Annotated in this window: 53 protein-coding genes, 4 tRNA genes and 1 rRNA gene (1 of these 58 running past the window's edge); 13 read left to right on the top strand and 45 right to left on the bottom strand. The window is 40.8% G+C overall.

Going from position 1 to position 57,671, the window contains the following annotated elements; translation table 11 throughout:
* The 6 genes from ACFW35_RS00290 to ACFW35_RS00265 all read right to left on the bottom strand — a co-directional run.
* Nucleotides 1–348, bottom strand: the beginning of a protein-coding gene (locus tag ACFW35_RS00290; RefSeq protein WP_379842919.1) for a thiolase family protein. The gene continues 792 nt to the left of window position 1, outside the view; 348 of the gene's 1,140 nt are visible here — the first part of the coding sequence; its start codon is at nucleotides 346–348; its stop codon lies off the left edge, out of view.
* A 34-nt stretch (nucleotides 349–382) separates the two neighbouring features.
* Nucleotides 383–1,528 (bottom strand): acyl-CoA dehydrogenase family protein, encoded by a 1,146-nt coding sequence (locus tag ACFW35_RS00285; RefSeq protein WP_379842917.1) that lies wholly within the window; start codon nucleotides 1,526–1,528, stop codon nucleotides 383–385.
* A gap of 37 nt (nucleotides 1,529–1,565) precedes the next feature.
* Nucleotides 1,566–3,104, bottom strand: a complete 1,539-nt coding sequence (locus ACFW35_RS00280) for an acyl-CoA synthetase (RefSeq protein WP_379842916.1) — start codon at nucleotides 3,102–3,104, stop codon at nucleotides 1,566–1,568.
* A gap of 168 nt (nucleotides 3,105–3,272) precedes the next feature.
* Nucleotides 3,273–5,012, bottom strand: a complete 1,740-nt coding sequence (locus ACFW35_RS00275; protein ID WP_379842914.1) for a sigma 54-interacting transcriptional regulator — start codon at nucleotides 5,010–5,012, stop codon at nucleotides 3,273–3,275.
* 220 nt (nucleotides 5,013–5,232) lie between these two features.
* Nucleotides 5,233–6,000 (bottom strand): 3-hydroxyacyl-CoA dehydrogenase, encoded by a 768-nt coding sequence (locus tag ACFW35_RS00270; RefSeq protein ID WP_379842913.1) that lies wholly within the window; start codon nucleotides 5,998–6,000, stop codon nucleotides 5,233–5,235.
* Between the two features lie 560 nt (nucleotides 6,001–6,560).
* Nucleotides 6,561–7,658 (bottom strand): L-dopachrome tautomerase-related protein, encoded by a 1,098-nt coding sequence (locus ACFW35_RS00265; RefSeq protein WP_379842911.1) that lies wholly within the window; start codon nucleotides 7,656–7,658, stop codon nucleotides 6,561–6,563.
* 412 nt (nucleotides 7,659–8,070) lie between these two features.
* Between ACFW35_RS00265 and ACFW35_RS00260 the strand changes: the two genes are divergently transcribed.
* Nucleotides 8,071–9,528 carry a S8 family serine peptidase gene (locus ACFW35_RS00260; protein WP_379842909.1) on the top strand — a complete coding sequence of 486 codons (1,458 nt, stop codon included), beginning with the start codon at nucleotides 8,071–8,073 and terminating at the stop codon, nucleotides 9,526–9,528.
* A gap of 122 nt (nucleotides 9,529–9,650) precedes the next feature.
* Here ACFW35_RS00260 and rlmH read toward each other — a convergent pair whose 3' ends face one another.
* The 15 genes from rlmH to ACFW35_RS00185 all read right to left on the bottom strand — a co-directional run bounded on the left by rlmH (nucleotide 9,651) and on the right by ACFW35_RS00185 (nucleotide 22,533).
* Entirely contained in the window at nucleotides 9,651–10,130 is a 480-nt protein-coding gene (gene rlmH / locus ACFW35_RS00255) for a 23S rRNA (pseudouridine(1915)-N(3))-methyltransferase RlmH (protein WP_379842908.1), read from the bottom strand.
* A gap of 81 nt (nucleotides 10,131–10,211) precedes the next feature.
* Complete coding sequence (locus ACFW35_RS00250; RefSeq protein WP_379842906.1) at nucleotides 10,212–10,376, bottom strand: CxxH/CxxC protein; 165 nt, start codon at nucleotides 10,374–10,376, stop codon at nucleotides 10,212–10,214.
* A 143-nt stretch (nucleotides 10,377–10,519) separates the two neighbouring features.
* A complete protein-coding gene (locus ACFW35_RS00245) occupies nucleotides 10,520–11,719 on the bottom strand; it encodes a S1C family serine protease (RefSeq protein ID WP_379842905.1) in 1,200 nt (399 codons plus the stop codon).
* A 157-nt stretch (nucleotides 11,720–11,876) separates the two neighbouring features.
* Nucleotides 11,877–12,674: an MBL fold metallo-hydrolase gene (locus tag ACFW35_RS00240; RefSeq protein ID WP_379836914.1), complete on the bottom strand. Its 798-nt coding sequence runs from the start codon at nucleotides 12,672–12,674 to the stop codon at nucleotides 11,877–11,879.
* Between the two features lie 16 nt (nucleotides 12,675–12,690).
* Nucleotides 12,691–13,536 (bottom strand): two-component system regulatory protein YycI, encoded by an 846-nt coding sequence (locus ACFW35_RS00235; protein ID WP_379842903.1) that lies wholly within the window; start codon nucleotides 13,534–13,536, stop codon nucleotides 12,691–12,693.
* Nucleotides 13,537–14,946 carry a YycH family regulatory protein gene (locus ACFW35_RS00230; RefSeq protein WP_379842902.1) on the bottom strand — a complete coding sequence of 470 codons (1,410 nt, stop codon included), beginning with the start codon at nucleotides 14,944–14,946 and terminating at the stop codon, nucleotides 13,537–13,539.
* Complete coding sequence (gene walK / locus ACFW35_RS00225) at nucleotides 14,943–16,778, bottom strand: cell wall metabolism sensor histidine kinase WalK (RefSeq protein WP_379836920.1); 1,836 nt, start codon at nucleotides 16,776–16,778, stop codon at nucleotides 14,943–14,945. The genes ACFW35_RS00230 and walK overlap by 4 nt, the downstream gene beginning before the upstream one ends.
* A 5-nt stretch (nucleotides 16,779–16,783) precedes the next feature.
* On the bottom strand, nucleotides 16,784–17,488 hold the full coding sequence (yycF, locus tag ACFW35_RS00220) for a response regulator YycF (RefSeq protein WP_077360970.1): 705 nt from the start codon (nucleotides 17,486–17,488) through the stop codon (nucleotides 16,784–16,786).
* 197 nt (nucleotides 17,489–17,685) lie between these two features.
* Nucleotides 17,686–19,137: a peptidoglycan DD-metalloendopeptidase family protein gene (locus tag ACFW35_RS00215; RefSeq protein ID WP_379842900.1), complete on the bottom strand. Its 1,452-nt coding sequence runs from the start codon at nucleotides 19,135–19,137 to the stop codon at nucleotides 17,686–17,688.
* A 455-nt stretch (nucleotides 19,138–19,592) separates the two neighbouring features.
* The gene (locus tag ACFW35_RS00210; protein ID WP_379842898.1) at nucleotides 19,593–20,168 is read right to left on the bottom strand and encodes a glycerol-3-phosphate acyltransferase; all 576 of its coding nucleotides are present in this window, start codon (nucleotides 20,166–20,168) and stop codon (nucleotides 19,593–19,595) included.
* A gap of 183 nt (nucleotides 20,169–20,351) precedes the next feature.
* Nucleotides 20,352–20,427 (bottom strand) — tRNA-Phe (locus ACFW35_RS00205).
* 153 nt (nucleotides 20,428–20,580) lie between these two features.
* Nucleotides 20,581–20,656 (bottom strand) — tRNA-Asp (locus ACFW35_RS00200).
* A 31-nt stretch (nucleotides 20,657–20,687) separates the two neighbouring features.
* A tRNA-Glu gene (locus ACFW35_RS00195) sits at nucleotides 20,688–20,762 on the bottom strand.
* A gap of 16 nt (nucleotides 20,763–20,778) precedes the next feature.
* Nucleotides 20,779–20,854 (bottom strand) — tRNA-Lys (locus ACFW35_RS00190).
* A gap of 392 nt (nucleotides 20,855–21,246) precedes the next feature.
* Nucleotides 21,247–22,533 (bottom strand): adenylosuccinate synthase, encoded by a 1,287-nt coding sequence (locus tag ACFW35_RS00185; protein ID WP_379836926.1) that lies wholly within the window; start codon nucleotides 22,531–22,533, stop codon nucleotides 21,247–21,249.
* A 219-nt stretch (nucleotides 22,534–22,752) separates the two neighbouring features.
* On the opposite strand from ACFW35_RS00185, the gene ACFW35_RS00180 reads away from it, so the two are divergent.
* Entirely contained in the window at nucleotides 22,753–23,157 is a 405-nt protein-coding gene (locus ACFW35_RS00180) for a UPF0158 family protein (protein WP_379842896.1), read from the top strand.
* A gap of 16 nt (nucleotides 23,158–23,173) precedes the next feature.
* Here ACFW35_RS00180 and dnaB read toward each other — a convergent pair whose 3' ends face one another.
* The 9 genes from dnaB to ychF form a co-directional block, all read right to left on the bottom strand.
* On the bottom strand, nucleotides 23,174–24,538 hold the full coding sequence (gene dnaB, locus ACFW35_RS00175) for a replicative DNA helicase (RefSeq protein ID WP_066294385.1): 1,365 nt from the start codon (nucleotides 24,536–24,538) through the stop codon (nucleotides 23,174–23,176).
* A 275-nt stretch (nucleotides 24,539–24,813) separates the two neighbouring features.
* Entirely contained in the window at nucleotides 24,814–25,257 is a 444-nt protein-coding gene (rplI, locus tag ACFW35_RS00170; RefSeq protein WP_226536831.1) for a 50S ribosomal protein L9, read from the bottom strand.
* Nucleotides 25,254–27,227, bottom strand: coding sequence for a DHH family phosphoesterase (locus tag ACFW35_RS00165; protein ID WP_379842894.1), 1,974 nt, complete (start codon nucleotides 27,225–27,227; stop codon nucleotides 25,254–25,256). The genes rplI and ACFW35_RS00165 overlap by 4 nt, the downstream gene beginning before the upstream one ends.
* 11 nt (nucleotides 27,228–27,238) lie before the next feature.
* Entirely contained in the window at nucleotides 27,239–28,183 is a 945-nt protein-coding gene (locus ACFW35_RS00160; protein ID WP_379842893.1) for a YybS family protein, read from the bottom strand.
* Between the two features lie 169 nt (nucleotides 28,184–28,352).
* On the bottom strand, nucleotides 28,353–28,763 hold the full coding sequence (locus ACFW35_RS00155; protein WP_379842891.1) for a VOC family protein: 411 nt from the start codon (nucleotides 28,761–28,763) through the stop codon (nucleotides 28,353–28,355).
* A 116-nt stretch (nucleotides 28,764–28,879) separates the two neighbouring features.
* Nucleotides 28,880–29,113: a 30S ribosomal protein S18 gene (gene rpsR / locus ACFW35_RS00150; protein ID WP_066294401.1), complete on the bottom strand. Its 234-nt coding sequence runs from the start codon at nucleotides 29,111–29,113 to the stop codon at nucleotides 28,880–28,882.
* 63 nt (nucleotides 29,114–29,176) lie between these two features.
* Nucleotides 29,177–29,722, bottom strand: coding sequence for a single-stranded DNA-binding protein (gene ssb / locus ACFW35_RS00145; RefSeq protein WP_379836936.1), 546 nt, complete (start codon nucleotides 29,720–29,722; stop codon nucleotides 29,177–29,179).
* A gap of 21 nt (nucleotides 29,723–29,743) precedes the next feature.
* Nucleotides 29,744–30,034, bottom strand: coding sequence for a 30S ribosomal protein S6 (rpsF, locus tag ACFW35_RS00140; protein WP_066294406.1), 291 nt, complete (start codon nucleotides 30,032–30,034; stop codon nucleotides 29,744–29,746).
* Between the two features lie 399 nt (nucleotides 30,035–30,433).
* On the bottom strand, nucleotides 30,434–31,531 hold the full coding sequence (ychF, locus tag ACFW35_RS00135; RefSeq protein WP_379842889.1) for a redox-regulated ATPase YchF: 1,098 nt from the start codon (nucleotides 31,529–31,531) through the stop codon (nucleotides 30,434–30,436).
* 231 nt (nucleotides 31,532–31,762) lie between these two features.
* On the opposite strand from ychF, the gene ACFW35_RS00130 reads away from it, so the two are divergent.
* A complete protein-coding gene (locus tag ACFW35_RS00130; RefSeq protein WP_379842888.1) occupies nucleotides 31,763–31,921 on the top strand; it encodes a hypothetical protein in 159 nt (52 codons plus the stop codon).
* Here the strand turns inward: ACFW35_RS00130 and ACFW35_RS00125 are convergent.
* Nucleotides 31,915–32,115: a DUF951 domain-containing protein gene (locus ACFW35_RS00125; protein ID WP_379836938.1), complete on the bottom strand. Its 201-nt coding sequence runs from the start codon at nucleotides 32,113–32,115 to the stop codon at nucleotides 31,915–31,917. The two genes, ACFW35_RS00130 and ACFW35_RS00125, sit on opposite strands and share 7 nt — an antisense overlap.
* Before the next feature lie 2 nt (nucleotides 32,116–32,117).
* Nucleotides 32,118–33,014, bottom strand: coding sequence for a mechanosensitive ion channel family protein (locus ACFW35_RS00120; RefSeq protein ID WP_379842886.1), 897 nt, complete (start codon nucleotides 33,012–33,014; stop codon nucleotides 32,118–32,120).
* A 220-nt stretch (nucleotides 33,015–33,234) separates the two neighbouring features.
* Between ACFW35_RS00120 and yyaC the strand changes: the two genes are divergently transcribed.
* Nucleotides 33,235–33,867, top strand: a complete 633-nt coding sequence (gene yyaC / locus ACFW35_RS00115) for a spore protease YyaC (protein ID WP_379842884.1) — start codon at nucleotides 33,235–33,237, stop codon at nucleotides 33,865–33,867.
* Nucleotides 33,868–33,908: 41 nt separating this feature from the next.
* Here yyaC and ACFW35_RS00110 read toward each other — a convergent pair whose 3' ends face one another.
* From ACFW35_RS00110 to rpmH, 13 genes are all read right to left on the bottom strand, one after another.
* Nucleotides 33,909–34,643: a DUF554 domain-containing protein gene (locus ACFW35_RS00110; protein WP_066294416.1), complete on the bottom strand. Its 735-nt coding sequence runs from the start codon at nucleotides 34,641–34,643 to the stop codon at nucleotides 33,909–33,911.
* A 12-nt stretch (nucleotides 34,644–34,655) separates the two neighbouring features.
* A complete protein-coding gene (locus ACFW35_RS00105; protein ID WP_379842882.1) occupies nucleotides 34,656–35,807 on the bottom strand; it encodes an aminotransferase class V-fold PLP-dependent enzyme in 1,152 nt (383 codons plus the stop codon).
* Between the two features lie 86 nt (nucleotides 35,808–35,893).
* Nucleotides 35,894–36,724, bottom strand: a complete 831-nt coding sequence (locus tag ACFW35_RS00100) for a ParB/RepB/Spo0J family partition protein (RefSeq protein ID WP_379842881.1) — start codon at nucleotides 36,722–36,724, stop codon at nucleotides 35,894–35,896.
* Nucleotides 36,705–37,478, bottom strand: a complete 774-nt coding sequence (locus ACFW35_RS00095) for a ParA family protein (protein ID WP_130292699.1) — start codon at nucleotides 37,476–37,478, stop codon at nucleotides 36,705–36,707. The genes ACFW35_RS00100 and ACFW35_RS00095 overlap by 20 nt, the downstream gene beginning before the upstream one ends.
* A gap of 434 nt (nucleotides 37,479–37,912) precedes the next feature.
* Complete coding sequence (gene noc / locus ACFW35_RS00090; protein WP_379842879.1) at nucleotides 37,913–38,776, bottom strand: nucleoid occlusion protein; 864 nt, start codon at nucleotides 38,774–38,776, stop codon at nucleotides 37,913–37,915.
* Nucleotides 38,777–38,903: 127 nt separating this feature from the next.
* The gene (gene rsmG, locus ACFW35_RS00085; RefSeq protein WP_379842877.1) at nucleotides 38,904–39,620 is read right to left on the bottom strand and encodes a 16S rRNA (guanine(527)-N(7))-methyltransferase RsmG; all 717 of its coding nucleotides are present in this window, start codon (nucleotides 39,618–39,620) and stop codon (nucleotides 38,904–38,906) included.
* Nucleotides 39,621–39,857: 237 nt separating this feature from the next.
* On the bottom strand, nucleotides 39,858–41,744 hold the full coding sequence (mnmG, locus tag ACFW35_RS00080; protein WP_379842876.1) for a tRNA uridine-5-carboxymethylaminomethyl(34) synthesis enzyme MnmG: 1,887 nt from the start codon (nucleotides 41,742–41,744) through the stop codon (nucleotides 39,858–39,860).
* 21 nt (nucleotides 41,745–41,765) lie between these two features.
* Nucleotides 41,766–43,142 carry a tRNA uridine-5-carboxymethylaminomethyl(34) synthesis GTPase MnmE gene (gene mnmE, locus ACFW35_RS00075; RefSeq protein ID WP_379847334.1) on the bottom strand — a complete coding sequence of 459 codons (1,377 nt, stop codon included), beginning with the start codon at nucleotides 43,140–43,142 and terminating at the stop codon, nucleotides 41,766–41,768.
* Between the two features lie 182 nt (nucleotides 43,143–43,324).
* The gene (gene jag, locus ACFW35_RS00070; protein WP_379842874.1) at nucleotides 43,325–43,957 is read right to left on the bottom strand and encodes an RNA-binding cell elongation regulator Jag/EloR; all 633 of its coding nucleotides are present in this window, start codon (nucleotides 43,955–43,957) and stop codon (nucleotides 43,325–43,327) included.
* A complete protein-coding gene (gene spoIIIJ / locus ACFW35_RS00065; protein ID WP_066294438.1) occupies nucleotides 43,954–44,724 on the bottom strand; it encodes a YidC family membrane integrase SpoIIIJ in 771 nt (256 codons plus the stop codon). Before spoIIIJ ends, jag begins: the two co-directional genes overlap by 4 nt.
* Before the next feature lie 37 nt (nucleotides 44,725–44,761).
* On the bottom strand, nucleotides 44,762–44,989 hold the full coding sequence (yidD, locus tag ACFW35_RS00060) for a membrane protein insertion efficiency factor YidD (protein WP_077361018.1): 228 nt from the start codon (nucleotides 44,987–44,989) through the stop codon (nucleotides 44,762–44,764).
* A 3-nt stretch (nucleotides 44,990–44,992) separates the two neighbouring features.
* Nucleotides 44,993–45,340, bottom strand: a complete 348-nt coding sequence (gene rnpA / locus ACFW35_RS00055) for a ribonuclease P protein component (protein ID WP_379836962.1) — start codon at nucleotides 45,338–45,340, stop codon at nucleotides 44,993–44,995.
* A gap of 187 nt (nucleotides 45,341–45,527) precedes the next feature.
* Nucleotides 45,528–45,662: a 50S ribosomal protein L34 gene (gene rpmH, locus ACFW35_RS00050; RefSeq protein WP_007201576.1), complete on the bottom strand. Its 135-nt coding sequence runs from the start codon at nucleotides 45,660–45,662 to the stop codon at nucleotides 45,528–45,530.
* A 938-nt stretch (nucleotides 45,663–46,600) separates the two neighbouring features.
* Between rpmH and dnaA the strand changes: the two genes are divergently transcribed.
* The 9 genes from dnaA to ACFW35_RS00005 form a co-directional block, all read left to right on the top strand.
* Nucleotides 46,601–47,956 (top strand): chromosomal replication initiator protein DnaA, encoded by a 1,356-nt coding sequence (dnaA, locus tag ACFW35_RS00045; protein WP_379842872.1) that lies wholly within the window; start codon nucleotides 46,601–46,603, stop codon nucleotides 47,954–47,956.
* A 171-nt stretch (nucleotides 47,957–48,127) separates the two neighbouring features.
* A complete protein-coding gene (gene dnaN / locus ACFW35_RS00040; protein ID WP_379842871.1) occupies nucleotides 48,128–49,270 on the top strand; it encodes a DNA polymerase III subunit beta in 1,143 nt (380 codons plus the stop codon).
* Nucleotides 49,271–49,590: 320 nt separating this feature from the next.
* The gene (gene yaaA / locus ACFW35_RS00035) at nucleotides 49,591–49,806 is read left to right on the top strand and encodes a S4 domain-containing protein YaaA (RefSeq protein ID WP_077361026.1); all 216 of its coding nucleotides are present in this window, start codon (nucleotides 49,591–49,593) and stop codon (nucleotides 49,804–49,806) included.
* 11 nt (nucleotides 49,807–49,817) lie between these two features.
* Nucleotides 49,818–50,939, top strand: a complete 1,122-nt coding sequence (recF, locus tag ACFW35_RS00030; RefSeq protein WP_379842869.1) for a DNA replication/repair protein RecF — start codon at nucleotides 49,818–49,820, stop codon at nucleotides 50,937–50,939.
* A 10-nt stretch (nucleotides 50,940–50,949) separates the two neighbouring features.
* On the top strand, nucleotides 50,950–51,219 hold the full coding sequence (remB, locus tag ACFW35_RS00025; protein ID WP_066294449.1) for an extracellular matrix regulator RemB: 270 nt from the start codon (nucleotides 50,950–50,952) through the stop codon (nucleotides 51,217–51,219).
* Nucleotides 51,220–51,251: 32 nt separating this feature from the next.
* On the top strand, nucleotides 51,252–53,198 hold the full coding sequence (gene gyrB / locus ACFW35_RS00020) for a DNA topoisomerase (ATP-hydrolyzing) subunit B (RefSeq protein ID WP_379836970.1): 1,947 nt from the start codon (nucleotides 51,252–51,254) through the stop codon (nucleotides 53,196–53,198).
* Nucleotides 53,199–53,344: 146 nt separating this feature from the next.
* On the top strand, nucleotides 53,345–55,888 hold the full coding sequence (gyrA, locus tag ACFW35_RS00015) for a DNA gyrase subunit A (protein ID WP_379842867.1): 2,544 nt from the start codon (nucleotides 53,345–53,347) through the stop codon (nucleotides 55,886–55,888).
* Between the two features lie 89 nt (nucleotides 55,889–55,977).
* On the top strand, nucleotides 55,978–57,081 hold the full coding sequence (locus ACFW35_RS00010; protein ID WP_379842866.1) for an HD-GYP domain-containing protein: 1,104 nt from the start codon (nucleotides 55,978–55,980) through the stop codon (nucleotides 57,079–57,081).
* A gap of 276 nt (nucleotides 57,082–57,357) precedes the next feature.
* Nucleotides 57,358–57,671, top strand: a 16S ribosomal RNA gene (locus ACFW35_RS00005); the annotation flags it as partial.

Below are 57,671 nucleotides of genomic sequence, written 5' to 3'. Positions count from 1 at the left end.
AACACCGCCTGCGATCACAACATCCATATCCCCGGACAGAATCGCTTGTGCTGCAAAATGTACAGCCTGCTGACTCGAACCGCATTGGCGGTCAATCGTTGTACCAGGAACCTCGATCGGCAGACCCGCAATCAGTGCGGACACTCTTGCAATATCTCCCGCCTGTTCACCTGCTTGAGTGACACATCCTAAGATGACATCTTCTATTAAATGTGCATCTATGCCTGTTCGATCTACCAGTTCCTTTAGAACAATAGCTGCCAGATCATCCGGGCGGATATCCTTCAGACCGCCATTTCTTCTTCCAACTGCTGTTCTTATTCCTTCTACAATTACAGCTTCTCTCATCTCTTCTCCCTCACTTTTCTATGTGTAAAACGTTCTATAAACCTAAGTTTTTAGCAATAATGACTTTCATAATTTCGTTTGTACCAGCATAAATGCTTGCGACCGGAATGTCTCTGTATCTTCTGGCAATCTCGTATTCTTCCATATACCCATAGCCGCCGTGCAGCTGCATGCATTCCCCCGCAATCCGCTTTGCTGTATCGGTAAGCTTCCATTTAGCCATCGACACCTTTGTTACGATATTTTCGCCAGCCATATGCTCGGCGATAAGCGCATCAAGGAATGCCCTGCCCATCTCAATATCTGTTGCCATCTCTGCCAGCTTGAACTGTGTATTTTGAAACTGACTGACAGGACGGCCAAAAGCCTCTCTGCTCTTTACATAATTGAGGGTCTGCTTAAACATTTCCTCAGCTGCTGCCTGTGCGCCTATCGCCACTACAAGCCTTTCCTGCTGCAGTTTTTCCATCAAATATGTGAAACCTTTTCCTTCTTCACCAAGAAGGTTATCTTTATGAACGCGGCAGCCCTCGAAAATAAGTTCTGCTGTATCCTGACAATGAAGACCGACCTTATCCAGTTTCCTTCCCCTTGTAAACCCGGGAGTATCTCTTTCAACTACAAATAAGCTGACGCCCTTATGTTTTGGTTTTGCATGAAGGTCTGTTTTACAAGCTACAATGACCAGATCTGCATGGATTCCATTCGTTATAAATGTCTTTTGTCCGTTAATGATGTAGTGGCTGCCTTCAAGCTTTGCAGTTGTTTTGATACCCGCAAGATCAGACCCTGTTCCGGGCTCAGTCATGGCAATCGCAGTGATGATTTCTCCTGTCACACAGCGCGGCAGCCAGCGTTGTTTTTGCTCTTCTGTACCGTAGGCTGTGATATATGGTACGACAATATCATTATGAAGCCCGATTCCAATTAGACCTGAGCCTACTCGCTCGAGCTCTTCACTAATGACAGCAGCAAAACCCCAGTCAACACCGCTCCCGCCATATTTTTCTTCAATATCCGGGCAAAGAAAGCCTTGATCGCCCATTTTGGTCCAAAAAGAACGGGGGATTATCCGATCTTTTTCCCATTGATCATAATAAGGATAAGCCTCTTTTTCTAAAAACTTTCTTAATGATTTACGAAACATCTCATGATCATCATTCAAAAAAGAACGCTTCATTTTCTGCAACCTCTTTCCATTGATGTTATTTAGGTTATTACTTCACACTATGCTCTTCATTAGTAAGGGCATTCATTTTTTGACGAAGCTGGTATTTCAGAATTTTTCCGGAAGCATTGCGAGGAAGCTGCTTTTCGATAAATATTCGCCGCGGCACTTTATAGCCGGCAAGCTTTTGACGGCAGAAGATAATCAGTTCCTGCACATCTAAAAGAGCACCTTCCTTCAGAACTACAACAGCTGTTACGGCTTCTCCCCACACTTCATCCGGTAAACCGATGATGGCAGCATCAAGAATAGCAGGATGCTCATACAGAATCACTTCAACCTCTGCTGAATACACATTTTCTCCACCAGAAATGATCATGTCTTTTTTCCGGTCGACAAGCGTAATGTATCCTTCTTCGTCCATCGTCGCCAGATCACCCGTATAGAGCCAGCCATTCTTTAGAGCTGCTTTCGTCTCTTCAGGCTTCTTATAATATTCCTTCATGATCGTTTCACCTCGTAGGATGAACTCCCCAACAGTACCGGGACTTACATCCTCACCGTTTTCATAAACTACGCGCGCTTCTGTAAGGAATCCGGCCTTGCCGCTCTTTCCCAGATGAAGCTCATGCCCTTCTGGATCAAGAAAAATGCCTCCTGGTCCCGCTTCTGTCAGTCCGCACAGATTATAAAACTGGTCTGTTTTAAAAGCTGTGATGCTCTTGCGGACAAGTTCAGGCGGCATTGGAGCAGCTCCATAACCGCAGCGCCTGATCGATGACAGATCATATTCCGTTATATTTGGTACTTGCAGCATGAAATTATACATAGCAGGAACAGCAAACAGATGTGTTATTTTGTGTTCCTGGATAGCTTGAAGCGCTTTTACAGGATGAAAATCACGATGGATATAGTGCCTGCCGCCAAGTATAACGCCTGCGATCATAAATAAATTCAGCTGGGCTGAGTGAAAAAGAGGGGCTAGGTGTAGGAAGCGTTCATCCTTTTTCAGCTCCATATTAACGAGCATGGTCAGGCTTACTTTGAAAATCTTGTTATGATCGAACAGGGCACCTTTTGGCCGTCCTGTCGTCCCTGATGTATATAGGATTTCGAGATTATCCTGGTCAAAAATTTCTATTTCCGGCTCGTTTTCATTGTGGGAAAGAATGTTGTTATACAGGAGATTACCTTGGCCAGCAGTGTTTCCGAAAATAATGGCTTGGACGTCTGTTCCATTTCTTGCTTTGTATACAGTGTCTTCAAATTCACTGTCACACAATACGAGGACAGCATCGGACTGAGTGAATATATACTGAACTTCATCAGGCGTCAGCCTATAGTTCACCGGCACCACAACGGCACCAATCTTCGCGATGGCAAAAAAGGAAATCATAAAGTAATCGGAATTCTTCATGAAAAGAGCAACTTTCTCTCCTTTTTTAACACCTAGGCTAATTAATCCATTTGCCAGCCTGTTTACAGCCCTGTTCAGTTCTCCATACGTGTAGGTTCGTCCTTCACAATCAACCGCAAACCTTTCAGGAAAATTTCGTGCGTTCTGAGCCAGAAAACCGCCAATATGCATGTGCCTTCCTCCTCACTATTCATTCGTTCATTAGTTCATATGCAATATTTATGCCAACATGAAGATAAACCAAGATAATTAAAAGCTGTACGTTTATCAGGATTACATTGTTTGATAGTTTGACAGGCAAATAAAAAAAGTGTCCCGAATATGGACACTTTAAAACACTTATTGAAGCTGATATTTTCTAATTTTTTCGTATAAACCTGATCGGCTAATCCCTAGCATTCTAGCAGCCTTGGCTTTGTTTCCATTCATCTCAGAGAGCGCTTTTTTAATCGTTTCAAGCTCTGCATTTTCAACCAGTGAAATCGATCGATCTTGTCTTTTTTCAGGCAGTGCTTTTAACATATAATCCGGCAGGTCCTCAAGCTGAATCTTTCCATGCTCGGCAAAGGTCATGGCTCGCTCTAGGATATTCTTTAATTCCCGTACATTACCTGGCCAATGATAATGGAAGAGCGCGTCCTTAGTATCCTTCTCCATCCCGGTTATAGTTGTACCCAGCATTTTGTTAAGTTCTTCAGTCAGTTTTTGTGTTAAATAAGGAATATCTTCACGTCTTTCCCTGAGCGGTGGCACTTGAAGTGAAATCACATTCAAACGGTAATACAAGTCTTCTCTAAATGTCCCGTTCTTCACCATTTCCTCGAGATCACGGTTCGTTGCTGCAACAATCCTTACATCAACATGGATCTTCTTCGTCCCGCCAACCCGGTAAAACTCCCGCTCCTGCAGCACCCTTAACAGCTTCGCCTGAAGTGCAACAGACATGTCACCTATCTCATCGAGAAAAAGAGTCCCCCCGTTTGCAAGGTCGAATTTTCCGATCTTCCCCTTTTGTCTGGCACCAGTAAAAGCGCCTTCCTCATATCCAAAAAACTCCGATTCTAGCAGTTCTTCTGGTATCGCAGCACAGTTTACAATGACAAACTTTCCTTTGCTTCTCGCACTGCTGTTATGAAGGGCATGGGCAAAAAGCTCCTTGCCTGTTCCGCTTTCTCCCCTTATTAAGACGGTAGAACGGCCTTTGGCAGCTTTTGCAGCACTTGACTTTAGCTTTTCCATATACGTATTGACACTCCATATATGCTCCCATGTAAATCGGGCAGATTCTGCCTCATTGTACTGCTGGTGATAAAAGCTTGCTTTGCTTTCAGCCCGCTGCAGCTTTTTAAACAGTTCGCTGACTTCATTCAGCTGCCTGAACATGACTTTTCCAATCGCGCCAATAACCTTTCCATCTTCTAGGATAGGTATCCGCTGGACGATATAGTTGATACCGTTGATCTCCATCATATCGCTGACTTCTGCTGTCTGTGTTTTATACACGTTTTTAAGATCAATCTTCGGCAAAACTTTATCAACGGGTTTATTTAATAATTCGTCTTCCTGAAGGTTGAACAAATCTAAAAAAGGCGGACTTACCATTTGAATCCGCTCCTTTTCGTCCGCCATAATAATACCGTCATACGCATACTTAAGTGTCGTTTCCAGTGTTTTTTTGAGTGCTTTAACCGTCTGCAAGGAATTAACCGATTTAAACAGAGACATCACCATATCCGTTTTGGTTAAAATGCCAGCTACTGTCCCATCATCATTCAGAACAACCCCGGTCCCAACCTTGCTTGATTTTACTCTCGTCTCAATTTGTTCAAATGGTGTATGAATTTCAATTGTTTCGACATGACGATTTATGTACTTTTCAATAGATGTTGATAATGGGCAGCCATCAGAAATCATCCGGTAAAGACTGCTCCTTGTAAAAACGCCAACCGGCAGTCTTTTCTCATCTGTCACAGGAAGTAAGTTCCACTTTTTTTGATACATCAGCTCCATCGCTTTATTCATAGACATTTCCTCTGTGACCACAAAGTCCATTTCCGTCATGATCTCTCTAAGTTCCATTCATCCACCTCCATTTCACTCTATTCTTATCTTAACAGTTTTCGTATCGTTTTTTGAATTTTCTAACATAAATAAGTGGAGAAAATAATTGGTTTCAGTAGGTCCCCCGTCCGGTTAGGATAATTGCGGGTCCATAAAAAAAGCCGACGCCAAAAAATACATTAAAAATGTACTTTTTGAGTCAGCTTTTTCTTAAAATAGTCCCATTTTTAGCGCTTTGTTATTTAGGCTGCATTCGTATAGCTCCATCGAGACGTATTGTTTCTCCATTCAGCATCGTATTCTCAACAATGCTTTGTACAAGCTGCGCATACTCTTCTGGAAGACCGAGCCTGGACGGGAACGGAACCATTTTTCCAAGTGCTTCCCGTGCTTCTTCCGGAAGCATTTCAAACATCGGTGTATGGAAAAGTCCCGGAGCAATTGTCATCACACGTACACCAAATCTAGCAAACTCCCTTGCAAGAGGAAGTGTCATTCCAACCACTCCGCCTTTTGAAGCGCTGTATGCAGCCTGGCCGATTTGCCCCTCAAATGCTGCAACAGAAGCCGTATTAATAATTACGCCTCTTTCACCTGCCGCATTTTCCACATTTTTAACCACACTCTCAGCTGCCAGACGGCATACGTTAAACGTACCAATCAGATTAACGGAAATTACTTTGGTGAAAAGATCCAAACTATGCGTTCCCTTTTTTCCAAACACTTTTTCAGCTATACCAATGCCGGCACAATTGACAACTGTATTAACGGAACCCATTCGATTTACTGCTGAAGCAACGGCTGCCTTGACTTCCTCTTCACTCGTTACATCTGTTTTAACAAAAGAAACAGATGAACCAAGTTCTTTAACAAGCCGATCCCCCTGTTCCACAGAAAGGTCGAGAATCACAGCCTGACCTCCGTTTTCAACAATCTTCCTTACCGTTGCCTCACCAAGACCTGAAGCCCCGCCTGTTACAAGCGCTTTAGACTCTTGAATATTCATCATCATCCCTCCCGCTTGTGAAGAGATGCAAGATTTATGCCAACAAATAAACAGGGATATGCCCTGCTTTAATGTCTGCTATGTGTACATATTGTTTTAATTCTGGTCAGAATTTGCACATCATGATATTTAATCACTTGTGAAAAGCCCCTCCCAATAAATCTGCTCAACCGGCACAAGCTCATCAGCTGATGAAAATACGTGATCTTACCAAATGAAGCATGGTGACGGTTCTACTTCTTCCTTTAAAAACCAAGAATTAATACGTTCCCGTGTTTTCCCTCGATTTAATTTAAAGATAGTCAGACACGTTTTGTTGAATTTCAAATCTATTATATTTTATGCATGAATTTACATTATTTTGAATTTTTTCCCTGCTATCACTTTCAATAAGTGATAAAATATATCCAATAGACTCTCCAAAGAATTATATTATCAACAGATAAAAGCCTCTTTATTATAGGGCGGTTGCGGGAATATATACAATTTTACAAAAAAATAATTTTAACTGACAAAAAAGGCAGCTCCCTGATGAGGGATACTACCTTCGTTTAAGATTATTATGAATAGGTAGGAGCAGGGAATTCATCAATTCTCATACGAAGTAAACTATATGGTTTTTCCCGGAGATCTCTTCCATAATGAAATCTCGCCTGCCGATGTAATTGATTCACAATGACATATAAGTATTGATCGGGGCCAATCGAAAAAGTATCCGGCCATAAAATTCTCGGGTCATGTGCGATGGTTTCTATTGCGCCATTCGGCAATATCTTCCGGATACTGTTGTTTTCATAGTCTCCCGCATAAACGGTTCCCTTTATGCCAGTGATCATTCCATCAGACGCACCTTTTTCTCCCCAATACTGCACATATTGGGATAAATTCATGTCCTGTATCCTTCTGTCTCTTAGGGCTTCTGTTGAGATTGAGAACAGTTGTCGGCTGGTTAGCGGAGCATAAAATAAAACCTTTCCATCAGGAGAAATCGCTAAACTATCGGAAGCCAATCTAAATGGGAAAGTCGAGCCGTCCGGGTTTCGATTCATCAAAATTTCACCTTCTACTTTCGGTAAAAAATAGGGATCAGGTGAAGTTGATATTGCCCCATTTAACCGTCTAAACGCGTCTCCATTTTCTAAATCTACGACGATAATAGCCCCTGGCCCTCTGGAAGAAGAATCCGTTATATATGCATAGCCTGCTCTTCCAACCCGAAAATCCAAACGGACATCATTCAGATAAGTTGTTGGCAAGACAACATCTTCTGTAAAGGTATATACTCTTCTTATTGTATTCGTGCTTAAATCAACAGCAACTAATTTTGCTCCCCCTTGAATAGGTTCAGAAAAATTTGGTGCCCCTGTATCTAGTACCCAAAGTGTTCCTCTTCCATCAGCAACGATACTTTGGACACTGACGAAAGACATTGTAATATTACCAACATTAACCAAATTGGTTTCTAAACTGGGATAAGGCTGCAATTCACCCTCAACAATTTCCGCTACAGTAAATTGAACGTCGTCTCCCCATTTCGGAAAGCAAACAAAAATACGACCGGTTTCGGAAACGCTGACACCTGTAGGCATAGCCCCATAAAAAGCATGCACCAGTTCAAACTGCCCAAAATATTTTTCCATAGGTAATATAGGTTGCATGATATCCTCCTCATCAAATCCGAACGGATATCAACTATATATGATAAAAATTTTTTGTAGTGCCTGGTTCTTGATAAATTTTTCTATCGTGATGGATGCTGTGGGTTTCAACTTCCCATTATAAAAAGGTTGGTTTTATTAACGCTAGAATGAAATTATTTAAGAACCTCATTTACTTATGGTACGGTTCTCCGTGTCTAAACAATATGAGGTTTTTTATTTTGTTAACTAGCATGTAAAGCTTCTCTTCTTAATTTTCTGGGGATATTTAGGTCTGCCATCACAAATATTAGATTAATTATTTTGTCGTAATATTTTTAATTTTCTTTTTATTAATCGACAAATTTTTTGAAGAGCTTGTACTAGAATTAATTTGTGATTCACATTAAATTTACATAAGGGAGTAATGTTAATGAAAAAGAAACTAGCTGTGCTATCTATTTGTTCGGCTTTATCATTTTCTTTAATTGTTGGGGTCCAATCGAATCAAACAAAGGCTGCAACGGAGAAGGAACATTATGTAATAGCGTATAAAGGGAAGCTGCCGGGTAATTTCTCAGAAACAATCTCGAAGGCAGGAGGGAATGTTGAAAGAGTTATACATGAAATCGGAATTGTTGAGGTTGCATCCTCCGATCCAACTTTCCTATCAAATATAAAACAAGATACTAACATTCAGACTGTTGGAAGAGAACTTGAAGCATACTTAGAAACCGATCCAGATAACAAAGTTAATTTTACTCCTGGTAACCCAGATGGAGGCAAAATTACTTTGGATCCAAATGCAGACAGCTATTGGGATAAACAATGGGATATGCAGCGTTTGACTCATGATGGCGATTCTTATGAGCTAAATGATGGTAACCGTGATACCGTTGTAGCCGTCATTGATACAGGAATTGACTTCAGCCATCCAGATTTAAAGGATAACGCTGATCTTGCTGGATCAAAAACATTTGTACCTGGAACAAAAGATGCCTGGGATAAAAATGGTCACGGAACACATGTTGCTGGATCAATTGCCGCCAATGGAAAGGTTAAGGGAGTAGGTCCAGAATTAACAGTCCGAGCTTACCGTGTATTTGGTGCAACAGGAGGAGCACAACAATCTTGGATTACTGATGCAATTGTAGCTGCAGCAAACGATGGCGTTGAAGTTATTAATATGTCCATTGGGGGCTGGCGTTGGATGGCTCATAACCTTGGAGAAAAAGGTGATTCCGCTTCAATGGTAGCTTATCACCGTGCAATTCAGTATGCTATCCAAAAAGGGGTTACAGTGGTTGTATCTTCAGGGAATGATTCCAAAGATCTAAACAATTTGCATGATATGCAAGCTTATTGGAAGGATACTTATGGTTTGGACATTAAGGGCCCATCTCGTGTAGTACCAGCCCAAATTCCTGGAGTTATTACGGTTTCTTCATCTAATGAGTGGTCAACAGATCATATTGCATTCTACTCTAATTATGGAAATGCTATTGACGTTGCTGGCCCTGGTGGGGATAACGGTCCGTTATACGACAGTTTGTTCCGTGCAGACCCAAAAGGCAACTATTTAAATAAACGTGATTTTACGTATCGTACATTATCAACTTATCCTTCTTATCCTGTAGGCGGAGGTAATGCTACAACCCAATTTAGTGATGGACAATGGCATGGATATTCTTATTTACACGGAACTTCAATGGCAGCACCAAAAGTTGCTGGCGTGGCTGGAGTCATTAAAGCAGCTCATCCTGAGTACTCACCTGCTCAAGTAGCCGCAGCAATCAGACAAAGCGCCATTGATTTGGGCAAAGTCGGGGCAGACCCACTTTATGGAGCTGGCGAAGCCAATATTTATAACTATTTGTTGAATGATAATTAGTAAAGAACAGACCACTGAGACTAATCTCAGTGGTTTTCCTTTTGTATTTTTATCATTCATATTCACTCTAAAGTGTATTCTACTCACTATATCTACTGAACATTTTGATTTAAAAACCCCATTTACTTATGATATGGTTCATTTCTATTTATTCGGAAAGCCCGGTAAATTTGTTCGATCAAAACCAGTTTCATCAGCTGATGCGGATAAGTAATCTTCCCAAAAGAGATCTTTTCATTCGCCCGCTTCATAACTGCTTCACTTAAGCCTAATGAACCACCAATTACAAAAGCAACTTTACTCTTTCCGTACGTTGCCAGTTTATCTAGATTTTCCGCCAGATCTTCTGAAGATATTGCTTTTCCCTCTATCACCATGGCAATGACATGCACATCTTGTCCAATTTTTGCTAAAATCCGTTCACCTTCTGCATTTTTCACCATGATCATTTCCTGGTCACTTAATGTTTCAGGTGCTTTTTCATCTGGAACTTCTATAATATCTATCTTTGCGTATGGTACAAGTCTCTTTAAATATTCGTCTATTCCCTGCTTTAAGTATTTTTCCTTTAGTTTCCCTACAGAAACAATTGATATATTCACTTGTTGAAAACTCCTTTTCGCAATAAGTTATCCCCAGAACTTATCCACATATGCACAATTAAGCCCATATATTGTAGGCGTTCATATGTTCGATACTTTATATGCGCCTGGTTCATCACAATATTCACATGCTGTTGATAACTCGCCTTTTCCTGTTAGTAACTCGACAACTGGTGCTGTTTCAAATTCATCCACAATGATGTCAATCGCAAGCTCAGCATGCTCTTTGCAACAAATAATCTTCATTTCACTATTCTCCTTACTTATCCACAATTCTCTATCTTACACTACCGAATTCTTCGTCTTCTGTAAACGACATACATGTAAAAAGTTGTCCACATATAGCGTTTTGTCTTCAAAATAAAAACAGGGGGTAGTTCCCCCTGTTTTTATGTTTGCTTACCTAATTCAACTTTAGCTGATTGTTTTTTACCATCTCGATAGAAAACAACTTCAACTTCTTCGCCGATTTTAGTCTTTGTATAAAGGAATTTACGAAGTGCGATAGGATCATTGATCTTTTCGCCATCCATTTCAACGATAACATCCATTTCTTTTATGCCAGCTCGTGCTGCAGGAGATGTTGGTGTGATCTCCATGACTACGATGCCGCCTTTTACACTGTCTGGAATCTTTAATGTCTGTTCACGGTGATAGGTGTTAACTTGAGAAAGTGGAATAATATTTACTCCTAAGAATGGTCTTCGTACTTCTCCATACTTTTCAAGATCCTCAATAATGGGTCTTGCTACATCAGACGGAATCGCAAAACCTATTCCTTCTACTTCCTGCTGAGCAATTTTTGATGAATTAATCCCAATTACCTGTCCCGCTATATTGATAAGCGCTCCACCGCTGTTTCCAGGGTTAATCGCTGCATCAGTCTGAATAACTTCTGCCTGCCAGTCAGGGTTGCCGTCTTGATCTAGGTCAACTGGAATAGAACGGTCAGCACTTGAGACAATTCCTTGAGTGACTGAACCAGGAAAGTTACCTAGAGGGTTTCCGATTGCAATTGCCGGTTCCCCGCGTTTTAAGTCACCAGATGTACCAAACTCAGCTACATCCTCTATCTTGCTTCCATCGATTTCTACAACCGCTAAGTCCATTAAAGGATCTGTACCGCGAAGTGTCCCTTTAAGCTTCGTTCCATTGCTTAAAGTGATTTCGATCTGGCTTGCATCAGCTACCACATGGTCGTTCGTTACAACGTATGCTTTATCGCCTTCTTTTTTATAAATAACTCCTGATCCACTACCGGCTGGCTGCTGGCTCCAAAAATCAGTTTGCTGAATATTCACCACTTCTACCACTGCATCTGATGCTTTGTCTACTGCATCAGTTACGTTCGTAGTAAGATCAACATCCACGTTTCTCTCAATCGCATTTTCATCAGCACCAAGACCGTTTTCCTCTTCATTTGAAGGATACAGGTTATCCGGAAGCAAACCGGCACCTCCCAATGCTGGCACTGTAAATAATACAAGCAAACCGCCCAGAATCGCTCCTAGCAAAGCTGGTAGAAACTTTCCTCCACGGTTTCCTTTTTGTCGAGATGAGGATTCTTGATCTCCATCATAATAACCCATGTAAGTCATCACCGTTCCTTTCAACAATGAAGTGTTCGAATTCATAACCCATTATAAGTAATAAGTCCTTAAATTATGGACATTTTGGGTTATTTTTCATAATTTCCCACACTTATTGTTATTTCCTGAAACGGTTTACTTTAAACAAGTAAGTTATTTAAACGACTGCCAACTTTGTTGGCTGACTGGCATCTGTATCATGTAAAATAACTTGATCTCCAGTCGAGATATCATGGGTTTTCAATGTTTGCTCAACTGCAAGTCGTGCGATGTCTTTCATGTTATTATCTTTGCTTAGATGAGCTAAATATATATGTTTAGTGCCGTCCCCAATTACATCAGCTAGAGCATGTCCGCAATCTTCGTTAGAGATATGTCCATGGTCTCCTAGAATACGGCGCTTAATATTCCATGGGTATCTCCCCATCATCAGCATATTAATATCATGATTGGATTCGATAACTAGAGAGTGACTGTCGCGGATGATGCCTTTCATACGGTCGCTCACATAGCCTGTATCGGTCATTAGTGCGAGTTTCCTGCCGTTATGATGAAATACATAGAACATCGGCTCAGCGGCGTCATGAGACACGCCAAATGACTCTACCTCAAGGTCATTAAACGTTTTGACCGTTTCCATCTCAAACTCAAACTTCTGTTCCGTATTCACTTCCCCAATTAATCCGTTCATCGCGTTCCACGTATTTTTATTTGCATAGATTGGAAGCTTAAATTTTCGGGCCAGGACACCCAGCCCTTTTATATGGTCGCTGTGTTCATGAGTGACTAAAATGCCGTCGATATCTCCCACTTCTCCACAAGCGGCTTTTTCAAAAAGAATTTGTATCTGCTTAGCGCTGAGTCCTGCATCAACAAGCAGCCTTGTTTTCTCTGTTTCTACGTAAATTGCATTTCCCGAGCTCCCGCTGGCGAGAACACTGAATTTTAAACTCATGACCGCATGTTCCTTTCTACTCCTCTTTTTCAGATAAAACTTGAATGGAACTGTCAGTTGCATTGACTAAATATTGTCCGTTCTCTGTTTCTATCAGCCAGGTTGGTGCATACACCTGAAGATCCCCAACACCTACAAGACTGTAGTATCCTAGTTTGATATTTTTAATTTTATGGCCTTTTTTCAAGTGGCTAGTATCCAATAAACGTCCTAATGCTTTTTTGGGAGTAATGATTTCTTGGAAGGCACCTTGACGCATTATTCCTAAATAAGTTTGTGTAAATTCCGTTAAATTCCCCTTATCGTCGAGCTTGAATTTAATCATGCCATTTGGTGCTTCATAATCCAGTTCTGAACCTTTTGGGGTTTCAAAATTAGCAGCATTATAAAAAATCGGCTTTTCTAAGTAAACCTGGTTAAACCAGATGATCTTTTCTTCCTTGTCCCATTCATAAAATCTATATTCTTTGCCGCGAGTAACATTTTCTTCTAAGAATTTCCCTAACTCATCAATTAGATCTTTTGTATCCTTTTCAGGAAGATCAATAGGTTCTTCCAGCTTATAGTGAAGGGTAATGTCAGTGCTGGCATCCTCATCAAGTGAAATGTTTTTTGAACTTAGTTCTTGCTCTTCTTCCGTAAATTTATAGCGCTGTGCACTAATTAAGGTCTGCTCAGCTTTGTATTTTGGAAGTTTATCCTGATATGAAATTTTATTGATCGCTAACCTTTCTTCTAAAGGCTGCTCCGAAAGGTAGGCAATATTGTTTATATCGTTCTTTTGGTAGAGCTGGTAACCAAGAAACAAGTTCAAGACAAGAAAGGTAAGGATAAAGATGCTTTTTGTTTTCTTCCAATCCAATTAAAACCCTTCCTCTCTGTCTTCTTTAAATAATGGCTCCCAGCCTTTTATGTCATAATTGATAAACCACTGCGGTTCAAGCATATAGATATGAGGTTCACGCTTTTTCATGGTATATCCGATGCGAATGTCCTTAATATAGTTGGTGTTATAATCAGATTCTTTCAGTTTATTTATAACTGAGTCTCCAGATTGTATCGTAACTTCTTCTGTTAATGAAGAAGGAATGGACGTCTCGCTTAAATCCAGCTGAACTAAAGATCGTTCATATTCCTGCAATTCGTTTTCGTACCAAGTTAAACTCATTTGTATGTCTGGATCGAGTACAGGGAGGTTTTCAACAAACAGCCAAAAGTCAGTTGTATAGGTACCTATATTCGATAAAATATATGGATTTCCCCAGCCCGCATGAGTATTAATATAGTCTATCGATTGAAAGAGCGGTGAGATTTGGGTTGTATTCGGATTTGCGGATCCAGCAAAATTTGTATACGTAAAACGATTTTGCAGGATTTTAACGACCATTGCTGCTGTTCCATCCGCATACGTTATTTCATTATCGCTTGTTGCACTCTTTACAGCTTGTGGATCTTTAAAGAGGGCTTTCTTATACAATTCATACGTGTCTTCGTTTGTCGCTCTAGAAATATAGTTATATTTGTTAAGTTCCAGCTTGTTTTTCGGGAAGTAGAACCTTTGCTGAATTTCATTCTGGCCATCGTCATTCCGCTGTTCAATATCATAAGAAAGATAAGGAACCAGACTGCTATTGGCAACCATTTCATCCATGTCATTTATTAATGGAAGCAGCGCATTATTAGAAGCTTTAATCTTTTGCATCTTCTTTGACTGATAGGATACTAAATATCCTTCTATACTGCCTGAAGAATCACTTTTGTAAAGAAAGATCCTGTCGACGTATTGCGGTTTGCTTGCCGTAATTTCCGATTCAAAAGAGAATACTTCTTTATAGATTTCTTGTGTCATTTCTACAGGATAGATAACTTCAATGTATTGGTGATCAGTTTCTTTTATCAATTTGTCTTCAGGATCATACGGCAGAGTTCTTGTACCGGGTTCAATAATAAACTTAGTTTCTTTTAATGTGTTGTGAAATTTTTCTATTACATTATTGGCTTCTGCCCCATATAACTTGCTCCCGTTATGATAGATAACTTGCGTTGGATTGACTACGTCTTGAATTTCCGCCGGATCATCTACTTCTTGTTTTTTTACGGTCCGCGCGTCTTCTAAAAATGGATAGCTTGGTTTAAACGTCCATAGACTCCAAGTTAGTACAAGGCTTAATAAAATAAGCGCAGTTAGTGTAACCGATTTGATAAGTTCATAGTTCTCACGGAAAAGAGTAATTATTTTTCTGGTATTTGTAATCCATTTTAACCAATTCATCGCTGCCCCTCCCTAACTTTTCTTAAAGGAAGAGTAAAATGTATCGTCGTTCCTTGTCCCCATTCACTTTCTGCCCAAATATCCCCGCCATGTGCAAGAACAATTTCTTTTGCGATCGCAAGACCAAGTCCTGTACCGCCAAGGTCTCTGGAACGAGCACGGTCGACACGGAAAAATCGATCGAAAATTTTAGACACATTGTTTTTTGGTATCCCTACACCTTGATCAGAAATACTTACTTTTACTTTTCTTCCTGTGATTGAAACAGCAACGGTTATAGTACCGCCTTCAGGAGAGTATTTCATGGCATTAGAAATGATATTATCTAGCACCTGAGTCATTTTATCTGTATCTAACTGAACAGGTATCACCCCGTCAGGGAGAGAACGGGACAGTTCAATGTTCTCCTTCTCAAGCATCTCAAACCGTTCAATAATACCATCGAGGAAATCTACTAAATCAATTTCACGGAAATTAAAACGATAGTCTTTGCTGTCCATTTTTGATAACTGAAGCAAGTCTGTAACAAGACGGATCATACGCTCTGTTTCGTTTTGGGTCACTTCTAAAAAGCGTGGCGCGATGTTGTCATCCTGCCATGCCCCATCCGCAAGAGCTTCCAGATAGCTTCTCATCGTAGTAAGCGGTGTTCTTAATTCATGAGATACGTTAAAAACGAACTCTCTTCGTTCATTATCAATTTGTTCTTGTTCCGTAACATCATGCAATACACAAATCAGACCATTAATCGGCCCATCGTCTTTTTGAATCGTTGAAAAGTTTGCTCGGACGACATAATGAAGATCATCTGTACTGAAATCCAGCAGCATGGATTCATATTCGTTATAGAGCTCTTCCCACGTGTAATTTGTATTTAATCGCAATAACTCCATTAGCGATGTCCCAAGGGCATTCTGTCTCGATATGTTCAGCATTTCTTCCGCACGGTCATTCATTAGAATGATCGCTCCATCCCGGTCGGTTGCAATTACTCCATCTGTCATATAAGTTAAGACCGAACGAAGTTTTCTTCTTTCACTCTCTGTTATAGCTGTCGCTTCCTGAAGCTTTTTCGTCAGGTTATTAAACGTCATCGCAAGCTGACCGATCTCATCATCTCCGTAGAGCTGTACTTTACGGGAAAAGTCGCCTCTTGCCATAACGAGAGCCTGTTTTCTCATGTCTGCCATCGGACGCGTAATCGTGCGCGCCAAAAAGACACCGAGAAGTCCTGTAATAATAAGGGCTATTACAGTACCGGTAACTAAAATGTTATTGATTCTTTGTATTTGTTTAAAAATGCTTTCAATTGATGCCTCCAAATAGATCGCACCGATGGTTGGTCCGTTATTATCTATTTTTATCGGCTTAGCAAGAACCATAACCCGCTCGCCTTCAGGAGTCAGCATGACCTCGTCATCCACTGTCCCTTCAAGCGCCAGTTTGATTTTAGGATTGAAGCTGACCTGGCCTAGTAATCTAGGATTGCTGCTTGCCAGTACAGTACCTTCTTTATTAAGAACCTGAACTTCTTTCTCTTCAAATTCCTCGTCAATTAACGCTTGAATATCAGCTTCAAGCGTTTTTTCAGATGTTTCTCCATCCTCAGTTTTTTTCTCTTTGTAGCTCTTTTCGTCCTTCATTTTCTGCTCAATATTAAACTCCAGCAAATTCACTCTGTCATAAAGTGATTTTGTGAAGTTCTGCCGCAGGTCAGTCTCTAAATTGTTAATAAAATAGACGCTGATCACCTGCATGGCTATTAATATGAGCAAAACATAAATCAATACAAATTTCACATGTATTGATTTAAAAAAATTGACTTTATCCATGATGATTACTCCTGGTCAGGATTTCTTAGGTAATACCCCACTCCGCGTCTAGTAATGATCCATAAAGGGTGACTCGGATTATCTTCCACTTTTTCACGCAAACGTCGAACCGTAACGTCGACAGTACGGACATCACCGAAATAATCGTAACCCCATACTGTCTGCAGCAAGTGTTCACGTGTCATTACTTGTCCGATATGTTTAGCTAAATAATGAAGCAGTTCAAACTCCCGGTGTGTCAGTTCTATCGTTTCTCCGCGCTTTGTAACAATATAAGCGTCAGGATGAATCGTAAGAGAACCAATGGTAATTTCGTTGTTCTCATCTACCTCGCGCTCAGATTCCTGCTGGTGGCGGCGCAGATTGGCTTTAACACGCGCAATCAGCTCGCGTGTACTGAATGGCTTCGTCACATAATCGTCTGCACCTAGCTCAAGCCCAAGCACTTTATCTATTTCCGAATCTTTTGCAGTCAGCATAATGATCGGCATATCGTATTTTTTGCGTATCTCACGGCATACTTCCATACCATCTTTTAATGGAAGCATGATATCGAGCAGAATCATGTCTGGCTTCTCTTTTTCAACCTTTTCCAGCGCATTGATGCCATCGTATGCACACATAACCGTGAAGCCTTCTTTTTCAAGATTAAACTGCAGGATATCTGCAATCGGTTTTTCATCATCCACAACGAGAATTTTCTTATCCATGGGAACGCTCCTTTTTTCGGAAACTCTATTTTAATGAAAGCTTGAATGAATTTTGAATGTTAGTATTGTATAAATTGCTGTATCTCTACTATTTTATCATAAGTGAAACTTTCTCCATAATACCGGGAAAACCTTTAAATTCAAATAAGAAAAACCTCCCAGGAAAAAAATCTTTCCCAGGAGGCACTGCACCTATTTTACAGATAGTCTTCAGGATTCTGCAGCACTCCGTTTTTATATACTTCAAAGTGCAGATGAACACCAGTTGACTGGCCTGTCGATCCCATAACACCGATTTTAGAACCTTTTTGCACAACATCCCCGGTTGATACAGAAAATGAGCTTAAATGTGCATAGATCGTTCTCATCCCATTATTATGGTTGATGATAATTTTGTTGCCGTAATCCCCATCCCATCCTGCAAACGCAACGGTTCCGTTATCTGCTGCAAGGATAGAACGATTCGATGGACGGGCAATATCCATTCCTTTATGCTGGCGTCCCCAGCGTGAGCCCATATGACTGGAGATGTAACCCCCAACAGCTGGCCACGATAGGCTGCCTGTCCCTTTAGAAGGGATTACTTTCGTTCCGATTTTCTGAATCTCTGTTACAGGCGCTTTCACTTGTTCTTGGTTCAAAATATCTTTTTGGATCGTTTTTCCGTTCGTTTTTCTAACGGTATACGTAATATCCTCTAATCCTTTTTGACCTTTTTGAACGGTTTTGATTTCGCCTTTTTCAAGCGTATTATCATCTTGTTTTTCAATTTTAAAAGGTATCTCATTTTGAGTCCTGCTTGCTTCATAAACGAGAACTTCTGTAAAAGGTTTCTTCTCTGTAACCGTTACTTTCTCTCCAATACGGATAACAGGAGCTAATACAAAACGCGGATTTAACGTAAAAAATTGATCCATTGTCAGATGATACTTTTCCGTAATGGATTCTACCGTTTCGCCTTCTTGTATGGTGTGTTCCTTTTTTTGAAGCGTACCTTCCTTGATGCGAGTAATCGCTTCATCAACTGAAACCAATTCACTTAAAGAGGTTTGAGCTTTTCTAACTAAAATAGGCGATGAAAAGTCTATGTCTACTACTTTACTTTCACCTAGCTGTAATTCAGGAATTTCAACGTCCTTATTTTCAGCTTTGTTTTTTTCAATCGCATCAAGTTCCTCTTTTGAAACATGCTCCAGCTTCATTTTTAACAGGATATCTTCCGCTTCTTTCTCACTGGATACATAAGCTACAGTTTGTCCATCTATTACGAGACGGTAAGCTTCTAATGAAACTGACAGCGTTTTCGATAACGCTTCTCTTACAGCTTCATTATCAAACTGCGGTCTAAACATCTTTTCTGGCTTAAGTTCAATAGATTCATTTAATGTAAAAGCAAAATCACCTTTTTTGCCTTTTGCATTTTGAATATATTGTTCTACAGCGCGATCGACGACGCTTTTTTCACGAACTGTCCCGATTTTCTTCCCATCTACATAGACATGAAAGACTGTCTTGATTAATTGGTTATCATCATGGTGTGCATATGTTACCGATGAATTCATCGTAAAAGTTGTTAGTAATAAGATAACCGCCACAAGAAATGGCACTGTCTTTTTTATAAATCTTTCAGTGGTTTTTCGATTTTGCACCCTTCTAGTTCCCCCTAAAGATCCTCTGCTATATCTCAGCTAAGTCTATTGTCCTATGACAAAATTCTCTTTAATCCCTTTTGTATCCTATCATATTAAAATTCCATTTGTCAGATTTTCTCGGATTTTGTAATGCAACTGTAAAAAACCGGATGTTTCAGGAAGGGGGAAACCGGGTAAATAATTTGATTTAAAGGCTATTTATAAAAAGTTTGTTGCTTTCGACTCATTTCTTCATTGACTCGTTGATTGGAGTGCAAGGTGCGAGACTCCTGGGGGATCAGCGGGACAGGTGAGACTCCTATCGGCGCAACGCACAGGAGGCTCACCGCACGCCCCCCGGAAAGCGAGCATCCTGGAACGGAGATCAACTACTTTCAAAAACAACAATGAATATGAAAACTGCCAATTAAAAAAAGAGCAATAGTGCTTTTCTCCTATTGCTCTTAATTATTTTATTCCCTTAACATGAGCCGTTCTTTAATATCATCCTTTTGTACATATACAACTAGCAGACTGATTGGAATGAGGATAAGAGTTTCAAGCCATTGCTTTTCTAACAGCCAATAAAAAAATGGGGCAAGTGCAAATGCAAAAAGACCAGCTACTGTAAGACTTCTTTTAATGGAATAGAACAGCAGGAACGCAGCTCCCACCAGTACGGCAGACAGCCAATTAAAAACCAGCAATCCCCCTATAAACGAAGCTACTCCTTTTCCTCCTTTAAACCTAAGGAATATTGGATAAAGGTGTCCTATAATTACTGCTAAAAATCCAAGCAACTGAATATAGGGTGGAAAACCTAATTCAATTCCTGCCCAAACTACCGCAGCTGCTTTAAGAATGTCACCGGCTAATGTTAGTACGAATCCAGCTGGTCCAAGAACACGCCCAGCATTTCTTGCACCAATGTTACCGCTGCCCATCACTCTTAGATCGTGGCCCCTTAACACTTTCGCTACAAGGAATCCTGTCATCAAACCACCGACAAGGTAACTTGCGATTAAATACAACACCCATTGAAATTCCATTTTGTATAATCATCTGCCTTCCTCATCCCAGTTTGATAACAATATATTCGAAGCAAAACGTGTATAACCCTGTTGGTAAAAGAAAAAGTCCTGTTTCATTTGTATGCTTTCAAAACAAGCTTTAGTATATAAAAAAAGCATGCCTCTAAAGGCATGCCGCATGTTTTAGGATATAAAGTAAAATGGTGGCTCGAGACGGAATCGAACCGCCGACACGAGGATTTTCAGTCCTCTGCTCTACCGACTGAGCTATCGAGCCAAAAAATTTCAAAACCAAAAATTTTTGGTCTTATTTAATTTGTGTCTCTTCCTCTACACGTTTCTCTTGGAAGTGTATCCGTCGAGACAACTCGCAGCTAAATCGTGCTGTAACGCTCGTAGCTACCGAGCCAAAAAATTACCAAAGAAAAAATGGCGGACCCGACCGGGGTCGAACCGGCGATCTCCTGCGTGACAGGCAGGCATGTTAACCACTACACCACGAGTCCATTTGAAGCTGAAGAATATTTATATAAAAAATGGTGACCCGTACGGGATTCGAACCCGTGTTACCGCCGTGAAAGGGCGGTGTCTTAACCGCTTGACCAACGGGCCACTTTTTGAAAAAAAGTGGTGAGCCATGAAGGACTCGAACCTTCGACCCTCTGATTAAAAGTCAGATGCTCTACCGACTGAGCTAATGGCTCGTGCTAATTTTTGTCCTCGGTACCCTGTCTCTTCCTCTAAAAGCGAAGTATGTAAGTGTATCCGTCGAGACAACTCGCAGATCAATCACGTTGTAACGCTCGTGACTGAGCTGCTAAAAAAGAACGATGTCGTTTTTTCACGACAAGAGTTACTTTATCACGATATTGAGGGTTTGACAATATGTTTTTGTTTTATTTTTCATAAAAACTTTTTAACTTGCTGTCGAAAACCTTGTTTATTGAAAATAACGTGGAATTAATTTTCTGTGTGCTTCCCATATAACCATTCGCTCGGTTTGTCTTCTTCACACAAACACTAACAAGAGAAAAAAAGTCTATAAAACAGAAAAAGAAGCTCCTTGCGAACAAGGAGCCTCGATTAATTATTATTTTTAAGCAAACACGCCTCTAACCATGTTTGTTTGTGCACGGTCAGGCCCAACTGAGAAGATGGATAGCGGAATACCTGTTACTTGTGAGATGCGTTCTACATAATGACGTGCATTTTCAGGAAGTTCACCAAGATCTTTTACGCCTGTAATGTCTTCCGTCCAGCCTGGCAATTCTTCAAATACAGGCTCACATTCTGCAAGTACTTTAAGGCTAGCCGGGAACTCATATGTTAATTCGCCTTTGTACTTGTAAGCAACACAGATTTTCAATGTTTCAATACCTGTTAAAACGTCGATTGAGTTTAGAGAAAGATCTGTAATACCTGAAACACGGCGAGCATGTCGTACTACAACAGCGTCAAACCAGCCAACACGGCGCGGACGTCCAGTTGTCGTACCGTACTCACGTCCAACTTCACGGATTTGATTTCCGATTTCATCATGAAGTTCGGTTGGGAACGGGCCATCACCGACACGTGTTGTGTAAGCTTTTGAAACACCTACAACGTGGTTGATCTTAGATGGACCAACACCAGAACCGATTGTAACTCCGCCTGCGATCGGATTTGAAGATGTTACGAAAGGATATGTTCCTTGGTCGATATCAAGCATAACGCCTTGCGCGCCTTCAAATAGAACGCGGCGGCCGTCATCTAGTGCATCGTTTAATACAACTGATGTATCCACAACATACTTTTCGATCTGCTGGCCGTATTCAAAGTACTCGTCCAGGATTTCTTCTTTCGTAAAGCCTTCTGATTCATAAATGCGCTCAAACAAGCGGTTCTTTTCAGCTAAATTGCGCTCAAGCTTTTCTTCAAATACTTCACGGTCTAAAAGGTCTGCGATACGAATTCCGATACGCGCTGCTTTATCCATATAAGCAGGGCCGATACCTTTTTTCGTTGTACCGATCTTGTTAGCACCCTTGCTTTCTTCTTCTAAAATATCTTGGCGAAGATGATAAGGAAGGATAACATGAGCACGGTTTGAGATACGAAGGTTATCTGTACTTACTCCGTGGCTGTGAAGATATGCAAGCTCTTCAAGAACAGCTTTTGGATCAACAACCATACCGTTTCCGATTACACAGATTTTGTCCTTATAAAAGATTCCAGATGGAATTAAGTGAAGCTTATATTTTTTACCTTCAAATACAATTGTATGCCCAGCGTTGTTTCCGCCTTGATATCTTGCTACTACTTCTGCTTTTTCTGAGAGATAATCGGTAATCTTACCTTTTCCTTCATCTCCCCATTGTGTTCCCACTACTACTACTGATGACATGGTTGCACCTCCATCAAATTAACGACTGGCGATATATATCGCCTAATCTTGAAAACCATGCTTAGTTTAGCAATAACTTTCGCGAAAGTCAACGAAAAACACGAACATTAAATCAATAATTAATATATTTGTTCGTAAAATTTTTACATTCCCATAGTCAAAAGATTAAAAACTCAAACGTATTCTGTAGTATTCACCTTGTTTAGGAGGTATCATTCTTTGTTTATTGAAAAATTAATGGTTGCTTATATGGATAACGCAGCTAACCACATATACTATTTAGATAAAAATGAACAAGTCATTCTTCTTGATGCGATTGAACCAGGAGGATTGCCTAATCTCGAGTTTTTAGATGCTGATGAACCAGAACGTTTTATTGAGATCCCAAAAGTGATGAACGTTGAGTCTTTTAGCTGGATGGTCGAATTTGAAAATCAAAATCAGCATAATGAATTATTGCATGCACTTAATGAAAATAACCCGTTTGAACGATTTAATGAAACAATCGCGCAACTTAACTTAACGGACAAATGGCATGCCTTTCAAAAAGAAAAAGTGAAAAGCCGCATCGAAAGTTGGCTATCCGAAAAGCAGATTACAGAATTGGAAAAGCAGCTGGACTAAAATCCAGCTGCTTTCTTTATGCGCCTGGCGGAATGGCACTTTCATCGTGCCGCCGGTCCAGGTTAACGAATTTATTATATTCTTTTACGAATGCCAACTCTACTGTTCCAGTAGGACCATTACGCTGCTTCGCAATAATGATTTCGATGATGTTCTTGCTCTCTGATTCTTTATCATAATAATCATCACGATACAGGAAGGCTACGATATCGGCATCCTGCTCGATGGAACCTGATTCACGAATATCAGACATCATGGGACGCTTATCCTGACGGGATTCAACACCACGTGATAGCTGAGACAAGGCAATAACAGGCACTTCCAGCTCACGCGCAAGTGCTTTTAGTGAACGGGAAATTTCAGAAACTTCCTGCTGGCGGTTCTCACCGGATTTCCCGCTTCCCATAATAAGCTGCAAGTAATCAATAAGAATCATGCCTAAGCCTTTTTCCTGCTTCAAGCGGCGGCATTTCGCACGAATGTCATTGATTCTGATCCCCGGTGTATCGTCGATATAGATGCCGGCAGCTGAAAGACTTCCCATCGCCATCGTAAGCTTCTGCCAGTCCTCCGGAATCAGTGCACCTGTACGCAGACGCTGTGCATCAATATTTCCTTCCGCACAAAGCATACGCATGACAAGCTGCTCAGCCCCCATCTCAAGACTGAATATCGCAACGTTTTCTTCCGTTTTGGTAGCAACGTTTTGAGCAATGTTCAAGGCGAAAGCGGTTTTACCAACTGAAGGACGTGCTGCTACGATAATCAGATCGTTTCTCTGAAAACCAGCGGTCATCCTGTCCAAATCATTAAAGCCTGTTGGAACCCCAGTGATATCCCCTTTACGATTATGAAGAGCTTCGATGTTGTCATAAGCATGTACTAAAACATCTTTAATCTGTGTAAACGCGCTCGTATTTTTTCGGTTCGCAACCTCTAGAATGGATTTCTCCGCTTCATTCAAGATCGCTTCTACTTCTTCTTCACGGGCATAACTGTTTGCTGTAATGTCAGTAGCAGTTCGAATCAAACGGCGCAGCAGTGACTTCTCTTCTACAATTTTGCTGTAATATTCAATGTTTGCCGCAGTTGGAGCACTGTCGGCAAGTTCTGTTAAAAAGGATAAGCCGCCTACTTCATCCAGCTGATTATTATCGGAAAGCTCAGAAGTTACGGTGATGAGGTCAACGGGTTCTCCTTTTGCGTTTAAGTCCAGCATGACACGATATATTCTTTGATGTGTGGCTCGGTAGAAATCTTCCGGCAGCAAAATTTCTGAAGCGGTAATCAAAGCTTCAGGCTCCAAAAAGATAGCACCAAGCACCGCCTGTTCCGCTTCAATATTCTGCGGCGGAATGCGGTCGGCAAATAAATCACTCACTCTATTTTCCTCCTCTCCTCTTTTTTCTCTATAAAATTGTTGCTTTCTGGTCTTTTTATGATCTTCATCTGCAAGTTGATTGGAGCGCAAGGATGCGAGACTCCTGGGGGACGAGTGTGACAGGTGAGACTCCTAAAGGCGCAGAGCGCCAGGAGGCTCATCGCACGCCCCCCGGAAAGCGAGCAACCTGGAGCGGAAATCAACCACTTTCAAAGGCAACAAAGGAAAACAACCTTTTTATAAACACCGAAAAAACCGGGGAAGCCCGGCTTTTTTTATTCTTCTGTTACGTGTACTTTAACCGTTCCTGTTACTTGCGAATGAATTTTAATAGGTACATCCGTGTATCCCAGTGATTTAATCGGATCAGCTAGCTCGATTTTACGCTTATCGATTTTAATGCCTTGTTCTTTTAATCCGTCAGCAATCTGTTTGCTTGTGACAGAACCAAATACTCGGCCGCCTTCACCCGTTTTTGTTTTAATGGTAATGGTCATTTCAGCGAGCTTTGCTTTAAGTGCTTCAGCTTCTTCCAGCTGTGCCTGCTGCTTTTTCTCTTCGCTCTTCTGCTGCCCTTGAAGTGCTGCCATCGCACCTGCCGTTGCTTCTGAAGCTAAGTTTTTAGGAAAAAGAAAATTGCGTGCGTACCCCTCAGAAACGTTCTTTACTTCCCCTTTTTTACCTTTACCTTTTACATCTTGAAGAAAAATTACTTTCATTCCTCTTCTCCCCCTTCAATATACTCATCAATGATCTGCTTTAAATGTCTTTCAGCTTCGTCAATCGTGCTGTTTTCGATCTGGCATGCGGCATTTGTCAGATGCCCTCCGCCTTCTAATCGTTCCATGATCATCTGCACGTTGATATCCCCAAGTGAGCGTGCACTGATGCTTACTTTCCCATCAATGCGGTTTGAAATAACAAAGGACGCCTGAATGCCGTTCATCGCTAATAAAATATCTGCTGCTTGAGCGATAACTACCTGATTATAAGCATCCTCAGGTGTACTTTTTGCGATTACAATACCTTTTTTATAAACTTCAGCGCTCTCAATGAGCTTCGAGCGTCTTGTGTACGTATTTAAATCTTCTTTTAAAAACTTTTGTACGAGAATTGTATCGGCTCCGTGCGCCCTTAAATAAGAAGCAGCATCAAACGTACGAGAACCGGTTCTAAGCGTAAAACTCTTCGTATCTACAATAATCCCTGCAAGAAGGGCTGTCGCCTCAAGCATGCGCATTTTCAGCCTCTTAGGCTGATATTCTAAAAGCTCTGTTACAAGCTCAGCCGTTGAGGAAGCATAAGGCTCCATGTAAACAAGTACAGGGTCTTTAATAAACTCTTCACCTCGGCGGTGATGGTCGATAACAACAACATGATCGAGCTTGGTTAACAGTTTTTCTTCAATAACCATCGATGGTTTGTGTGTATCGACTACAACAAGAAGCGTATCTCGTGTAGCAATATCCAGTGCCTCTTCAGGCGTGATAAAGAACTTCCAGACGGATTCCGTTTCTTTGATCTCATCCATCAGGCGCTGAACACCAATATCGATATCTGATTGATCCAGAACAACATAACCGTCTTTCCCGTTGACTTGAGCCACTTTTAAAATACCGATAGCAGACCCGATAGAATCCATATCCGGGTTCTTATGCCCCATGATCATCACTTTATCGCTGTCAGCTACTAGTTCGCTAAGCGCATGTGAAATAACCCTAGCACGTACACGAGTCCGTTTTTCCACAGGATTCGTTTTGCCTCCATAGAAACGCACTTTTCCGTTCGTCTGCTTGATGGCAACCTGGTCGCCTCCGCGCCCAAGAGCAAGATCAAGACTCGATTGGGAAAGCTGCCCAAGTTCTGGCAGCGAAGAAGTTCCGGCTGCAACACCGATACTCAACGTAAGAGAAACATTCTGCTTTGCCGTTGATTCTCTTACCTCATCTAGAACGCTAAACTTATTCTTTTCTAATTCATATAAAATGCGCTGGTTAAAAACAGCTAAAAAACGCTCTGAAGACGTTCGTTTAAGGAAGATGCCATTGTCGTTCGCCCATGCATTCAAAACAGATGTTACTTTTGAATTGATCGTCGAACGGAATTGATCGTCCAGCCCTTGTGTGACTTCATCATAGTTATCTAGATAGATAATCGCCATAACCGTTTGCTCTTCATCATATAGACGCTCAAGATCAAGCTGCTCGGTTACGTCAAAAAAGTACAGAAGCCGGTCTTCCTTCTTGAAATTCACTTGAAATTTATGTGTATTAATCTTAATAACTTCTTCCTTAGCATCACTTTTCAAATAAGGAATAAGCTCTTCTGAAACATGGTTTAGAGAATGCCCGATAAAGGATTCCTCTTCAATCAGTGCTCCCATATATGGGTTCGCCCACTCAATCTTGAAATCCTCATCATACAAAATAATCCCGATCGGCATTTCCATCAGCGCTTCTTCGCCCACTTTCTTTAAGCGATGCGAAAGCGTAGAAATATAGTCACCTAGTTCCTCCTGAAAACTTGCTTCGGCTTTCATGGCATAATAAAATAAGCCGCCTAATAGCACGAAGCCTGCCATTCCGATCATCCATTGAAAATATGTGATGATGCTGACCAGCACAACAGAAGTAACAAATAAGGCGATGACGGGATAACCATGCCACCGTTTTAACAAAAACTTTGGCATATTTTCAGCTCCTAATGTTTTGGTTTCAACCGTTTTTTAATCATAAAACCTAAATCAATTATACCTAAGAATTTCACGACTTCCAGAGGAATTGGCAGGAAAGAGTTCAGCAAAAATAATAGTATAATCAACAATATGATTCTTTTTCTCTTCCAATTCTTTATCCAGGCATAATAAAAAATCACTGTGAAACCTTGTATGATTAGTACAAACGATAATATCATATACAAATTTATCGTTACAATATATAAAGCAGTACCTTTGTCAGGCGTACTGAATGTTAAAACAATCGCTACAATATAATACCACAAAAATGATTTTGGCAGGTTCCACTCTCTAAATGGAGGAAACGAAGGGATATCGTACCGGAGCCTTTTCATCAGCATTCTTGCGGCGAGATGTGTTAAAAAGGCAAGAATGACTGCTCCTCCTATAATATAAGTAGGCAGCATCATCGGAATCAATTCCACTTGTTCTTTAAACTTTTCAATTTGTGAAGGATCTTGTCCGCTCGATCTATAAAACTCTTCTGCAGTCCCTATGGCAGTTTGAAACTGAGCCTCTAATTCTTTAACAAAGTTGATCCCCATCAAAACTTGTGCGATTACAATTGTACCCAGCATGTTTAATAGGTTCGCTAAACTGGCACCAAGCAGAACAGCAAAAGCAGATTTTTTTCTTCTATAAAGTTCTCCCATCACAATTCCGGTCAATCCAGAAAAGAGGGTAATAATTATACCGTTCGGCCCCCCGAATGCCAGGGATACCCCAAATGTTACTGCCCAAAGAAGCAATCCCGCTTTCAGGTTGTGCCTGTAGAGATAGATAATAAAAGGCAGCGGCAGAATAAACAAAGAGAAAATACTAAAAAACGGTATGTACATACTCATTAAAAAAAGAAGAGTGTAAATGCCTGATACGACAGCACCCTCAACCAACACTTTAGTATTGCGCATGATTCACCTCATAAAATTCTTCATATGCTTTAATTGTAGTAACATAACCGCAGTAATTCAACTTTAACGATAATTCTAGCATAGACGTACTTTATTAGATGTAAACAAAAAGTGACATTGTACACGTTTATAAAAGAAAAAAACAGCTATAAGCTGTTTTTTGGGGTAATTATACTACTTCCTCTGGCCATCCGCCCCATACGTGTGAAGCATGCCCATCTGGGTCTCTTACGATAAAGTTATAACCCCCGTCAGGCTTAAATGTCATTTCTTCTGTTTCGATTCCCTGACTTTGAAGTTCTTTATAAAATGTGTGGATATCATTAATCTCAAACGTAAGGACTGCTTGCCGCTCGCCTTTTTTATTCATAAAATCAAAGCTTGGAATTTCCTCGCATTCGATCAAGCCAACAGCGACGTTATCACGGTACATCATATAAGCTGCACCGTCTGCAGGGTTATAAGGAAAAGAAAACTCCATCCCGAAAATATTTTTATAAAATTCAGCAGATCGAACAGGATCTTTTACCGGTAATTGAAGATACGGAATTTGAAAAGGCGTTGCTTTCGTTTTTTGCATCCATAAACGCTCCCTTATACATATTATTCCGTTAACTCTTCTCGAAAACCATACATGTATCCTTCAAAAAGCAAAAAAGAAGCAGCGAGAAATCTCGCTGCTCCTTTTATTTGATCTTATTCAGATACATATGGTAACAAAGCCATGTAACGCGAGCGTTTGATCGCACGAGTCAATTGACGTTGATATTTAGCAGATGTACCAGTTACACGACGAGGAAGAATCTTACCGCGTTCAGAAATGAAACGCTTCAAAAGATCAGTGTCCTTGTAGTCGATGTAAGTGATCTTGTTTACAGTGAAGAAACAAACCTTACGACGCTTTTGGCGTCCACCACGACGTCCAGCCATTGATGGTCCCCTCCTTTAATTTTTATTTTTTATATATTCCGATTCATAGTTTACGTTAGTTGTTTAGAATGGCAGATCGTCATCAGAAATGTCGATCGGTGTGCCATCATTTGCAAACGGGTCATCGTTGAAGTTATTACGTTTTGGGTTCTGCTGCTGTTGCTGCTGTCCTCCAAATCCGTTGTCACTTCCATAGCTGCGGTTCTGATTTTGCTGCCCAAATCCGCGGTCATTTGATGGTCCACCAAAGTTGTTGCCGCCTTGATATTGCTGACCGCCAGCATTAGCATTTTTCGGTTCAAGGAACTGAACGCTTTCTGCCATAACTTCAGTAACATACACTCTTTGACCCTGCTGGTTCTCGTAAGAACGAGTCTGCAAACGTCCATCCACTCCGGCAAGAGAACCTTTTTTAAGGAAATTCGCCACGTTTTCAGCGGGCTTTCGCCAAACGACACAGTTAATAAAATCTGCTTCACGCTCACCCTGCTGATTCGAAAAAGGCCGATTTACAGCAAGTGTGAAATTAGCTACTGCCACACCGTTTGGAGTGTACTTTAATTCTGGGTCTTTCGTTAAACGTCCCACCAGTACTACACGATTTAGCATTCAGAACCACTCCTTAAAGGATTAATTTCTTTCGTCTACGATTGTCATGAAACGAAGAACATCTTCGTTGATTTTCATAAGACGGTCAAATTCATTAATCGCTTCGTTTGGAGCTACAACGTCTAATAGTGTGTAGTATCCATCGCGGAAGTCATTGATTTCGTAAGCTAAACGCTTTTTACCCATTTCCTTTTCGTTCGCGATTTCCGCACCGTTATCAGTAAGGATGCTTTTCGCACGCTCTTTCGTTGCTTTAAGAGCTTCCTCTTCAATATTCGGACGGACGATGTACATGATTTCGTACTTTTTCATTCCGTTCACCTCCTTTTGGTCTAAGCGGCCCAAAACATTCATTCCGGGCAAGGAGAAAATCATCAAAAACAATATTTGTTGACAATTAACTCACAATAAAGAATTATATCAAAACATGTTGCATAAAACAAGCTTACTTTGAAATAAAGCATAAAAAAGAGAAAAAGCGACTGCTTTTCCTCCGTTTTTCACTGTATTGTTTTGACAGGATTAGTGCTTTTAAATTGGTTCTTATAAAAAACTTCGTTGAGTTGATTAGAGCGGAAGGTGCGAGACTCCTGCGGGATCAGCGGGACAGGTGAGACTTCTAATGGCGCAAAGCGCCAAGAAGGCTCACCGCACGCCCCGCGGAAAGGGAGCACCTGGAGCGGAAATCAACACTTTCTAAAGCCTTTTTTATTAAACATTAAAACGGAAATGAACAACATCTCCATCTTTCATCTCGTATTCTTTACCTTCTAGACGAACTTTCCCTTTTTCTTTAGCAGCCGCCATGTTGCCTGCATCCATAAGATCGTCATAAGCTACAACCTCTGCACGGATAAATCCTCTTTCAAAGTCAGTATGGATGATTCCTGCACATGCAGGAGCTTTCATTCCTTTACGGAACGTCCAGGCACGAACTTCCTGTACACCCGCTGTAAAGTAAGTTGCTAATCCTAATAGTGAATAAGAAGCTCGAATCAGCTTATCAAGACCCGCTTCTTCAATACCAAGCTCACCTAGGAATGCCATCTTTTCATCCCCATCAAGCTCAGCGATCTCTTCTTCAACTTTTGCACAGATTACAATAACTTCCGCATTTTCACGAGCAGCATATTCTTTTACCGCTTCAACGTGCTCATTTGTTCCTTCAAGAAGCTCATCTTCACTAACGTTTGCGACATATAGGATCGGCTTCATTGTAAGCAAGTGCATCGCATGAACAATCTTTTTCTCTTCAGGTGTTAAGTCCACACTTCTTGCAGGAAGCTCTTGCATTAGTGCTTCTTTAATTTTTGATAGAACAGCAAATTCAGCTACCGCTTCTTTGTCCTTCGATTTTGCTAATTTCTCAACACGTGCAATGCGCTTATCGATAGACTCTAAATCAGCAAAGATTAACTCAAGGTTGATTACTTCAATATCATCGATCGGATTTACTTTTCCGTGAACGTGTGTGATGTTTTCATCATCAAAACAGCGAACAACCTGTAAAATTGCATCTGTTTGGCGGATATGGGATAAGAATTTGTTTCCAAGTCCTTCCCCTTTACTTGCCCCTTTTACGATACCTGCGATATCGGTAAATTCAAAAGTTGTCGGAACAACTTTTTTAGGCTGTACAAGTTCCGTTAGCTTTTGAAGTCTGTGATCCGGTACTTCTACGATCCCTACGTTAGGGTCGATCGTACAGAAAGGATAGTTGGCAGATTCCGCACCTGCCTGAGTAATAGCGTTAAACAATGTTGATTTACCAACGTTCGGTAAACCAACGATTCCAGTTGTAAGAGCCACTGTTATTTCACTCCTCTGTTTTATATGAAGCTCGGGAAGCCGAGACTTTTCAGTTAAAAAAATATCCTTCCCAATTATAGGTTTTATCACTTTAAAAAACAAGAAGAACCGGGTTGCAATACCCGGTTCTGTAAATCCTTCCAGATTCGCTGCAGCTGAGCATCGATTAAATGGAACGTGTTTCCGCTCGCCATTTTTATACCTTTGCATCCATCTCCAGGAAAAGTTGATGTGGGATTAAAAAATGCAACGGCTGATCTTAGCATTGTTTCACGTGAAACATCTGTTGCTGTCACCTTCAAAAAGTGGATCAAGATCTTGAAATTCATCGGTGAAATACTCTTTAAAACGATGATTCCTTCCAGCCGTTTTCAAAAATGGTTTTATTGATCCCCTGGGGATGCTAGCACTTTCTTTATTTTCTTTGCAAATTCGGATCTAGGCAGCATTACACTGTGCTGACAACCCATACACTTAATCCGGATATCTGCACCCATGCGAATAACCTTCCATCGATTCGTTCCACATGGGTGCTGTTTCTTCATTTCCACTTCATCATGAAGGTGAAATTCTTTTTGCTGCATTGTCAGCCCTCCATTTTGTTCTTATTTTCTTTCGAATTTGCCTCTTTATGATACGTGACCATTTTCGGATATGGAATTTCGATACCCGCTTTTTCAAGTTCGAGTTTCAATGTTTTTCTAAGCTCTCTTGCTATCTTAAAATGAGTCATCGGAAGCACTTCAGACGTTACACGAATGACCACTTCAGAAGCCCCGAGCATTTGTACGCCAAGTACTTCAGGATCTTTCACCATTTCAGGATAATCAGGTTTTACTCTTTTAACGACATCTTCAATGATTCTTTGTGCTTTATCGATATCTTCTTCATACGCAATGCTTAAATCGACTACTGCAATGCTGTTATGAACGGAAAAGTTCGTCACTTCTGTGATAGACGAATTCGGCAGGATATGCAATTCTCCTGTCCAGCTTTTAATTTTTGTTGTCCGAAGGCCGATTTCTTCAACCGTTCCTTCAAAACTAGCAATCCGTACCGTATCCCCAACAGAAAACTGATCTTCAAAAATGATGAAAAATCCTGTAATGATATCTCTTACGAGGTTTTGAGCACCAAAACCGATTGCCAGCCCTAAGACTCCTGCTCCTGCCAGTATGCCTCTAACATCCATGAATTCACTTAATATGGCTAAGATGGCTATAAAATAAATCACATAAGTAGCTACGTTATTTAAGAGCCTGAATAATGTGTTTTCTCTTTTTTCACTAAGCCGTAAAGGTGATTTTAATCTCACCTTAAAAATATTAGCGATTGCAGCTTTAATGATGTATTTAAAGATGACTGCAATAACGATGATTGCTGCAATTTTCAGTCCGGTAGCACCAATCCCAGCCCACCAATCTTTATCTGAAAATATAGTAACGGCTTGTTCTGCTGTTTTAGGTAAATCTGTACCTGCCAATGAAGTCCCATCCTCTCATTGATTATGAAATTATTTAATCAGCTTTTACATAGAATTACAATGTCATTCATAGAAAAGCGTATGAAAAATTTATTCGGTTACGAGCATAGCTTAAACGGGTATAGTCCTTAAACAAAAGTCTGATTATTCTATTCTACCATGTATAGGAAAAGGAATTCTTCCGTATACTAAGTAGTACCATAATAAAGGAGAGGATGTCATGTTCCTCAAACGGAAGCTAGGACTAGGGAAACCCATTCAATATAAATTGCACCACGAAGAAAAGGAAGCCACACTAAGAATCACAGAACAAATTTTACCTATGCTTCCGGAATCGAGCCGCCAGCCAGCCGTTATCGTATGCATTGGTACAGACAGATCAACAGGCGACGCGCTTGGCCCCCTCGTTGGCACTAAGCTTCACAATAAAGATACTTTTCCGTTTCATGTATACGGAACACTTGATGACCCCGTTCATGCCGTGAATCTCGAAGAAAAACTAAAAATGATTGAAGCTGAACATCCAGGAGCATTTATCATTGGAATTGATGCTTGTCTGGGACGGTTAAATCATGTTGGGATGGTTTCCATTAATGAAGGTCCTGTCAAACCCGGAGCAGGAGTGAACAAACAGCTTCCGCCTGTAGGAGATATGCATATAACCGGAATTGTAAACGTGAGCGGTTTTATGGAATATTTCGTTCTGCAGAATACCAGACTCAGCATTGTAATGAAAATGGCTGATTTAATTGCAGATTCGCTTCACATGGCTTGCCTGAGAAAAAAGATTCAGCAAAAAAACATGATGCACCAAACAGAATCTCGTTCGCAAGACATTTATAAAATTCAATAAGAAACAAAGCCGCTCATATCGATTGATACAAGCGGCTTTTCTTATAGAATTCCCTGTGAAAAAGCTAAAATGCTATCCCATTTTTCTACAATAAAAACAAGAATCCCTGCGATTAAAAGTCCAGGAAGCAGGTTAGCAACCCGGATTTTAGCTACTCCGAGCAAGTTCAGACCTATTGCGACGATCATAATACCACCTGTGCCAGTAATTTCTACAATAAGAGCGTCCATGAGCTCTTGCGGCACAAACCGGTCGATTTGTGTAGCTAATAACGTTATGGCACCCTGATATAAGACAACCGGAATCGCAGAAAACATCACACCAATTCCAAGTGCTGAAGTAAATAAAATGGCACAGAATCCGTCAATCAATGCCTTTGTGTAAAGGACATCATGCTCTTGTCTCAATCCACTGTCTAAAGCCCCGACAATAGACATAGCACCAACTACAAAAACGAGTGTAGCTGTAACAAACCCTGTTGCAACAGATCCTTTATCCTGTTTGCCTACTTTTGTCTCAAGCCATTTTCCAACTGAGTTCAGTTTTTCTTCAAGATTCCACCACTCGCCTAACGCTCCTCCAACAGCCAGGCTGGCGATTACGATAAGAAATTGTTCGCTCTTAAGCCCCATGCCTATTCCTAAAATAGTAACTGCTAGTGCCATTGCCTGAAGAATGGTATCTTTTATTCGATCGGGTATTGCTGTCCAAAATAGACCTAAAAAGCTTCCAGAGATGATTGCGATACCGTTAACCAATGTTCCTAAAAGTGACATATCATTTATCTCCTATCCAAGTAGACCATCGATGATTTCCCTTAAAGCCCTGATCAAAGTGTTTACTTCATCTTTTGTATTGTTATAACCGAAGCTGATCCGCAAAGTTCCTTCATTGTTTGTTCCTTCTCGGCTGTGAGCGAGAGGTGCACAATGCAGTCCAGCTCTTACGGCAATATTGTAATGTTCATCTAAAATTACCGCGATTTCATGAGCATCCAGTCCTTTGACTCTTAACGAGACAACTGGAAGCCGGGCTGGAAATGAAGCAGGCTGGGTTATGCTTATTTCAGGCATAGATTCGATTTTCTGCAAAAAATCATAAAGCATTTCTTCTTCATGGTTTTGAATATTCTTTAAGCCCCTATGTAAAACCTCTTTAACACCTGCGTGAAGTCCTGCTATTCCCGAAACATTCAACGTCCCGCTCTCCAGCCTGTGAGGAAGTTCTGCAGGCTGTTCAGGTTCTTCAGAAAATGTTCCTGTCCCGCCATAAATCAATGGAGAAAGCAACGTATCTTTATTGTTTAAAAGCAGCATCCCTATACCTTGTGGACCTAATAACCCTTTATGGCCAGGTATCGCTAAATAATCAATATTTTGGTCTGTCATATGTATAGGATGAACACCAGCTGTCTGAGCAGCATCCACGAGTAATTTTAATTCATACTCTCTTGAAATTCCCCCCCATATACCTACTGGCAAAAGTGTTCCATCCACATTTGATCCGTGGGTACATATCAATAACCTGGTGCTCTCTGTGATGTTGGAGATGATGTTTTCTTTATGAAGTGCTTCACTGTCTTGTAAATAAGTGACGCTGATACCTATTGTTTTTTCAAGATAATGAAGAGTCCGATAGACAGCGTTATGCTCAAAGCCAGAAGCAATAATATGATCCCCTTTTTGCCAGTGATACCCTTTTAATACAAGATTAACTGCTTCAGTAGCACTCTTCGTAAAAATGACAGATTCAGCAGACTCACAGCCAAAGAAAGAAGCGAACTCATACCTTGCATCTGTAACAACTCTCGAGGCTTCTTTAGACAAGAAATGGCCGCCGCGGCCAGGATTTCCTAAGTTAACAGCTTGTCCAACTGCTTCGATGACTTCTTGGGGTTTTGGATATGAGGTTGCTGCATGATCAAAATAGATGATAGACAAATATTCTTCCTCCTTGCATGTTGAGAAAACTACTTTTCAGATAACCCATAGTGTAAAAAAGAAACCACCTCAGCGATGGTTTCATACTACTTTTCTAAAAGATCTAAAATTCGTTCTAAATCATCTTGTGAAAAGAACTCTATTTCAATTTTCCCTTTGCGTTTTGACTTTTTGATAGAAACGCTTGTACCAAAACGATCTCGTAATGATGATTCTTTCTCTTTAAAAAACACGTTCGTTTGTGCAGTTTTCTTTTTTGTTCCACGTGAAACATTCATATTGATGTCTTGAATGAGCTTCTCAAGCTGTCTTACATTTAAACCATCATCTGGAATGCGCTGAACAACCTGCTGCATTTTTGATTTCTTCTTAAGGCCGAGTAATGCACGGCCGTGTCCCATCGTAATCATGCCATTGGATAAAAGCTCTAAAACGGGTTTCGGCAACTGCAAGAGGCGGATATGGTTCGCAATATGCGGACGGCTTTTCCCGACTCTAGAAGCCAGTTCTTCTTGTGTAAGTTTAAGATGGTCTATTAGCTTCTGGTAAGCCTGAGCCTCTTCCACAGGATTTAAGTCTTCCCGCTGAAGATTCTCGATCAGCGCTACTTCCATCATTTTTTCTTCTGTATAATCTTTTATGATAACAGGAACAGTCTTAAGACCTGCTTCTGATGCAGCTCGGAACCTTCGTTCTCCAAGGATGATCTCATATCCCTTTATGCTTTTTCGAGCCAAAATCGGCTGCAGAATTCCATGTTCCTGAATCGATTCCTTCAGCTCGTCAATCGCTTTTTGGTCGAAAACTTTTCGGGGCTGATATGGATTCGGCCTAAGCTCTTTTACACTGACTTCTTGGACTTGTTCTTCTTCATTTTGTAATAACGCTCCAAGCCCTTTACCTAACCCTTTCGCCAATGCCAATCACTTCCTTCGCAAAATCTAAATAAACATCTGCACCCCGGGATTTCGGATCATAAATAATAATCGGTTTTCCATGACTTGGCGCTTCTGATAGTCTAACATTTCTTGGTATGATTGTTTCATACACTTTATCTTGAAAATACTTTTTCACTTCTTCGATTACTTGAATGCCTAAATTCGTTCGTGCATCAAGCATTGTAAGCAATACACCGTCAATCATAAGATCAGTATTTAAATGCTTTTGCACAAGCCGTACCGTGTTTAAAAGCTGGCTAAGCCCTTCAAGTGCGTAATATTCACATTGCACCGGTATTATGACAGAATCTGATGCTGTTAAAGAGTTGATCGTAAGCAGCCCCAGAGATGGAGGACAATCGATAATAATAAAATCATAGTTTGAGCTTACCTGATCGAGTGCTCTTTTTAGCCGTACTTCCCTTGAAATGGTCGGTACAAGTTCGATCTCCGCTCCTGCCAGCTGAATAGTAGAAGGGAGAATATGTAAACCTTCACAGATCGTTTCAACTATAACATCTTTAACTTCCACATCCTCAACTAAGACATTGTAGATACATTGATCAATATCTCCTTTGTCTACTCCTACACCGCTTGTCGCATTGCCTTGAGGATCTATATCTACTAACAATACTTTTTTTCCGAAATATGCTAAGCATGCACCAAGGTTGACTGACGTAGTCGTTTTTCCGACTCCGCCTTTCTGGTTGGCTACTGCAATGATCTTCGCCACGTTGTCACCTACCTCACTTTATGAACAATCAATTATCTATTATTCTATCATGAAGATTTTAAAATAACTTATTGAAATAATGAAAAATAAAGATTTTTTCTAAGGTGTTTTTTATAAAAGGTAAAAAACTTTCAGAAAAGCTTTTTGTGCAAACTTCGCTGCTCTTGTGAGTGGCTGATTTCCGTTTCAGGTGCTCGCTTTCCGCGGGGCGTGCGGTGAGCCTCCCTATCGCTTCGCGCTGGCGGGGTCTCACCTGTCCCGCTGATCCCGCAGGAGTCTCGCACCTTACACTCCAATCATCTAGTCGAAGAAGTATAATCCAAAAAAATTAAAAAGCAACAACCTTTTAACAGTGAGTATTTATTTTAAAACAATATTTTTGAGGAAATAATGCAAAAAACCACCAGCTTATGATTAGCTGATGGTTTTAACTCTTAATTTTTAGGAATTCGTATGGTAAACTGATAGAATTCTTCGTGCTCTTCTTCTTCAGTATCAATTGAAAGTCCGCTTTGAACGACCATATCTACTGATTGTCTCACCGTATTGATGGCAAGGCGCATATCTTTGCTGTAAGACTTACGGCGTGCCTGAGGTTTTTTCTCTGCCGTTTCAGCCTCTATCATTCTTTTCACTCGATCTTCCGTCTGTTTAACATTTAATTGCTTTTCAAGAATCTCCGCTAGGACCATTTCCATTTTTTCTGGCGTCTTTAAGACAATTAAAGCCCTAGCGTGACGTTCTGTAATCTTCTTTTGCAAGAGAGCATCTTGAATGGATTGCGGAAGCTTTAATAATCTAAGCTTATTTGCAATCGTTGATTGGCCTTTGCCTAGCTTTTGTGCCAGTCCTTCTTGTGTAAGTCCATGTAATTCCAGCAGCTTCGCGTAGGCCATTGCTTCTTCAATCGCCGTCAATTCTTCCCGCTGAAGGTTTTCAATAAGAGCAACGGATGCTGTTTGTGAATCATCCATTTCCTTTACAATAGCCGGTATCTTCTCCCAGCCTAGTTTTTGTACAGCTCTCCATCTGCGTTCTCCCGCAATCAGTTCATATTGGTCTTCTCCGATGCTGCGAACAACAATAGGCTGAATGATGCCGTGAGCTTCGATGGTTTGTGATAACTCTTCAATTCGTTCATCTATAAAAACCGTTCTGGGCTGAAACCGGTTTGGAATAATATGCTGAACCGGAATTTGAAGTACTTCTTCGTTGTCGTTTTTTTCAGCTGGTTCTGGATCTAATGTCTGCTGGCTCTTTTCGCCGATGCCGAATAAACGTGAAAAAGGATGCTTCATGCGAATACACCACCTTTTGTAATCTGCCTGTTAATCTATTTCGTCCCACTAGTCCTAAAATCCTGCAAGTCTGTAAAAATCTTTCTTTTATGTAGCACCTGTGTTTCACGTGAAACACAGGAAATTTTTATTGTATCGGCGACTTGTTAGGAGTTCCTGGTTTGCGCGGAAACTTCTTAGGCGTCTCATTAACTTTTTCGATAATGACAATGTTCCGTTCGCTTTCTTCGATCGGAAGCAGGAAAGAATGAACATCTTCAATCTTTCCTCCCAAAAGTTTAACCGCTTTTTCGCCGTCTTTTACCTCTTCAGGAAGGTTTGCACCTTTCATCCCTAAAAAATGTCCGCCTTTTTTCACAAGCGGCAGACAAAACTCAGATAAAACAGAAAGTCTGGCAACTGCTCTTGCCATAACAAGATCAAACTGCTGCCTGAATTCTGGTCTGTGAGCAAATGTCTCGGCACGATCATGGTACATTGAAACATTCTCTAATCCAAGTTCTTTTACAACATGCTCTAAGAACCCGATTCGTTTATTCAAAGAGTCCACAACCGTTAAGTTGATCTCAGGAAAACAAATTTTGAGCGGAACAGCAGGAAAACCAGCACCTGCTCCAACATCACATACAGTAATGTCCTGATTAAAATTAAAATAAAAAGCGGCTGTAACAGAATCATAAAAATGCTTTAAATACACTTCTTCTTTTTCTGTAATTGCCGTTAAATTCATTTTCTCATTCCATTCAACAAGCAAATGAAAATATTTTTCGAATTGTGACAGCTGCTTTTCTGATAACTCAATTCCCTTTTCCTTTAGGGAAGTTTGAAACATCTCAATATTCATTTTTGTTGCGTCCCCCTTTTTTGAAGACCCTTCGTTGACAAAGAAAGTTGATTGGAGTGCAAGGTGCGTGCCTACCACCTGAGTAAACTTCTCGAAGGGCATGCGACGAGGAAGCCCTCTTCGGAAAAATTGTCTTGTAGACGCAGGAGCACAAATACCTCCTTGCCCCCAATTCTAACCAAGGCTCACCTTGCCCACCGCGGAAAGTGAGTACGTGTGAGCGAAAATCAACTACTTCTAACGGGCAATCTTAGCCAGTTTGCCCTGTTCAAGGTAAATCAACAGAATAGAGATGTCTGCTGGGTTTACCCCGGATACTCGTGATGCCTGTCCAACAGAAAGCGGACGTACTTCGTGCAGCTTTTGCTTAGCTTCCGTTGCTAATCCGTTTATCGCCATATAATCAAGGTCAACAGGCAGTTTTTTGTTTTCCATTTTACGCATTCTTTCAACCTGTGCGAGCTGTTTATCAATATAACCAGCATACTTCACTTGGATTTCGACCTGCTCTGAAACAGTTTCGCTTAGATGTCCTTCTGCAGGTGCTAACCTTTGAATCACAGGATAAGTCACTTCTGGACGTTTAAGCAGGTTTGCAGCAGTCATCGGTTCTTTAAGCGCTGAAGACTGAGCCTTTGCAAGAACTTGCTGAACCTCTTCTGATGGTTTAATTGAAACATGTTCTAAACGCTCAATTTCCTTTGCGATCTGTGCTTTTTTCTCCTCAAAGCGTTCGTACCGTTCTTGCTGTATCAGTCCGATTTCAAAACCTTTTTTCGTTAATCGCAGATCAGCGTTGTCGTGTCTTAATAAAAGACGGTATTCAGCTCTCGATGTTAAAAGTCTATATGGTTCGTTCGTACCTTTTGTAATTAGATCATCAATTAGCACACCAATATAAGCTTCAGAACGATCAAGAATCAGGGGTTCTTTACCCTTTACCTTTAACGCAGCATTAATACCTGCCATAAGCCCTTGTCCGGCTGCTTCTTCATAGCCGCTTGTACCGTTCAGCTGCCCTGCAGTAAACAAGCCGCTCACTTTCTTTGTTTCAAGAGATGGCCATAGCTGAGTAGGAACAATTGCATCATATTCAATTGCATAGCCTGCACGCATAAGCTCAGCTTTTTCAAGACCAGGAATAGTAGCAAGAATTTTCTTCTGCACATCTTCAGGCAAACTAGTAGATAAGCCTTGCACATATACTTCCTCAGTGTTTCTTCCCTCTGGCTCTAAGAAAATCTGATGCCGCGGCTTGTCATTGAAACGTACAATCTTATCTTCAATTGACGGACAATATCTAGGACCTGTTCCTTCGATCATTCCAGAATACATTGGTGAACGGTGAAGGTTGCCGTTGATCAGCTGATGTGTTTCATCCCCCGTGTAAGTCAGCCAGCAAGGAAGCTGATCTGTAATGTATTCGGTTGTTTCATATGAAAAAGCTCTGGGAACATCGTCTCCAGGCTGTATTTCCGCCTTGGAATAATCAATGGTTTTGCTGTTTACACGCGGCGGAGTACCTGTTTTGAAACGAACCATATCAAATCCAAGTTCCTGCAGATGATACGATAAGTTAATAGAAGGCGCCATATTGTTTGGACCGCTCTCATAAGCGAGTTCACCTATGATGATCTTTCCTCTTAAATAAGTACCCGTTGTTAATACAACAGCTTTTGCCTCGTATTCTGCCCCTGTTTTTGTAATAACACCCTTACAAATGCCGTCTTCCATAATTAGACGTTCTACCATCCCTTGACGCAATGTAAGATGTTCAGTATTCTCCATTGTTTTCTTCATTTCATGCTGATAAAGATATTTATCTGCCTGAGCTCGCAGTGCACGTACTGCAGGACCTTTACCCGTATTCAGCATCCGCATTTGAATATGCGTCTTATCAATATTCCGAGCCATTTCGCCGCCAAGTGCATCCACCTCACGCACAACAATCCCTTTTGCCGGTCCTCCGACAGATGGATTGCAGGGCATATAGGCTACGGTATCTAAATTTAACGTCAGACAAAGTGTTTTTGCACCCATACGAGCTGAGGCGAGAGCCGCTTCAACACCTGCATGGCCAGCGCCAACGACAATAACGTCAAAAATATCTGCTTTATATCCCATGTGTTCTTACCTCCTTCTTCTTTATTTTCCGAGACAAAATTGAGAGAAAAGCTGGTCGATCAAGCTTTCTGAAACAGTATCTCCTACAATTTCACCAAGTATCTCCCATGCTCTTGTAATATCAATCTGAATCATATCAATCGGAAGATCAGCTTCAATGCCGCCCAATGCTTCGTCAATATGATGAATCGTCTGCTGCAGCAATGCAATGTGTCTTGAGTTTGATACGTAAGTAAGATCTTGTGCTTCAATTCCGCCTGCAAAAAATAGATTTGCTATCGCTTGTTCTAGTTCATCTATTCCCTCTTCTTTAACTAATGATGTGGCAATAACAGGTGAACCTTCCGCTAAAACTTTAACTTGATCAATATCCAGGTTTGTTTCTAAGTCTGTTTTGTTTATGATTACAATCTTATCCAGCCCCGCGGCTGCACGGAATAAATTTTCATCCTCATTGGACAGTGGTTCATTTCCGTTTAAAACGAGCAGAATCAAATCTGCTTCTTTTAATACTTTTCGTGACTTTTCAACACCAATTTTTTCAACAATATCTTCTGTTTCGCGGATGCCTGCTGTATCTACAAGCCTTAAAGGGACACCTCTTACATTGACATACTCTTCTATAACGTCCCTTGTAGTCCCGGCTATATCTGTAACAATGGCTTTGTTTTCATGAACTAACGCGTTCATTAACGAAGATTTCCCTACGTTCGGCCGTCCAATAATAGCCGTAGATAAACCTTCACGAAGAATCTTCCCTTGCTGAGCCGTCTGCAAAATGGATTCTACCTCTTTTTTTACCGTTAAAAGATTGTTATTTAATAAAGAATGCGTCATTTCTTCAGCATCGTATTCTGGATAATCAATATTTACTTCAACGTGGGCAATGGTTTCTAATAGTGTTTGTCTTAGTCTGCTAACTAAAGATGAAAGGCGGCCTTCCATCTGATTAAGAGCAACATTCATGGCCCGGTCTGTTTTCGCTCTGATCAAGTCCATAACTGCTTCCGCTTGTGACAAATCGATTCGTCCGTTCAAAAAAGCACGCTTCGTAAACTCTCCTGGTTCTGCCAGACGTGCTCCCTGCTGCAGAATGAGCTGAAGCACCCGGTTAACAGAAACTAATCCGCCGTGACAGTTGATCTCCACAACATCCTCACGCGTAAAAGTTCGCGGAGCTCTCATTACACTTACCATGACTTCCTCTACAGCCTGGTTCGTTTTCGGATCAACCAGTTTACCGTAATGAATCGTGTGAGTGTCGGCTTCTTCAAGCATTTTAGAACCTTTATAAACACGGTCAGCGATCGACACCGCTTCCGGACCGCTAAGACGAACGATTGCAATTGCCCCTTCACCCATCGGGGTTGAAATAGCTGTAATTGTATCGTATTCCATTAATTTCACCTCAACCTCCCTATAAAACGCTCTATCTATTTATCATTTAGTATGACCTATAATGGCTGCTGTGATAATTGGTAGTTAAAAAAGGACATAAATATCCACAATAAAAAATAGTGTACCGTATTATGTGCCCGCAGTAAATAAAAAGCCCCAGAGGAATACCCTCTGAAGCTTCATTATCTTTTAATTATATTCTTGGGACGGATAACCACTTTTCGAAATGGCTCAACCCCTTCAGAAGTTGTTTCAACATCCCGGTTTTCTTTGAGTGCTAAGTGAATCACTTTTCGTTCATTAGCAGGCATCGGTTCAAGCGCGAAGCTTTTCTTTGTAATGAACACTTTTTGAGCGGAATGCTCAGCAAGCCGTTCCAGCGATTCCTGCCGTCTAGTACGATAATTTTCAGCATCAAGAACAATTTTCACATGCTTAGCTTCCGGATCTGAGTTTGCAACCATATTCGTTAAAAGCTGAAGCGCATTAAGCGTTTGTCCGCGTTTCCCAATTAAAATCGCAATTTTTTCACCGGTTAAGTCAAGCACTAGTTGATCGTTTTCCTGCCGCTGAGAAATGGTAACGGGCACCCCCATCTTGGATGTTACATCCTGAAGGTATTCGATCGCGGTTTTAACAGGATCAGCTTTCACTGTTACTTCAACAACTGCCGGCTTCCCGCCGAGTCCAAAAAAACCTTTTTTGGAATCCTCAAGAATTTTCACTGCTACTTGTTCTTTTGAAGTCTGAAGTTGTTCTAGTGCTGCTGCTACTGCTTCTTCAACCGTTTTCCCTGTTACCTGTACCTTTTTCACTTTTTAGCTCCCCCATCAACTTGATTTTCTTTCTTTTTCATTGGGGTCGTAATGAAATATGTTTGTGCAATCATGAAGATGTTACCGATCACCCAATATAAAGATAATGCAGCTGGGAAATTAATCGCAAATACAACGATCATGACTGGCATGATGTATAAAAGCATCTTCATTTGCGGATTTGGGTTGTCCATTCCGCCCATCATAATTTTTTGCTGCAAGAATGTTGTAAGACCTGCAACTATCGGCAAAATAAAATAAGGATCTGGATCTCCTAGATCAAACCAAAGGAAATTGTGATTAGCAATTTCTTCTGTACGCATAATTGCATGATAGAAACCTAATAGAATAGGCATCTGAATAAGTAATGGCAAACAGCCTGCAAGCGGATTTACACCATTCTTTTGAAATAATGCCATTGTTTCCTGCTGCAGTTTTTGCTGTGTGTTTGCATCTTTTGATTTGTATTTTTCACGAAGTTTTTGAATTTCAGGCTGAATTTCCTGCATCGCTTTAGAACTTTTAGTTTGCTTTATCATTAAAGGAAGCAAAGCCGTTCTAATCAATAAAGTAACAATAATGATAGCTAGTCCATAATTTTCACCAGTCAGATCTGCAAAATATGTGATCAGCCATGATAATGGATAAACAAAATACGTGTCCCAAATTCCCGTGCTGTCTTCTGTAACAGGATCCATCGTTCCACATCCTGATAGGACAGCCATGAGTGCGAAAAGGGCAATTATTAAACCTATTTTCTTGCGCACACTCTTATCCTCCTTAAAATCATAAATCTCATCTCAATTATTTATTGTCTCTTTTTTCAGGCACGAGGTCAACGCCCCCGGGATGAAAAGGATGGCACTTCAGAATTCTGATAACCGTCAGCCAAAGTCCTTTTATGGCACCATGCTGCCTGAAAGCTTCTATACCGTAATGCGAACAAGTCGGATAAAAGCGGCATGAAGGCGGAGTCATCGGAGAGATCCACCGCTGGTAAAAACGTATAATCCCTATAAATAAGGATTTCACTTCTTACACCCTCTTTTTAAAAACGTTCGCTCGATTTAATACGTGAAGTAAACTTTTTTCAATTTCATGAAAATCCATATTCGCTGTCGGTATTCTCGCAATAACAACGTAATCCCTGCCTGGCAGCAATTGTTCGCTGTATTTATGAAAAATCTCTTTAACCGAGCGTTTGATGCGATTTCGCGTAACAGCTTTTCCTACCTTTTTACTGACAGACAGACCAATACGGAAAACCTCTTGGTCCTCTTTTTTTAAGCTGTATATAACAAATTGGCGATTAGCCGTTGATTTTCCTTTTTTGAAGACTTCTTGAAATTCCTCATTTTTTTTGATGCGCTGCTCTTTCTTCATTCCATTTAACACTCCATCAATTTAAGCAATCTCATTCCATTGTCCTGCGATCTCTTCCAGTATCGGTTTAATTTAGTTTTGTAAAACATGTTTTAGACAAAAACTGAATTATTCTGTACTAAAAAATACGAAACAGAGTGAGCGGATAGGTCTATAAAAGTAAAAAAAGACCACTGATGTCAGTGGCCTATGCGGATAACACTTTTCTTCCCTTTTGACGACGGCGAGCTAGAACTTTACGACCGTTCTTAGTAGCCATACGTGCACGGAAACCATGTACCTTCTTACGCTTACGGTTGTTCGGTTGAAATGTAGGTTTCATGTATATTACACCTCCCTGAGGATATCTCTTATAAAAGACAGTCTAATAAAGTATAATGACTCACCTCTTCTTTTGTCAAGGTGGTTTTAAGTTTTAAGCTATTTTCGCATATATTGTTGCTCTTGAAAGTAGTTGATCTCCGTTCCAGGTGCTTCGCTTTCCGCGGGGCAGGCGGTGAGCCACATTTTTAACGTTTCACTTTTAAGTGTCTCACCTGCCAGCCTCAAGGAAGTATTCTTGCTCCTGTGTCTAAAAGTTAATTCTACCGCAGTAAGCTTCCTCGTCGCATGCCTTGCGAGATGCTTCACAAGTGGTAGGCACACACCTTCCACTTCAATCAACTTGTCATTGAAAAAAACAAAAGTACCCCAAAGTAACTTTTTTATAAAATGCCTTTTAAAAAAAGCATCGGGTTATGTAAGTTACTTAAGATCTACAGGCTGAAACTTCATAATTAACTTTAGCATTCTACAACGTTCTCAAAAAACTCTATCCTCTTGTCTGTGGACATCTTTTTCGACACGTTTTTCATTATCCACACCAATTATCGACATCTTTTACACAAAATCTTGTGTTGTGGACAACTTCTTTACACAAGGTATGGGCGTTGTGGATAAGTAACAATAATCCGTTGCCAAGCTTACTTTTTTTTGATATGCTTGTTGTGTTTTAACTCGTTAATAACATCTTAGCTATACAAAGTTATTCACATGCTGTGGATAAAGTTGTGGACAGTTTTAATTCACTGTTAAAAAGGTTGTCCACAAACACTGTATGGCTGTTTATAATCCTATTATCTACTATATTAATTATCATTCACATATCATGTGGACTTTTATTTTTATGCATAGGTATTCATTGCATGTACAAACCTTAAACAACAGGGGAAACGACTGCTGAAATAGGATGACTTAGAAGAGATAAGGGGGGTAAATTGGTTGGAAAACATTAATGACCTATGGTCCAAAGCACTTTCGGCTATAGAAACAAAAGTTAGTAAGCCCAGCTTTGAAACCTGGTTAAAATCGACAACAGCCCATGCATTGCAAAATGATACGCTTGTTATCACAGCACCTAATGAATTTGCGCGTGATTGGCTGGAATCAAGGTATGCTGGCATTATTTCAGAAACCTTGCTGGACGTTACTGGTGCGGCATTGGATGTAAAGTTCATCATTCCACAAAATCAGTCAGAATTAGATTTAGACTTGGAGCTGGCGATGAAAAAAGCACCAAAAGCGCCAAATGAACCTCACGAAGAAGTTTCTCAAAGTATGCTAAATCCAAAGTACACGTTCGACCGGTTTGTAATCGGTTCTGGAAACCGCTTTGCGCATGCTGCATCACTGGCTGTAGCAGAAGCACCGGCGAAAGCTTACAATCCGCTATTTATTTATGGTGGAGTCGGGTTAGGAAAAACGCATTTGATGCATGCGATCGGACATTATGTACTGGAACATAATCCAGGGGCAAAAGTTGTTTATTTATCATCAGAAAAATTTACAAATGAATTCATAAATTCTATTCGAGATAATAAAACCGTTGAATTTCGCAATAAGTTCCGTAGTGTGGACGTGCTTCTTATAGATGATATTCAATTCCTTGCGGGAAAAGAACAGACTCAAGAGGAATTTTTCCATACATTCAATGCACTGCATGAAGAAAGCAAACAGATTGTAATCTCAAGTGACCGTCCTCCAAAGGAGATTCCTACATTAGAGGACAGACTCCGTTCACGCTTTGAATGGGGATTGATCACGGATATTACGCCGCCAGATCTGGAAACAAGGATTGCTATTCTGCGAAAAAAGGCGAAAGCTGAAGGCCTGGACATTCCAAATGAAGTTATGCTTTATATCGCAAATCAAATCGATACAAACATTCGTGAACTTGAAGGTGCACTTATACGTGTTGTAGCTTATTCATCTTTAATTAATCAAGACATGAACGCAGATTTGGCTGCAGAAGCACTGCGTGATATTATACCGTCAGCAAAACCAAGAACTCTTACCATTCATCATATACAAGAAGTAGTCGGCAAACATTATAACGTTAAGCTCGAAGATTTCACGGCGAAAAAGAGAACAAAATCAGTTGCTTTTCCAAGACAGATCGCTATGTATCTTTCACGAGAGTTAACTGATAACTCACTTCCTAAAATCGGGGAAGAGTTTGGAGGCCGTGATCATACAACGGTTCTTCATGCACATGATAAGATTTCAACATTGCTTATTAAAGATCAAGTGCTGCAAAGAAAAGTACAAGAAATTCATGATCAGTTAAAATCGATCTAAATAGCAACCTTGAATACTGTGAATAACTACTGTTACTTTATACACAGTCTGTCCACACGTGGATAGGCTGTTCTATCTTGTTTCGAACGGGTTATCCACACATTCACAGCGCCTAGTACTATTACTACTATTTTTTTAAAAGATTTTAATTAATATCAGGGGGGTAAAACAATGAAAGTTAAGATTCAATTAAACCAATTGATTGAAGCAGTTCAGGATGTCATGAAAGCCGTCTCATCACGAACAACAATTCCGATTTTAACAGGAATAAAAATGGAAGTGACTTATGAAGGTGTGCATTTAACTGGTAGTGATTCTGATATTTCCATTGAAAGATTGATACCGACTGAAGAAGGAGATCTTGTACATATTGAGGTAAAGCAAGAAGGAAGTGTTGTTCTTCCAGCACGCTATTTCTCAGAAATCGTTAAAAAGCTGCCAAATGATTCGGTAGAGATCGAAGTTGGAGAGCGTTTCGAAACAACTCTTCGCTCAGGTGCATCTGAATTCAGTTTATTGGGACTCGATCCTGAAGAATATCCGCGTTTGCCGCAGATTGAAGAGAATCTTGTTTTTGAAATTCAAAGCGATCTGCTTAAAACAATGATCCGCCAAACTGTCTTTGCGGTGTCCACCTCAGAAACACGCCCGATCTTAACTGGTGTCAACTGGACATTATCTGATGGGTTGCTTAACTGTATTGCAACAGACAGCCACAGATTAGCAGAGCGTAAAATGCCAATTGATTCACAAGCAGAAGAGTTATCTTTCCAAAATGTAGTTATTCCAGGAAAGAGCTTGAACGAACTTTCTAAGATTCTTGATGAATCTGCAGAGAAAGTACAAATTGTTGTTACGAACAATCAGATTTTATTTAAAGCAAAGAACATTTTATTGTTCTCCCGCTTATTGGATGGAAACTACCCAGACACTTCAAAGCTTATTCCATCTGAAAGCAAAACAACATTTGTTTTAAAAACAAAAGAGTTTTTGCAAGCGATCGACCGAGCTTCTTTATTAGCAAGAGAAGGAAGAAACAATGTTGTTAAACTAGCAACACTGGACAACAAAACGATCGAACTATCATCGAACTCGCCTGAGATTGGTAAAGTTTTTGAACATATGATTGCTGAAGACATTGATGGAGAAGAATTGAAAATTTCTTTTAATGCAAAGTATGTGATGGAAGCACTTAAGGTTATGGACTGTTCTGAGATCAGCATTCTTTTCACAGGTGCTATGCGGCCGTTCCTTATCCAGCCTGTCTCAGAAGACACGATCCGCCAGTTAATCCTGCCGGTAAGAACTTACTAAAATATGAAGCTGCCGGATGACCGGCGGCTTTCTTTTCTTTTTCTAAGAGAATCGTTTTTTGGAGATACTAGTAAGAACGATGGAAACTATGGTGTTCGTGTAGGTGGTTGACTTCCGCTCCAGGTGCTTCGCTTTCCGCAGGGTGTGCGGTGAGCCTCCTCGTCGCTTCGCAACCTTAGGAGTCTCACCTGTCCCACTGATCCCGCAGGAGTCTTGCACCTTCCACTCCAATCAACTTTGCGAGAAGAAAAGAGTCAAAGTGCTTACTAAAAAGTAACACTCCCTGTTGCCAAAGAGAAAATAGCCAGGAGGTTTTTAAAATGGAAAACGTAAAGATCAATACAGAATTTATAACGCTTCAACAGCTGCTCAAAACAACCGATGTCATCCAATCGGGAGGCATGGTAAAATGGTATTTAGCAGAACATGAAGTTCTTGTGAACGGAGAACATGAAACACGCCGAGGGAAAAAACTATATGCGGGTGATGTCGTGTCCATTCCAGATATAGGAGAGTTCAAGGTAACAACGGAATAGGGGGTATCCCTTTGCATATTGAAGAGCTTTATCTGAGGAACTACCGCAACTATAAAGACCAGTCTTTAAGCTTTGAAAATAAGGTCAATGTTTTCCTTGGCGAAAATGCCCAGGGTAAAACGAATGTCATGGAATCGATCTATGTTTTGGCCATGGCGAGGTCTTATCGGACGTCAAAAGATAAAGAGTTAATAACTTGGGACGAAGAATATGCTAAAATAGAGGGTAGCATCAAAAAGAAAAACAGTTCTTTTGATTTGAGCCTCGTCATATCACAAAAAGGAAAAAAAGCGAAAATCAGCCGCATTGAACAGCGACGTTTAACAGATTACGTCGGACACTTTAATGTGGTCATGTTTGCACCTGAGGATTTAAATCTTGTAAAAGGCAGTCCGCAGGTGCGTCGTCGTTTTATTGACATGGAAATTGGCCAGGTAAACGCTGTTTATTTGAACGATTTATCTGTGTATCAAAAGATATTGTCTCAGCGAAATTCTCTTTTGAGAGACATGTATCGAAATAAAAGCACCGAAAATATGACGATGCTTGAGATATTAACAGAACAGCTTATAGATAAAGCGGCAAGAATTACATTGAAACGCATGAAATACATGGAGAAGCTGCAAGGATGGGCAGAACCGATTCACCGTGGCATATCGAGAGGGCTCGAAAGCTTAAAAATTCATTACAAACCTGCCGTAGAGGTATGCGATGAACCCGATTTGTCGAAAATGATAGAAGCATTTCATTCGAAATTTGGTAAAATAAAAGAAAAAGAGATTGAGCGGGGCACATCTTTATTTGGACCCCATCGGGATGATCTGCTGTTTTCGGTAAATGGGAAAGATGTACAAACATTTGGTTCTCAAGGACAGCAGCGGACGACTGCTCTTTCACTGAAGCTCGCCGAAATCGATTTAATTCATTCAGAAGTTGGAGAATATCCTGTTCTGTTGCTGGATGATGTACTTTCTGAATTAGACGACTTCAGGCAATCTCATCTGTTAAATACCATCCAAGGGAAAGTTCAAACCTTTGTTACTACGACCAGTGTTGAAGGAATTCATCATGAAACATTGGAAAAGGCCGCAACCTATCAAGTTCATTCAGGCTCCATAGAACGTTTGAAATGAGGTGAGGGATTTGCTTTTGCATTTAGGTGATGAAGAAGTTATTCATTCTAAAGATGTACTAGCTATATTGGATATCAATGCGTTAAAGACTTCAGAGCTTGCGAAGGAATTTCTTAAAAAGCATGAAAAGAATCAGACATTGACCGATTTGAGCGGGAATGCTGCAAAATCCGTAATTATTACTGACAAAACGATTTATTTGTCTCCCCTTTCTGCCTCTACATTAAAAAAGAGAGCCTCTGATCGCCTCGAACTTGAAAATGGCTGGAATATAAAATAAAGGTTTTATAAATAAAGCGTTTTTAAACCGGAATGAAGGTGAACCAATTGACGACTGAACAAAAGTTAGAGCATCAGCAAAATTATGATGAAAGTAATATCCAGGTACTTGAGGGGCTAGAAGCCGTCCGAAAACGTCCTGGGATGTATATTGGTGCAACAAATGTACGCGGTCTGCACCATCTTGTATGGGAGATCGTTGATAATTCAATCGATGAAGCGTTAGCAGGATACTGTGATACGATTCGCATTACGATTGAAGAGGACAACAGCATCACTGTAGAAGATAATGGACGCGGTATTCCTGTTGGTATGCATGAAAAAATGGGAAGACCAGCGCTGGAAGTTATCATGACTGTCCTGCATGCCGGCGGTAAATTCGGCGGCGGCGGATATAAAGTATCCGGAGGTCTCCATGGTGTAGGTGCATCCGTAGTTAACGCGCTGTCCACAATGCTTGAAGTTACTGTATCCCGTGATGGGAAACTGCATTATCAATCATATGAGCGCGGTGTACCGACTGCAGACTTGAAAATTATCGGCGAAACAGATAAGACGGGTACACGCACACACTTTAAGCCAGACCCAGAAATTTTTACTGAATCATTAGAATATGATTTCCCGACTCTTTCTAATCGTATTCGTGAACTTGCTTACTTGAACCGTGGTCTTCGCATCATTGCAGAAGATAAACGCGGGGAAGAGCCAGAAGTGAAGGAATACCACTATGAGGGCGGTATTAAGTCATACGTTGAGCATATTAACCGTACTCGTGAAGTACTTCATGAAGAGCCGATTTTTGTTGAAGGTGAAAAAGATGGCATCTCAGTAGAAATCGCGTTCCAATACAATGACAGCTATGCAAGCAATATCTATTCTTTTGCGAACAACATCAACACACACGAAGGCGGAACGCACGAATCTGGTTTTAAAACAGCTCTGACTCGTGTAATCAACGATTACGGACGAAAGAATAACTTATTTAAAGACAACGACACCAACCTTACAGGTGAAGATGTCCGTGAAGGGTTAACAGCGATAATTTCGATCAAGCACCCTGATCCTCAGTTTGAAGGGCAGACGAAAACAAAGCTTGGAAACTCTGAAGCAAGACAGATCACTGAATCTATTTTTTCTGAGACGTTCTCATCTTTCATGCTTGAGAACCCGGTTGTAGCAAAGGCAATCGTTGAAAAAGGTATGATGGCGCTGCGTGCACGTGTTGCTGCTAAAAAAGCGCGTGAGCTTACGCGCCGCAAGAGTGCATTAGAAGTTTCTTCATTACCTGGGAAACTGGCAGATTGCTCTTCAAAAGATGCAAGCATCTCTGAACTGTACGTGGTTGAGGGTGACTCTGCCGGCGGATCTGCAAAACAGGGACGTGACCGTCATTTCCAAGCGATCTTGCCTCTTCGCGGTAAGATTATTAACGTTGAAAAAGCAAGACTGGACAAAATTCTTTCGAACAACGAAGTCCGTGCCATTATTACGGCTTTAGGTACAGGTATCGGCGACGAATTTGATATTACAAAAGCCCGTTATCATAAGATCATTATCATGACAGATGCAGATGTTGATGGTGCGCATATTCGTACACTTCTTTTAACATTCTTTTTCCGCTATATGCGCCCGATCATTGAACACGGATATATTTATATCGCTCAGCCGCCGCTTTATAAAGTGCAGCAAGGCAAGCGCATAGAATATGCCTACAATGATAAAGAACTTGAAAAATTATTGGCTGAACTTCCGCAAGTTCCAAAGCCGCAGCTGCAGCGCTATAAGGGTCTTGGTGAGATGAATCCTACCCAGCTGTGGGAAACGACAATGGATCCGGAAACACGTACATTGCTTCAAGTGGAAATGAAAGATGCAATGGCCGCTGACGAAACGTTTGAGATCTTGATGGGAGATAAAGTAGAACCCCGCCGTGATTTCATTCAAGAAAACGCACAGTACGTAAAGAATTTAGATATTTAATTAAGAATGTTTCAGCATTATTTTTAGGTGCTGAAGCTGAACATAGAAAATGCTGAAGCTGGACTAGGTCCAGTTTCGGTTCGTTTAAAAGCCGAATTAGAGGGCTTTAAAAACCTGTTTTTCAAGAGGTTATGGAGGTAAAACGAATGTCTGAAATGGAACGTTCCCGGGTTAAAGAAATAAATATTAGTACGGAAATGCGTACATCTTTCATGGATTATGCCATGAGCGTTATCGTCAGCCGTGCATTGCCAGATGTACGTGACGGATTAAAGCCTGTTCACCGGCGTATTCTTTATGCCATGAACGATCTTGGTATGACAGCTGATAAAGCTTATAAAAAGTCTGCACGTATCGTTGGTGAGGTAATCGGTAAGTACCACCCTCACGGCGACTCTGCTGTATACGATACGATGGTTCGTATGGCACAGGATTTCAACTTCCGCCACATGCTGATCGACGGCCACGGTAACTTCGGTTCTGTCGACGGCGACGCTGCGGCAGCTATGCGTTATACTGAGGCGCGTATGTCGAAGATCGCCATGGAAATGGTGCGCGACATCAACAAAGACACAATTGGCTACAAAGATAACTATGATGGATCTGAACAAGAACCGGTTGTATTGCCTGCACGCTTTCCTAACTTGCTCGTTAATGGTGCTGCTGGAATCGCGGTTGGTATGGCAACGAATATTCCGCCGCATCATCTTGGAGAAGTAATTGACGGAGTTTTAGCAGTAAGTGAAAATCCAGACATCACAATCCCTGAACTGATGGAAATTATTCCAGGCCCTGATTTTCCTACCGCAGGGGAAATTTTAGGACGTGAAGGAATTCGCAAGGCATATCAAACCGGAAGAGGTTCAATTATTATCCGTGCAAAAGCCGAAATCGATGAAATGCCTAGCGGAAAGCAAGCAATCATCGTTACGGAGCTTCCTTACCAAGTAAACAAAGCCCGTCTCATTGAAAAAATCGCTGAACTCGTTCGTGATAAAAAGATTGAAGGTATCACAGACCTGCGTGATGAATCTGACCGAAACGGTATGCGTATCGTGATGGAAGTCCGCCGTGATGCGAATGCAAATGTTATTTTAAATAATTTATATAAACAAACAGCTCTTCAGACAAGCTTTGGTATCAACATGCTGGCACTTGTTGACGGGCAGCCGAAAGTTCTTAACATTAAAGAATTTCTTTACCATTACCTCAAGCATCAGCAAGTGATCATTCGCCGCCGTACGGAGTTTGACCTTAAGAAAGCTGAAGCAAGAGCTCATATTTTAGAAGGTCTGCGTATTGCACTTGATCACTTGGATGAAGTAATCGCACTGATCCGTGGTTCCAGGACGACTGATATTGCTCGTGACGGATTGATGGAGAAGTTTGAATTAAGCTATGAGCAGTCTCAAGCTATTCTAGACATGCGCTTACAGCGTTTAACAGGTTTAGAGCGTGACAAGATCGAGAACGAATATAGTGAGCTTGTTGCTTTGATCGCTGAATTAAAAGCAATTTTAGCAGATGAAGAGAAAATTCTTGAAATCATCCGCACAGAACTTACTGAGGTTAAAGAAAAATATGATAACCCAAGACGTACCATTATTTCTGTCGGATTCAACAGCATTGAGGACGAGGATTTAATTCCGCGTTCAAATATCGTAATCACGCTGACGAACAAAGGCTATATTAAGCGTCTTCCGATTTCCACTTACCGTTCACAGCGACGCGGTGGTAAAGGGATTCAAGGAATGGGCACCAGTGAAGATGATTTTGTTGAACAGCTGTTTACAACAAATACTCATAACTACATTCTGTTCTTTACGAATAAAGGGAAAGCTTATCGCTTAAAAGGTTACGAGATTCCTGAGTACGGTAGAACAGCAAAAGGTATCCCGATCATCAACCTGCTGCAAATTGAGCAGGGTGAAACGATTTCAGCTGTTATCCCTGTTGAGGATATGGAAAGTGATGAAATTTACCTTAACTTTATGACGAAACAGGGAATAACAAAACGTTCTCCATTATCTGCATACAGCAATATCCGCAAAGGCGGACTGTTTGCTATCAATCTTCGAGATGAAGATGAATTGATGGGTGTACGTTTAACAGACGGTACTAAAGACATTATCGTCGGTACAAAACAAGGGATGTCCATCCGTTACCAGGAAACAGACGTAAGATCTATGGGTAGAACAGCTACAGGTGTTAAAGCTATTACTCTAGGTGAAGATGATGCAGTTGTTGGAATGGAAGTATTGGATGAGACACAGGACATCCTGATCGTTACAACAAGAGGTTACGGCAAGCGGACACCGATGAGTGCATACCGTCTGCAGTCACGCGGCGGTAAAGGGATCAAAACAGTTAATATAACTGAAAAGAACGGTCCTGTCGTTACTTTGAAGACTGTTACGGATGAAGAAGACTTGATGATTATTACGGCAAAAGGAATCATCATCAGAATGAACATCTCTGGTATTTCAACAATGGGCCGTAATACGCAAGGTGTAAGATTGATGTCTATGAATGACAGCAATCATGTTGCCACTGTTGCCGTTGTAGAACGAGAAGAAGAAACAGAAGAAGAATTATTAGATGAAAATGGCGAACCTATCGTAACTGAAGGGGAAGAATCGCCAGCTTCTGAAAATGATCCTGAACAGAATAACGAAGAGAATAACGAATAATTTCTTAAAAGAGGAAAATGAGTATACATTTTCCTCTTTTTTATATGTACAATTAAACTATGAATTTTCCGACAAAAGGAGTTTATTGTATGAAAATTAAAACGAGTCAGGCAAAGATTGGCCAAATGCTGATTCAAGATGTTTTCTCGATGACGAGTCAGCCGATCGTTAATAAAAATACCGTAATAAATTCAGAACATCTAAGAGTACTTACTCGTTTTAATATAGAGGAGATTGATATCCTTAATGATTCAGGATTGAACCAAAACAGCATAAAGGAAAATACAGCACCCCCTGCTGCCAAACTAGAAGAGAAAACGTCTTTGCAGTTTAAAAAAGAAAATATCTCTTCATTTCCGAGCATGTACCTGCAAACGGTCAAACGCTATAAGCAATTATTTACGAATTGGCAGTCCGGAAGCTCATTAGATATGTTGGAGGTTCGCCAGGCTGCTTTACAAGTTCTTGAAGAAGGTTCAAATTTCCCTAGAGAGATTTTATTGCTGCATCATTATGCCACAAGCGCGGATTATATTTATCATCATGCAATTTCTGTTGGGATATTGAGCACATTTTTAGCAAAGAAGCTCAATTATTCAAACGGAGACTGTATCCAAATAGGTCTTGCTGGCGTTTTGTCGGATTGCGGAATGTCCAAAGTTCAGCCGACACTTTTGAAAAAAAGCGTCGCGCTGTCACCTGCAGAGTTTGATGAGGTAAAGAAACACACCATTCACGGATATAACATGCTTAAAAAGATACCCTCTATAAAAGAAGGAGTTTTACTCGGTGTTCTGCAGCATCATGAGCGGGAAGACGGTTCAGGGTACCCGTTAAAAGTTCAAGGAAGCAAACTGCATCCATTCAGCAAAATTCTTGCTGTAGCAGATGTGTACCTGGCGATGACAGCTGAACGTCCGTATCGAAGTAAGCAATCACCATTCAAAGTACTCGAAATGATGATGAAGGATCAGTTCGGAAAGTTCGATCATCAAGTTATACGTGCACTGTTATCCGGGCTATCAACCTTCTCAACAGGCAGCCGTGTTAAACTTACTAATCATGAAGTAGGTGAAATTGTCTTTATAGAAGAAAGCCAGCCTACACGTCCGATGGTCAAATTAGACTCAAACGGTGAATTCATCGCTTTAAAAACAAGGAATGATCTCTTTATAGAAGAGCTTTTATCTTAGGATAGAAGCTTTTTTGTTTTTAGGTATTGTAACCTGGCTTTATCCATGGTAGACTAATCAAGCTGTCTTAAGAACAGCGCTGCAACACTTTAAGTTGATAACGAATTAAATTGAAAAAGTTTTAAAAAGTTATTGACTCTGACAGTTTAGCGTGGTATATTATTAAAGTCGCTAAAACAAGTGACGCAAACAAGTTCTTTGAAAACTGAACAAAAGCAAAGGTAAGGAATTAAGAATTAATTCCGTCAGTTTTAAAACGAGAGCAAGTCAAACACTTTTATGGAGAGTTTGATCCTGGCTCAGGATGAACGCTGGCGGCGTGCCTAATACATGCAAGTCGAGCGAATGAAGAGGAGCTTGCTCCTCTGATTTAGCGGCGGACGGGTGAGTAACACGTGGGTAATCTGCCTGTAAGACGGGGATAACTCCGGGAAACCGGGGCTAATACCGGATAATAAAAAGAAACGCATGTTTCTTTTTTGAAAGTCGGTTTCGGCTGACACTTACAGATGAGCCCGCGGCGCATTAGCTAGTTGGTGAGGTAACGGCTCACCAAGGCGACGATGCGTAGCCGACCTGAGAGGGTGATC

Source organism: Fictibacillus sp. NPDC058756 (assembly GCF_042746035.1).
GTDB lineage: Bacteria > Bacillota > Bacilli > Bacillales > Fictibacillaceae > Fictibacillus.
Note: the sequence above shows the minus strand (reverse complement) of the source record. Positions and strands in the feature narration are given on the sequence as shown.

Excerpts from the sequence above, each read along its gene's own strand:
- ACFW35_RS00285 (WP_379842917.1), bottom strand. The coding sequence starts at position 1,528 with ATGAAGCGTTCTTTTTTGAATGATGATCATGAGATGTTTCGTAAATCA.
- ACFW35_RS00280 (WP_379842916.1), bottom strand. The coding sequence starts at position 3,104 with ATGCATATTGGCGGTTTTCTGGCTCAGAACGCACGAAATTTTCCTGAA.
- ACFW35_RS00275 (WP_379842914.1), bottom strand. The coding sequence starts at position 5,012 with ATGGAACTTAGAGAGATCATGACGGAAATGGACTTTGTGGTCACAGAG.
- ACFW35_RS00270 (WP_379842913.1), bottom strand. The coding sequence starts at position 6,000 with ATGAATATTCAAGAGTCTAAAGCGCTTGTAACAGGCGGGGCTTCAGGT.
- ACFW35_RS00265 (WP_379842911.1), bottom strand. The coding sequence starts at position 7,658 with ATGCAACCTATATTACCTATGGAAAAATATTTTGGGCAGTTTGAACTG.
- ACFW35_RS00260 (WP_379842909.1), top strand. The coding sequence starts at position 8,071 with ATGAAAAAGAAACTAGCTGTGCTATCTATTTGTTCGGCTTTATCATTT.
- ACFW35_RS00250 (WP_379842906.1), bottom strand. The coding sequence starts at position 10,376 with ATGAAGATTATTTGTTGCAAAGAGCATGCTGAGCTTGCGATTGACATC.
- ACFW35_RS00245 (WP_379842905.1), bottom strand. The coding sequence starts at position 11,719 with ATGGGTTATTATGATGGAGATCAAGAATCCTCATCTCGACAAAAAGGA.
- ACFW35_RS00240 (WP_379836914.1), bottom strand. The coding sequence starts at position 12,674 with ATGAGTTTAAAATTCAGTGTTCTCGCCAGCGGGAGCTCGGGAAATGCA.
- ACFW35_RS00230 (WP_379842902.1), bottom strand. The coding sequence starts at position 14,946 with ATGAATTGGTTAAAATGGATTACAAATACCAGAAAAATAATTACTCTT.
- walK (WP_379836920.1), bottom strand. The coding sequence starts at position 16,778 with ATGGATAAAGTCAATTTTTTTAAATCAATACATGTGAAATTTGTATTG.
- yycF (WP_077360970.1), bottom strand. The coding sequence starts at position 17,488 with ATGGATAAGAAAATTCTCGTTGTGGATGATGAAAAACCGATTGCAGAT.
- ACFW35_RS00210 (WP_379842898.1), bottom strand. The coding sequence starts at position 20,168 with ATGGAATTTCAATGGGTGTTGTATTTAATCGCAAGTTACCTTGTCGGT.
- ACFW35_RS00185 (WP_379836926.1), bottom strand. The coding sequence starts at position 22,533 with ATGTCATCAGTAGTAGTAGTGGGAACACAATGGGGAGATGAAGGAAAA.
- rplI (WP_226536831.1), bottom strand. The coding sequence starts at position 25,257 with ATGAAAGTAATTTTTCTTCAAGATGTAAAAGGTAAAGGTAAAAAAGGG.
- ACFW35_RS00165 (WP_379842894.1), bottom strand. The coding sequence starts at position 27,227 with ATGCCAAAGTTTTTGTTAAAACGGTGGCATGGTTATCCCGTCATCGCC.
- ACFW35_RS00160 (WP_379842893.1), bottom strand. The coding sequence starts at position 28,183 with ATGCGCAATACTAAAGTGTTGGTTGAGGGTGCTGTCGTATCAGGCATT.
- ACFW35_RS00155 (WP_379842891.1), bottom strand. The coding sequence starts at position 28,763 with ATGCAAAAAACGAAAGCAACGCCTTTTCAAATTCCGTATCTTCAATTA.
- rpsR (WP_066294401.1), bottom strand. The coding sequence starts at position 29,113 with ATGGCTGGACGTCGTGGTGGACGCCAAAAGCGTCGTAAGGTTTGTTTC.
- ssb (WP_379836936.1), bottom strand. The coding sequence starts at position 29,722 with ATGCTAAATCGTGTAGTACTGGTGGGACGTTTAACGAAAGACCCAGAA.
- rpsF (WP_066294406.1), bottom strand. The coding sequence starts at position 30,034 with ATGAAAAAGTACGAAATCATGTACATCGTCCGTCCGAATATTGAAGAG.
- ACFW35_RS00125 (WP_379836938.1), bottom strand. The coding sequence starts at position 32,115 with ATGCAGCAAAAAGAATTTCACCTTCATGATGAAGTGGAAATGAAGAAA.
- yyaC (WP_379842884.1), top strand. The coding sequence starts at position 33,235 with ATGTTCCTCAAACGGAAGCTAGGACTAGGGAAACCCATTCAATATAAA.
- ACFW35_RS00110 (WP_066294416.1), bottom strand. The coding sequence starts at position 34,643 with ATGTCACTTTTAGGAACATTGGTTAACGGTATCGCAATCATCTCTGGA.
- noc (WP_379842879.1), bottom strand. The coding sequence starts at position 38,776 with ATGAAGCATCCTTTTTCACGTTTATTCGGCATCGGCGAAAAGAGCCAG.
- rsmG (WP_379842877.1), bottom strand. The coding sequence starts at position 39,620 with ATGAATATTGAGATGTTTCAAACTTCCCTAAAGGAAAAGGGAATTGAG.
- mnmG (WP_379842876.1), bottom strand. The coding sequence starts at position 41,744 with ATGGGATATAAAGCAGATATTTTTGACGTTATTGTCGTTGGCGCTGGC.
- mnmE (WP_379847334.1), bottom strand. The coding sequence starts at position 43,142 with ATGGAATACGATACAATTACAGCTATTTCAACCCCGATGGGTGAAGGG.
- rnpA (WP_379836962.1), bottom strand. The coding sequence starts at position 45,340 with ATGAAGAAAGAGCAGCGCATCAAAAAAAATGAGGAATTTCAAGAAGTC.
- rpmH (WP_007201576.1), bottom strand. The coding sequence starts at position 45,662 with ATGAAACCTACATTTCAACCGAACAACCGTAAGCGTAAGAAGGTACAT.
- dnaN (WP_379842871.1), top strand. The coding sequence starts at position 48,128 with ATGAAAGTTAAGATTCAATTAAACCAATTGATTGAAGCAGTTCAGGAT.
- yaaA (WP_077361026.1), top strand. The coding sequence starts at position 49,591 with ATGGAAAACGTAAAGATCAATACAGAATTTATAACGCTTCAACAGCTG.
- gyrB (WP_379836970.1), top strand. The coding sequence starts at position 51,252 with ATGAAGGTGAACCAATTGACGACTGAACAAAAGTTAGAGCATCAGCAA.
- gyrA (WP_379842867.1), top strand. The coding sequence starts at position 53,345 with ATGTCTGAAATGGAACGTTCCCGGGTTAAAGAAATAAATATTAGTACG.
- ACFW35_RS00010 (WP_379842866.1), top strand. The coding sequence starts at position 55,978 with ATGAAAATTAAAACGAGTCAGGCAAAGATTGGCCAAATGCTGATTCAA.